Source organism: Vibrio sp. MED222 (assembly GCF_000153005.1).
GTDB lineage: Bacteria > Pseudomonadota > Gammaproteobacteria > Enterobacterales > Vibrionaceae > Vibrio > Vibrio tasmaniensis_A.
The window spans coordinates 559,768-617,438 of record NZ_CH902608.1 but is presented as its reverse complement, the minus strand read 5'-3'; the positions used below and the strand labels follow the sequence as shown (position 1 = coordinate 617,438).

At 44.3% G+C, this 57,671-nt stretch carries 46 protein-coding genes, 8 tRNA genes and 1 pseudogene (1 of these 55 running past the window's edge); 45 read left to right on the top strand and 10 right to left on the bottom strand.

What is annotated here, in order from left to right:
* A protein-coding gene (gene barA, locus MED222_RS07880; protein WP_009847649.1) for a two-component sensor histidine kinase BarA crosses the window boundary here: on the bottom strand, nt 1-738 show its 5' portion. 2,076 nt of this gene lie to the left of the window's left edge; the window shows 738 of its 2,814 coding nt (coding positions 1-738); its start codon is at nt 736-738; its stop codon lies off the left edge, out of view.
* 165 nt (nt 739-903) lie between these two features.
* On the opposite strand from barA, the gene rlmD reads away from it, so the two are divergent.
* From rlmD to rpoS, 13 genes are all read left to right on the top strand, one after another.
* Entirely contained in the window at nt 904-2,223 is a 1,320-nt protein-coding gene (gene rlmD / locus MED222_RS07885; RefSeq protein WP_009847648.1) for a 23S rRNA (uracil(1939)-C(5))-methyltransferase RlmD, read from the top strand.
* Between the two features lie 136 nt (nt 2,224-2,359).
* Nucleotides 2,360-4,585, top strand: coding sequence for a GTP diphosphokinase (gene relA / locus MED222_RS07890; protein ID WP_009847647.1), 2,226 nt, complete (start codon nt 2,360-2,362; stop codon nt 4,583-4,585).
* A gap of 332 nt (nt 4,586-4,917) precedes the next feature.
* Entirely contained in the window at nt 4,918-5,733 is an 816-nt protein-coding gene (gene mazG, locus MED222_RS07895) for a nucleoside triphosphate pyrophosphohydrolase (RefSeq protein ID WP_009847646.1), read from the top strand.
* A 132-nt stretch (nt 5,734-5,865) separates the two neighbouring features.
* On the top strand, nt 5,866-7,506 hold the full coding sequence (locus MED222_RS07900; RefSeq protein ID WP_009847645.1) for a CTP synthase: 1,641 nt from the start codon (nt 5,866-5,868) through the stop codon (nt 7,504-7,506).
* An 81-nt stretch (nt 7,507-7,587) separates the two neighbouring features.
* Nucleotides 7,588-8,886, top strand: coding sequence for a phosphopyruvate hydratase (eno, locus tag MED222_RS07905; protein WP_009847644.1), 1,299 nt, complete (start codon nt 7,588-7,590; stop codon nt 8,884-8,886).
* A gap of 302 nt (nt 8,887-9,188) precedes the next feature.
* The gene (gene ftsB / locus MED222_RS07910; protein ID WP_009847643.1) at nt 9,189-9,470 is read left to right on the top strand and encodes a cell division protein FtsB; all 282 of its coding nucleotides are present in this window, start codon (nt 9,189-9,191) and stop codon (nt 9,468-9,470) included.
* Nucleotides 9,470-10,171 (top strand): 2-C-methyl-D-erythritol 4-phosphate cytidylyltransferase, encoded by a 702-nt coding sequence (gene ispD, locus MED222_RS07915; protein ID WP_009847642.1) that lies wholly within the window; start codon nt 9,470-9,472, stop codon nt 10,169-10,171. The genes ftsB and ispD overlap by 1 nt, the downstream gene beginning before the upstream one ends.
* A gap of 2 nt (nt 10,172-10,173) precedes the next feature.
* Entirely contained in the window at nt 10,174-10,653 is a 480-nt protein-coding gene (gene ispF, locus MED222_RS07920; protein WP_029223073.1) for a 2-C-methyl-D-erythritol 2,4-cyclodiphosphate synthase, read from the top strand.
* A gap of 22 nt (nt 10,654-10,675) precedes the next feature.
* Nucleotides 10,676-11,722 carry a tRNA pseudouridine(13) synthase TruD gene (truD, locus tag MED222_RS07925; RefSeq protein WP_029223074.1) on the top strand — a complete coding sequence of 349 codons (1,047 nt, stop codon included), beginning with the start codon at nt 10,676-10,678 and terminating at the stop codon, nt 11,720-11,722.
* Between the two features lie 98 nt (nt 11,723-11,820).
* Nucleotides 11,821-12,564, top strand: a complete 744-nt coding sequence (gene surE, locus MED222_RS07930) for a 5'/3'-nucleotidase SurE (protein WP_009847639.1) — start codon at nt 11,821-11,823, stop codon at nt 12,562-12,564.
* A complete protein-coding gene (locus tag MED222_RS07935) occupies nt 12,565-13,191 on the top strand; it encodes a protein-L-isoaspartate(D-aspartate) O-methyltransferase (protein WP_009847638.1) in 627 nt (208 codons plus the stop codon).
* 35 nt (nt 13,192-13,226) lie between these two features.
* Complete coding sequence (gene nlpD / locus MED222_RS07940) at nt 13,227-14,141, top strand: murein hydrolase activator NlpD (protein WP_009847637.1); 915 nt, start codon at nt 13,227-13,229, stop codon at nt 14,139-14,141.
* 98 nt (nt 14,142-14,239) lie between these two features.
* The gene (gene rpoS / locus MED222_RS07945) at nt 14,240-15,220 is read left to right on the top strand and encodes an RNA polymerase sigma factor RpoS (RefSeq protein ID WP_009847636.1); all 981 of its coding nucleotides are present in this window, start codon (nt 14,240-14,242) and stop codon (nt 15,218-15,220) included.
* A gap of 144 nt (nt 15,221-15,364) precedes the next feature.
* On the opposite strand, the gene mutS is transcribed toward rpoS, so the two are convergent.
* Nucleotides 15,365-17,926: a DNA mismatch repair protein MutS gene (mutS, locus tag MED222_RS07950; RefSeq protein WP_009847635.1), complete on the bottom strand. Its 2,562-nt coding sequence runs from the start codon at nt 17,924-17,926 to the stop codon at nt 15,365-15,367.
* Between the two features lie 124 nt (nt 17,927-18,050).
* Between mutS and pncC the strand changes: the two genes are divergently transcribed.
* Both pncC and recA read left to right on the top strand, forming a co-directional pair.
* On the top strand, nt 18,051-18,545 hold the full coding sequence (gene pncC, locus MED222_RS07955; RefSeq protein WP_029223075.1) for a nicotinamide-nucleotide amidase: 495 nt from the start codon (nt 18,051-18,053) through the stop codon (nt 18,543-18,545).
* Between the two features lie 139 nt (nt 18,546-18,684).
* Entirely contained in the window at nt 18,685-19,725 is a 1,041-nt protein-coding gene (gene recA / locus MED222_RS07960) for a recombinase RecA (RefSeq protein ID WP_009847633.1), read from the top strand.
* A gap of 295 nt (nt 19,726-20,020) precedes the next feature.
* Here recA and MED222_RS07965 read toward each other — a convergent pair whose 3' ends face one another.
* The 6 genes from MED222_RS07965 to MED222_RS07990 form a co-directional block, all read right to left on the bottom strand.
* Nucleotides 20,021-20,821, bottom strand: coding sequence for a TrmB family transcriptional regulator (locus MED222_RS07965; RefSeq protein ID WP_009847632.1), 801 nt, complete (start codon nt 20,819-20,821; stop codon nt 20,021-20,023).
* Nucleotides 20,822-20,875: 54 nt separating this feature from the next.
* Complete coding sequence (locus MED222_RS07970; RefSeq protein WP_232281813.1) at nt 20,876-21,937, bottom strand: ROK family protein; 1,062 nt, start codon at nt 21,935-21,937, stop codon at nt 20,876-20,878.
* Nucleotides 21,921-23,759, bottom strand: a complete 1,839-nt coding sequence (locus tag MED222_RS07975) for a glycoside hydrolase family 13 protein (RefSeq protein WP_050395133.1) — start codon at nt 23,757-23,759, stop codon at nt 21,921-21,923. Before MED222_RS07975 ends, MED222_RS07970 begins: the two co-directional genes overlap by 17 nt.
* A 9-nt stretch (nt 23,760-23,768) precedes the next feature.
* Entirely contained in the window at nt 23,769-24,602 is an 834-nt protein-coding gene (locus MED222_RS07980) for a sugar ABC transporter permease (protein WP_029223077.1), read from the bottom strand.
* A gap of 37 nt (nt 24,603-24,639) precedes the next feature.
* Complete coding sequence (locus tag MED222_RS07985) at nt 24,640-25,923, bottom strand: carbohydrate ABC transporter permease (protein ID WP_009847628.1); 1,284 nt, start codon at nt 25,921-25,923, stop codon at nt 24,640-24,642.
* A gap of 127 nt (nt 25,924-26,050) precedes the next feature.
* Nucleotides 26,051-27,295, bottom strand: coding sequence for a sugar ABC transporter substrate-binding protein (locus MED222_RS07990; protein ID WP_009847627.1), 1,245 nt, complete (start codon nt 27,293-27,295; stop codon nt 26,051-26,053).
* Nucleotides 27,296-27,795: 500 nt separating this feature from the next.
* Here MED222_RS07990 and MED222_RS07995 point away from each other — a divergent pair, with 500 nt between their 5' ends.
* The 25 genes from MED222_RS07995 (at nt 27,796) to luxS (ending at nt 51,239) form a co-directional block, all read left to right on the top strand.
* Nucleotides 27,796-28,827: a hypothetical protein gene (locus MED222_RS07995; RefSeq protein WP_009847626.1), complete on the top strand. Its 1,032-nt coding sequence runs from the start codon at nt 27,796-27,798 to the stop codon at nt 28,825-28,827.
* A 37-nt stretch (nt 28,828-28,864) separates the two neighbouring features.
* On the top strand, nt 28,865-29,905 hold the full coding sequence (lpxD, locus tag MED222_RS08000; RefSeq protein ID WP_009847625.1) for a UDP-3-O-(3-hydroxymyristoyl)glucosamine N-acyltransferase: 1,041 nt from the start codon (nt 28,865-28,867) through the stop codon (nt 29,903-29,905).
* Nucleotides 29,906-30,003: 98 nt separating this feature from the next.
* Entirely contained in the window at nt 30,004-30,486 is a 483-nt protein-coding gene (locus tag MED222_RS08005) for a glycosidase (RefSeq protein ID WP_009847624.1), read from the top strand.
* 261 nt (nt 30,487-30,747) lie between these two features.
* Nucleotides 30,748-31,869 carry an ABC transporter ATP-binding protein gene (locus MED222_RS08010; protein WP_009847623.1) on the top strand — a complete coding sequence of 374 codons (1,122 nt, stop codon included), beginning with the start codon at nt 30,748-30,750 and terminating at the stop codon, nt 31,867-31,869.
* A gap of 363 nt (nt 31,870-32,232) precedes the next feature.
* Entirely contained in the window at nt 32,233-34,104 is a 1,872-nt protein-coding gene (locus MED222_RS08015; RefSeq protein ID WP_009847622.1) for an alpha-amylase family glycosyl hydrolase, read from the top strand.
* Nucleotides 34,105-34,354: 250 nt separating this feature from the next.
* Nucleotides 34,355-36,937: an alanine--tRNA ligase gene (gene alaS, locus MED222_RS08020; RefSeq protein WP_009847621.1), complete on the top strand. Its 2,583-nt coding sequence runs from the start codon at nt 34,355-34,357 to the stop codon at nt 36,935-36,937.
* A gap of 219 nt (nt 36,938-37,156) precedes the next feature.
* Nucleotides 37,157-38,338, top strand: a complete 1,182-nt coding sequence (locus tag MED222_RS08025; protein WP_009847620.1) for an aspartate kinase — start codon at nt 37,157-37,159, stop codon at nt 38,336-38,338.
* Nucleotides 38,339-38,430: 92 nt separating this feature from the next.
* Nucleotides 38,431-38,628 carry a carbon storage regulator CsrA gene (csrA, locus tag MED222_RS08030; protein WP_009847619.1) on the top strand — a complete coding sequence of 66 codons (198 nt, stop codon included), beginning with the start codon at nt 38,431-38,433 and terminating at the stop codon, nt 38,626-38,628.
* Nucleotides 38,629-39,108: 480 nt separating this feature from the next.
* Nucleotides 39,109-39,201: transfer RNA gene (locus tag MED222_RS08035), tRNA-Ser, on the top strand.
* Between the two features lie 84 nt (nt 39,202-39,285).
* Nucleotides 39,286-39,362, top strand: a tRNA-Arg gene (locus tag MED222_RS08040).
* A gap of 88 nt (nt 39,363-39,450) precedes the next feature.
* A tRNA-Arg gene (locus tag MED222_RS08045) sits at nt 39,451-39,527 on the top strand.
* A gap of 88 nt (nt 39,528-39,615) precedes the next feature.
* Nucleotides 39,616-39,692, top strand: a tRNA-Arg gene (locus tag MED222_RS08050).
* Nucleotides 39,693-39,780: 88 nt separating this feature from the next.
* Nucleotides 39,781-39,857, top strand: a tRNA-Arg gene (locus MED222_RS08055).
* Nucleotides 39,858-39,928: 71 nt separating this feature from the next.
* Nucleotides 39,929-40,005: transfer RNA gene (locus MED222_RS08060), tRNA-Arg, on the top strand.
* A gap of 71 nt (nt 40,006-40,076) precedes the next feature.
* Nucleotides 40,077-40,153 (top strand) — tRNA-Arg (locus MED222_RS08065).
* A gap of 84 nt (nt 40,154-40,237) precedes the next feature.
* Nucleotides 40,238-40,314 (top strand) — tRNA-Arg (locus tag MED222_RS08070).
* A 375-nt stretch (nt 40,315-40,689) separates the two neighbouring features.
* Entirely contained in the window at nt 40,690-40,947 is a 258-nt protein-coding gene (locus tag MED222_RS08075; RefSeq protein ID WP_004741884.1) for an oxaloacetate decarboxylase subunit gamma, read from the top strand.
* A gap of 32 nt (nt 40,948-40,979) precedes the next feature.
* The gene (gene oadA / locus MED222_RS08080) at nt 40,980-42,764 is read left to right on the top strand and encodes a sodium-extruding oxaloacetate decarboxylase subunit alpha (protein WP_009847618.1); all 1,785 of its coding nucleotides are present in this window, start codon (nt 40,980-40,982) and stop codon (nt 42,762-42,764) included.
* 9 nt (nt 42,765-42,773) lie between these two features.
* The gene (locus MED222_RS08085; RefSeq protein WP_009847617.1) at nt 42,774-43,904 is read left to right on the top strand and encodes a sodium ion-translocating decarboxylase subunit beta; all 1,131 of its coding nucleotides are present in this window, start codon (nt 42,774-42,776) and stop codon (nt 43,902-43,904) included.
* Between the two features lie 173 nt (nt 43,905-44,077).
* Nucleotides 44,078-45,031 (top strand): NADP-dependent oxidoreductase, encoded by a 954-nt coding sequence (locus tag MED222_RS08090; protein ID WP_009847616.1) that lies wholly within the window; start codon nt 44,078-44,080, stop codon nt 45,029-45,031.
* A gap of 6 nt (nt 45,032-45,037) precedes the next feature.
* Nucleotides 45,038-45,499, top strand: a complete 462-nt coding sequence (locus MED222_RS08095) for a YqaA family protein (RefSeq protein ID WP_004735497.1) — start codon at nt 45,038-45,040, stop codon at nt 45,497-45,499.
* 9 nt (nt 45,500-45,508) lie between these two features.
* Nucleotides 45,509-48,367, top strand: coding sequence for a M16 family metallopeptidase (locus MED222_RS08100; RefSeq protein ID WP_009847615.1), 2,859 nt, complete (start codon nt 45,509-45,511; stop codon nt 48,365-48,367).
* 99 nt (nt 48,368-48,466) lie between these two features.
* Complete coding sequence (gene gshA / locus MED222_RS08105; protein WP_009847614.1) at nt 48,467-50,035, top strand: glutamate--cysteine ligase; 1,569 nt, start codon at nt 48,467-48,469, stop codon at nt 50,033-50,035.
* A 10-nt stretch (nt 50,036-50,045) separates the two neighbouring features.
* Nucleotides 50,046-50,696 carry a transglycosylase SLT domain-containing protein gene (locus MED222_RS08110; RefSeq protein ID WP_009847613.1) on the top strand — a complete coding sequence of 217 codons (651 nt, stop codon included), beginning with the start codon at nt 50,046-50,048 and terminating at the stop codon, nt 50,694-50,696.
* 24 nt (nt 50,697-50,720) lie between these two features.
* Nucleotides 50,721-51,239, top strand: coding sequence for an S-ribosylhomocysteine lyase (gene luxS / locus MED222_RS08115; RefSeq protein ID WP_009847612.1), 519 nt, complete (start codon nt 50,721-50,723; stop codon nt 51,237-51,239).
* 177 nt (nt 51,240-51,416) lie between these two features.
* Here the strand turns inward: luxS and MED222_RS08120 are convergent, their stop codons facing one another.
* Together MED222_RS08120 and MED222_RS08125 are read right to left on the bottom strand one after the other, a co-directional pair.
* A complete protein-coding gene (locus MED222_RS08120; RefSeq protein ID WP_009847611.1) occupies nt 51,417-52,688 on the bottom strand; it encodes an HlyC/CorC family transporter in 1,272 nt (423 codons plus the stop codon).
* Between the two features lie 125 nt (nt 52,689-52,813).
* Nucleotides 52,814-53,608 carry a cytochrome C assembly family protein gene (locus MED222_RS08125; protein ID WP_012604751.1) on the bottom strand — a complete coding sequence of 265 codons (795 nt, stop codon included), beginning with the start codon at nt 53,606-53,608 and terminating at the stop codon, nt 52,814-52,816.
* A 200-nt stretch (nt 53,609-53,808) separates the two neighbouring features.
* Between MED222_RS08125 and ffh the strand changes: the two genes are divergently transcribed.
* The 5 genes and pseudogenes from ffh to rplS all read left to right on the top strand — a co-directional run bounded on the left by ffh (nt 53,809) and on the right by rplS (nt 57,423).
* Nucleotides 53,809-55,203 carry a signal recognition particle protein gene (ffh, locus tag MED222_RS08130; RefSeq protein WP_004735506.1) on the top strand — a complete coding sequence of 465 codons (1,395 nt, stop codon included), beginning with the start codon at nt 53,809-53,811 and terminating at the stop codon, nt 55,201-55,203.
* A gap of 212 nt (nt 55,204-55,415) precedes the next feature.
* A pseudogene (rpsP, locus tag MED222_RS22035) lies at nt 55,416-55,662 on the top strand (30S ribosomal protein S16).
* Nucleotides 55,663-55,688: 26 nt separating this feature from the next.
* Nucleotides 55,689-56,243 (top strand): ribosome maturation factor RimM, encoded by a 555-nt coding sequence (rimM, locus tag MED222_RS08135; protein WP_009847609.1) that lies wholly within the window; start codon nt 55,689-55,691, stop codon nt 56,241-56,243.
* A gap of 26 nt (nt 56,244-56,269) precedes the next feature.
* A complete protein-coding gene (trmD, locus tag MED222_RS08140; protein WP_009847608.1) occupies nt 56,270-57,010 on the top strand; it encodes a tRNA (guanosine(37)-N1)-methyltransferase TrmD in 741 nt (246 codons plus the stop codon).
* 59 nt (nt 57,011-57,069) lie between these two features.
* Entirely contained in the window at nt 57,070-57,423 is a 354-nt protein-coding gene (rplS, locus tag MED222_RS08145) for a 50S ribosomal protein L19 (RefSeq protein ID WP_009847607.1), read from the top strand.
* The last annotated feature ends 248 nt before the right edge of the window (nt 57,424-57,671 follow it).

Here is a 57,671-nt window from a genome sequence, read left to right as displayed (position 1 = left end):
TGATAGCGAGACCGCCATCGCGTTGATACCGTTTTTCAGTGAATCAAGCTCACCATGCATTTTGCCTTCGATACGCACATCGAGGTGGCCACGACGAATTCGGTCGACCATGTTTTTCATGTGTGTGATCGGTTGGGTTACATCGTGCATCAAGCGGAAGGCAAATACCCCAGAAAGTCCAAGACCGAGGATCAGCACCAAGAAGGCAGAGAACACTTCTTGATATTGCTGCAATCGAAGTGACGACAAGTCTAACTCTATCGCAATATAACCGATCGCTTGGTTCGCTTGAGACTGGCCATTAGCTGAGTTGATGTATTGTCCCTCAGCGATGATAGGTGTCCTAAGAATCAGCGTGTTATCGAGCAGGTTCGATGAGCTTAAATGCGGAATCGGTTTATCTTTCGGATAGGTCAGGCTTTCAAAATCAGGATGGAAGTTTGACGTTACAAACAACTCATGACGTTCATCAAACACCGCAATACTGCGCACCAGCTTAGAATTTTTTCGATGAGCATAGCTAATCAGCTGACGAACAGACTCTCGACTTTCGAGCTTCATGCCAGACTCACTCGCAATCGCTAGTGGTTCAATGATGCTAGTACCAGTGTTAACCACTTGACCCTCAAGGTCTTGATAGCGGTTAAATGAGAAAAATGCACTCAATAGCAGCCCAATAATCAGGGTTGGAGCTAGAGTTAAGGTAATTACACGGGCTCTTAAGCCATATCTGGTCATGTTCTTTAATTACATCGAGGTCTGGATATGGGAAAATAACGCACACAATGGCGGTTAAGTGAACGGTAAGCTTAATCAAAGCCGTGACGTTCGACAATGATTCCAAGACAGAATAGTGAGTCCTGGATACCAATTACTTATTAAAAGATACATTAGGCACAAGCAATGGCACGTTTTTTCCAACCAAAAAAGAAAACTCAACTCGAGACCAAGCATCAATCGGTTTTGGTTGAACGAATGGATCACAATGGCGCTGGCATCGCTTATCAGAAGAACAAACCCGTTTTCATTGATGGCGCATTGCCCGGTGAGAAGGTGGTTATTCAACTTACTGAGAGCAAAAGTAAGTTTTCTCGAGCAAAACTCATCAAATTACTTCAACCGAGTGAGCTGCGTTTAAAGCCATTCTGTAAGCACTTTAATCAGTGTGGTGGCTGTCATCTTCAACATCTCGGTTACTCATCTCAGGTTGAGCATAAATCACAATCTTTGACGCACCTGATGAGCAAATACCAAACGGCTAACACCGAAGTCGCCCAGCCGATTGTCGGTGATGACACCGGTTATCGTCGTCGCGCGCGTATCAGTCTATTTGTTGATAAGAAGACACAGCAGCTTCAGTTTGGTTTCCGTAAGAAACAAAGTAAACAGATTGAAAACATCACCGACTGCGCGGTGCTTGACCCTCGCCTTAATGTATTGCTGCCAAAACTGAAAAGTTTACTGAACACTTTCAGTAGCCTTACGTCTTTAGGACATGTTGAATTGGTGTTGGGTGATACTGGCCCTGTTATGGTGCTGCGTCACCTTAAACCTTTGGTTGAAAAAGATGAGCAAGCGTTGATGACGCTCGCGAAAGAAGAAGGTGCAACGCTGTACTCGATGCCAGAAACCGATAAGTTGGTTCGTTTGGTGGGTGATTCGCCAAGCTATAGTGAAACCGGTGTAACCTTACCTTTTGAGCCAAACCACTTTATACAAGTTAACCAGAAAGTGAACCAACAGATGGTTGCTCAAGCGATTGAGTGGTTAGAGCCTCAAGCGGATGAGCGTGTGCTTGACCTGTTTTGTGGTTTAGGCAACTTCAGTCTGCCTATCGCACAACAATCGGCGTTTGTCGTTGGTGTGGAAGGCGTTGATGAAATGGTTCAACAGGCAACGGCTAATGCGGCGTTAAACCAGTTAAGCAATACGGAGTTTTACCAAGCGAACCTCGAAGAAGATTTATCTTCACAGCTTTGGGCAAAAGAGAAATTCGATAAAGTATTACTTGACCCTGCACGTGCTGGAGCGAGTGGGATCGTTGATCAAATTTCAGCGTTAGGAGCGAAGCGTGTGGTTTATGTTTCGTGTAATCCTGCTACTCTAGCGAGAGATTCTGAGAGTTTAGAAAAACAAGGCTATCAATTAGCCAAACTTGGTATGTTGGATATGTTTCCCCATACCAGTCATCTAGAATCGATGGCTCTCTTTATCAAGGCTTAGAAGCCCTTAAATAAGGCTTAAAAATGAATCACAAAGGTGCAGGGAAGCCTGCGCTGATATCAATATGAGTCGAACTAACTTGGAATCAGTTAGTCATATTGAATTGGGTATAAAACATAATAACTAGGAAGGCATGATGGTTGCGGTACGAAGCGCACATTTAAACCCAAGCGAACAGTTTGAGCTAGAAAGTTGGATTGCGTCACTGAATCAAGACGTAAAAACCTCGAATAAACTGACCAAAGTTTATCGTCACTGTGAAGAGCTATTAAAAGATCACGAGCAAGCGTCGCTCCTGCTTTGGCGTGGACGTGAGATGATCGAAATCTTGGTTACGTTGTCGATGGACCGTGCCACTTTAATTGCAGCGCAACTTTTCCCCGTTGTTTCAAGCGGCGTTTTTGGACGTGAAGCGTTTGAAGAAAGCTACGGTAAAGAAACCGTAAAGTTAATTGATGGCGTTGAAGAAATGGCAGCTTTGGGCCAGCTCAACGTTACCCTTGAAGGCAGTGCTGCCTCGGGACAAGTAGATAACGTTCGTCGAATGTTACTGGCCATGGTCGATGATTTCCGCTGCGTCGTCATCAAGCTAGCAGAACGAATTTGCAACCTCATCGAGGTGAAAAAGGCCCCTGATGCTGTTCGCCGTGCGGCAGCAAAAGAGTGTGCTAACATCTATGCGCCTCTTGCAAACCGTTTGGGCATTGGTCAGCTAAAGTGGGAAATTGAAGATTACGCTTTCCGCTATCAACAACCAGATACCTACAAGCAGATTGCCAAACAGCTGTCAGAGCGTCGTATCGTGCGCGAACAATACATCACTGACTTTGTTGATGACCTAACATCAGAAATGAACCGTTCAAGCATCAATGCTGAAGTCAGCGGTCGTCCCAAACACATCTACAGCATCTGGCGTAAAATGCAGAAAAAGGGCTTAGAGTTTGATGAGCTTTTTGACGTGCGTGCGGTACGTATTATTGCCGACCAACTGCAAGACTGTTATGCCGGTCTAGGTGTGGTTCACACCAAATATAAACATCTTCCTAGTGAATTTGATGACTATGTGGCGAATCCTAAGCCCAATGGTTACCAATCGATTCATACCGTAGTTCTTGGCCCTGAAGGCAAGACCATCGAAATTCAGATCCGTACCAAGCAAATGCACGAAGACTCTGAGTTAGGTGTGGCTGCGCACTGGAAGTACAAAGAAGGTGCTTCTAGCGGTGTACGCAGTGGCTACGATGAGAAAATCACGTGGTTGCGTAAGCTTATCGACTGGCAAGAAGAGATGTCGGATTCTGGCGAAATGCTGGATGAAGTACGTAGCCAAGTCTTTGATGACCGAGTCTATGCCTTTACACCACGCGGTGATGTGGTCGATTTACCAATGGGTGCAACGCCGTTGGATTTTGCTTACCACATTCACTCGATGGTTGGACACCGTTGTATCGGTGCCAAAGTCGCAGGTCGAATCGTTCCGTTTACTCATAAGTTGGCGATGGGCGATCAAGTTGAGATCATTACTCAAAAAGAACCGAATCCATCACGTGATTGGTTAAATCCGACCACAGGTTTTGTTCATTCAAGTCGAGCTAGAGCAAAAATTAACGCTTGGTTCCGCGCTCAGAGTCGTGAGAAAAATCTCGAAGCTGGACGAGACATCCTAGAAGTCGAGCTAGGCAGAGTCGGCGCAACACTGAAAGATGCTGAGCAATATGCGCTGAAACGATTCAACGTCAATACACCTGATGAATTGTATGCAGGTATTGGTAGCGGTGATTTGCGTATTAACCAAGTGGTTAATCACATCAATGCTCTGGTCAATAAGCCGACGGCTGAAGAAGAAGATAAGAAAGCACTCGAGAAGTTGCTTGAGTCTGACAATAAGCCAGCACATCAGAGCCGTCCGAAAAAGGATGCTGTCGTTGTTGAAGGTGTTGATAACCTAATGACCCACTTGGCTCGTTGTTGTCAGCCAATCCCAGGTGATGTGATCAAAGGTTACATTACTCAAGGGCGTGGTATCTCAGTACACCGCAGCGATTGTGAGCAGTTAAGTGAACTTAACCTACATGCCCCTGAACGTATCATCGATACGGTGTGGGGAGATGGTTTTGTAGGCTCGTATATCTTAACACTGCGTGTAGAGGCGCTAGAACGTACCGGCTTGTTGAAAGACATTACATCCCTGTTCTTGAACGAAAAAGTCAGTGTGACGACAATGAAGAGCCGTATTGACTATAAACGTCAGCTGTCGGTGATGGATTTCGATCTGGAAGTGACCAACATTGAAATTCTGAGTCGAGTGACAAGCCGAGTAGAACAGATCAAAGATGTTATGAGCGTAAAACGCCTAGGCTAGTTTTTACGTCGTACTTGGCCTTCTAACTGTGTTAACTGCACTATACTCGCTTCATCACATAGGCAAGCTATGCTCAGAAGTCTCGTAAGTTTGTTGCCTTGTTAGAAGAGCCAATTACTTAGTAAAACAAAGATAGTCGTCATTCCCTACAGTGAGGGACGAACGTGGATAGGGAATCTCGCCAAGCGATTTGAGATCCCCAACTCGCTCATTCTTCGCTCTTGAGGATGACCGAAAAAGTAGAAAGGTGAGTGGTTTTGGCTACTCACCTTTTTTAGTTTTAGAAGACGGTATAAATTTAAAAATCAAAGACAGTGAATAGGAATAAAACGATGAATCACCCGATTGAACAACTTGAACAGATCATGACTAAGCTGCGCGATCCTGAAGGTGGCTGTCCTTGGGATTTGAAACAAAATTTTGAAACAATTGTGCCGCATACTATCGAAGAGACGTATGAGGTGGTGGACGCGATTCACAACAAAGATTGGCCGAATCTACAAGAAGAGTTGGGCGACCTGTTGTTTCAGGTGATTTTCTACAGTCAGTTAGCAAAAGAGCAGGGCTTGTTTGAGTTCTCTGATGTGGTCGACGGTATCAATGAGAAGCTAACGCGCCGCCATCCGCATGTATTCTCTGATACAGAATTTGCGAACGATGAAGAAATTAATGCGAACTGGGAAGCTGAAAAAGCCAAAGAAAAAGCACAGGCAGGCAAAACTCAAGAAAGTATTCTAGACTCAATACCAAACTCTCTACCTGCACTTTCGCGTGCTACAAAAATTCAAAAGCAAGTCGCGAAATTTGGCTTTGATTGGGATTCTATTGGCCCAGTCGCCGATAAGGTTTTAGAGGAAGTTGATGAGGTGCTAGAAGAAGCGCTTCAAGTAACGCCAAACGAAGATTTAGTTGAAGAAGAACTGGGTGATTTGTTGTTTGCTACCGTCAATTTAGTGCGACATTTGGGTAAAAATCCAGAAACGGCTCTCAATAAAGCCAATCTGAAATTTTCACGCCGCTTTAAAGGTGTGGAACAAAAAGTTCGTCAGCAAGATAAAATTTTGACCGACTTTTCTCTACAACAGCTTGATTCCATATGGGATGAAGTCAAAGTGGCGGAGAAAAGATCATCAAAGCTTTTATCATGAATTGATTTGAAGCAAAAAATAAAAAATAGCAGTGTGATAGATTTCACGTTGTGGCGATAAGGGGCTTCTGGTATATTTTCATCCCGTCCAGAAGTAATCCATTTCCCTCATTCAACCAATTTCAGGTTAAACATGACGACAAATTACATTTTTGTTACTGGCGGGGTTGTATCCTCTCTAGGTAAAGGTATTGCAGCAGCATCTCTTGCGGCTATTTTAGAAGCTCGTGGTCTTAAAGTGACTATGATGAAGCTTGACCCTTACATCAACGTTGATCCAGGCACAATGAGCCCGACTCAACACGGTGAAGTGTTCGTTACGGAAGATGGCGCTGAAACTGACCTTGACCTTGGTCACTACGAGCGATTCATTCGCACCAAGATGACTAAGCGTAACAACTTCACTGCAGGTCGTGTTTACTCAGACGTACTCGCTAAAGAGCGTCGCGGTGATTACCTAGGTGCAACTATTCAGGTTATCCCGCACATCACTAACTCTATCAAAGAACGTGTAATTTCTGGCGCAGCTGGCCACGATATCGCGCTTGTTGAAGTTGGTGGTACGGTTGGTGATATCGAATCTCTACCATTCATGGAAGCGATTCGTCAGCTAGCAGTAGAGCTAGGCCGTGAACGCGCAATGTTCATGCACCTTACTCTAGTGCCATACCTAGCAGCTGCGGGCGAAGTGAAAACTAAGCCAACGCAACACTCTGTAAAAGAGCTGCTGTCTATTGGTATTCAGCCAGACATTCTAGTTTGTCGTTCAGACCGCAACATTCCTTCGAACGAGCGTAAGAAAATTGCTCTGTTCTGTAATGTGCAAGAAAATGCAGTTATTTCTATGCGCGATGTTGACTCTATCTACAAGATCCCTCAGCTTATTAAAGCTCAAGGCACTGATGAACTTGTATGTAAGCGTTTCGGCATCACAGCTCCAGAAGCAGACCTGTCTGAATGGGAACAAGTAATTTACGAAGAAGCTAACCCAACGGGTGAAGTGACGATTGGTATGGTTGGTAAGTACATTGAACTACCAGACGCATACAAATCAGTAAATGAAGCGCTAAAACACGCGGGCTTGAAAAATCGCCTAAGCGTTAATATTAAATACGTAGATTCACAAGACGTTGAGTCTCGTGGCGTAGAAGTTTTAGAAGGCCTAGATGCAATCCTAGTTCCTGGTGGTTTTGGTGATCGTGGTGTTGAAGGCAAGATTCTTGCTGCTCAATACGCTCGTGAAAACAAAGTACCTTACTTAGGTATCTGTCTAGGTATGCAAGTAGCACTTATCGAGTACGCTCGTAACGTTGCGAAAATGGAAGGGGCACACTCTTCTGAATTCTGTACTGATACTAAGTACCCAGTTGTTGGTCTTATCACTGAGTGGACTGATGGCGAAGGTAAAGTTGAAGAGCGTACAGAAACATCTGACCTTGGCGGCACAATGCGTCTTGGTTCACAGCTTTGTCACCTAGCGAAAGGGACAAAAGCTTACGAATTATACGGTAGCGCGACGATCCATGAACGTCATCGTCACCGTTACGAAGTGAACAACAATCTTCGTCCACAAATTGAAAAGGCGGGCCTAAAAGTATCGGGTCTATCTGCGGACAAGAAACTGGTTGAAGTTATCGAGAACCCGAACCATCCATGGTTCGTTGCTGCTCAATTCCACCCAGAGTTCACTTCAACACCTCGCGATGGTCACCCATTGTTTGCAGGTTTCGTTAAAGCAGCTGGCGAGTTCCAGCGCGGCGAATTAGAGAAGTAAAAAGGAATACAGGTAGCTGCGTAAGTTGTGCTGCTACCTTTAAATTTGACATTTATATATTCAACGAGAAGGAAACATTCAATGTCTAAGATCGTTAAAGTTCTAGGTCGTGAAATCATCGATTCACGTGGTAACCCAACTGTAGAAGCTGAAGTACACCTAGAAGGCGGTTTCGTAGGTATGGCTGCTGCTCCATCTGGCGCATCTACTGGTTCACGCGAAGCTCTTGAGCTACGTGACGGCGACAAATCACGTTTCCTAGGTAAAGGTGTTCTTAAAGCTATTGAAGCTGTAAACGGCCCAATCGCTGAAGCTCTAGTAGGTTCTGACGCTAAAGCACAAGCTGACGTTGACCAAATCATGCTTGACCTAGACGGTACTGAAAACAAGTCTAAGTTCGGTGCGAACGCTATCCTAGCTGTATCTCTAGCTAACGCAAAAGCTGCTGCTGCTGCGAAAGGCATGCCTCTTTACGAGCACATTGCTGAGCTAAACGGTACTGCTGGTCAATTCTCTATGCCTCTACCAATGATGAACATCATCAACGGTGGTGAGCACGCAGATAACAACGTTGACATCCAAGAGTTCATGATCCAACCAGTTGGCGCTAAGACTCTTAAAGAAGGTCTACGTATCGGCGCTGAAGTATTCCACAACCTAGCTAAAGTTCTTAAGTCTAAAGGCTACAGCACTGCAGTTGGTGATGAAGGTGGTTTCGCTCCTAACCTTAAGTCTAACGCTGAAGCTCTAGAAGTTATCGCAGAAGCTGTTGCAGCTGCTGGTTACGAACTAGGTAAAGACGTTACTCTTGCTATGGACTGTGCAGCATCTGAGTTCTTCGACAAAGAAGCTGGTATCTACAACATGAAGGGCGAAGGTAAAACTTTCACTTCTGTAGAGTTCAACCACTACCTAGCTGAGCTAGCGAACAACTTCCCAATCGTTTCTATCGAAGATGGTCTTGACGAGTCTGATTGGGATGGCTTCAAGCACCAAACTGAACTTCTAGGCGACAAGCTTCAAATCGTTGGTGACGATCTGTTCGTTACAAACACTAAGATTCTTGCTGAAGGTATCGAGAAAGGCGTAGCTAACTCTATCCTTATCAAGTTCAACCAAATCGGTTCTCTAACAGAGACTCTAGCTGCTATCAAGATGGCTAAAGACGCTGGCTACACTGCAGTAATCTCTCACCGTTCTGGCGAAACTGAAGATGCAACTATCGCTGATCTAGCGGTAGGTACAGCTGCAGGTCAAATCAAAACTGGTTCTATGAGCCGTTCTGACCGTGTTGCTAAGTACAACCAACTTATCCGTATCGAAGAAGCTCTAGGTTCTAAAGCTCCTTACAACGGTCTTAAAGAAGTTAAAGGTCAATAATTCCTAGCGAATTATTAATCTAAGCTTTTTAAATGCCTCGCTTATGCGGGGCATTTTTTTGTCTGTAGAAAATGACGGGAAGAAGCTCTAGGTTCTAAAGCTCCTCCTCGTTACATCTAAAGTTCGTCATTCCCTAGACTGACGAAGGAAGGAGTCGGGAATCTCATTGTTACCATACTTATCCCGACAATAATTCTCCGACTTATTGATTCCCTAACACCACATATCTCGCACCAATAAGCTCATTATGGTATATATGTGCCTTATTCTAGTTCCTTCTTTTTCAACCGGCGAAAGGTGTTATGCGAATTTTTGCTTTAGTACTGCTCATAGTGTTTGGCTGGCTACAACACACACTGTGGCTCGGTAAAAATGGTATTTCTGATTACTACGGTGTGAACAACGAAATCCAAGTTCAACAGCAAGTAAACGAAAAGCTCCATCTTCGTAACGCAGAGATGTTTGCGGAAATCGATGATCTACGCCAAGGCTTAGACGCGATAGAAGAGCGCGCACGTCATGAGCTTGGAATGGTAAAAGAAGGCGAAACGTTTTTCCGCATCATTGGTGAGGAACCCCATTAATGTCGACTCAACTTCAAAGTGTGATTGCCGTTGTACCTGCAGCGGGCGTCGGTAGCCGAATGAAAGCAGACCGCCCTAAGCAATATCTTAAGATTAACGGCAAAACGATTTTAGAGCACACCATTGAGAAATTACTGTCTCATCCACAAGTCTCTCAAATTGTCGTTGCGATCAGCGATGATGACCCCTATTACCCGGAGTTAGCACTCAACCAGAATCCAAAAGTGGTCAGAGTGTCTGGCGGAAGCGAACGAGCGGACTCGGTACTCTCTGCGCTAAACTGTATCGCTGAGCAGCAGCTTAGCGATTGGGTAATGGTTCACGATGCGGCAAGGCCTTGTGTTCAACTCAGTGATATCGACAAGCTAATTTCCGGCGCGATGAGCCATGATGTAGGGGCTATTTTAGCGGCGCCAGTTCGTGACACGATGAAGCGAGGTGCCCAAGGGCAGATCGAACATACCGTTGAGCGAGCCGATCTATGGCATGCACTTACGCCGCAAATGTTCAGAGCAAAGCCTCTGTGGAATGCATTAAGCGAGGCGTTGCAACAAGGCGTTTCGATTACCGATGAAGCCTCAGCCTTTGAATGGAAAGGTTTATCGCCCGCTTTAGTGGCAGGGCGCTCAGATAATTTTAAGATTACTCAGCCTGAAGATTTAGCACTTGCTGAGTTCTATTTAAGTCAGAATAAGGAATAATGATGATTCGTATTGGCCATGGCTTTGATGTACATAAGTTTGGTGGTGAAGGTCCGGTAATTATAGGTGGCGTTAGAGTCCCTTATGAGCAGGGTCTTATCGCACACTCCGATGGTGATGTTGCCCTTCATGCGTTGTGTGACGCTTTATTAGGTGCGATTGCTGCCGGTGATATTGGTCGTCATTTCCCCGATACTGATGATGAGTGGAAAGGCGCGGATAGCCGTGAACTGCTAAAAGATGTTTATCGTCGAGTAAAAGAACAAGGCTACGTGATTGGTAATGCCGATATTACTATCATGGCGCAAGCTCCAAAGATGGCGCCTCATATAGACTCTATGTGCCACGCTATCGCACAAGATTTAGAAACCAGCATTAGCAATGTGAATGTAAAAGCGACGACCACTGAGCGTTTAGGTTTTACAGGTCGCAAAGAGGGCATCGCATGTGAAGCGGTGGTCCTAATTACTAAAAGTGCGTAAGCACCAACACGAAAAGAACAGCATGTCAGATATTTTATCTTCATTGGCTTATCTAAACGGTAAACCAACTGCGAAAGCAAAACTAAAAGCAAAAGCCGAACACTTTGTCGTTAATGAAGACTTAGGTTTTGAGTTCACTGGTGAAGGCGAACACCTTATGGTGCGCATTCGTAAAACGGGTGAGAACACGAGCTTTGTAGCAAACGAGCTGGCTAAAGCGTGTGGTGTTAAGTCGAAAGACGTGAGTTGGGCTGGTTTGAAGGACCGTCATGCTGTGACAGAACAGTGGTTGAGCGTGCATCTACCAAAAGGTGAACCTGACTTTTCTGCTTTTCTTGCACAATACCCAAGTATTGAGATCTTGGCGACAGCACGCCACAACAAAAAGTTACGTCCAGGCGATTTAGTTGGCAACCAATTCGAGCTAACTTTGTCTGAAGTAACGGACTGCGATGATGTAGTCAAACGTTTGGAAAAAGTCGCTCAAGTGGGCGTGCCAAATTACTTTGGTGCTCAGAGGTTTGGCAATGAAGGTAACAACTTATCTGAAGCTCGTCGTTGGGGGCGTGAAAACGTTCGTACACGTAATCAAAATAAGCGCAGCTTGTACCTCTCTGCAGCTCGTTCTTGGATCTACAACTTAATTCTTTCTGACCGTATTGAGCACGATGCGTTTGCTTCGGCATTGGTCGGCGATATTGTAGTTAAAAACGATGCTCAACTTGCTGTGACAGCCGCTAATATCGAAGCTGTAAACCAAGATATCGCCAATGGTTCTGCGTTTATTACCGTTGCTTTAGCTGGAGATAATGCGTTACCGACGACGGATGCGTCTCAAGCTCTAGAGCAGAAACACCTTGATGCTGAACCGGATCTAATGGCGCTTATTTGTGGCAACCGTATGCGCCATGATCGCCGTGAAGCCTCGTTGAAGCCGATGGGTTTAGTGTGGGAAGTAAACGAAGACAATGTCACTCTTAAATTCTCTCTGGACGCAGGCTGCTTCGCAACCGCTATCGTTCGTGAGCTAGTTGAAGAAGTACACGTAGAAAGAACCTACGAGCAATAATGATTCTGCTTGGGTCTAAGTCACTTTATATTGATATTTAAGTGACTTTATATCGGTATTTAAGTGACTTGGCATTGGTACAAAAGAAAGGATACAAGATGAAGATTTTACTCAGCAACGATGATGGTGTGCATGCTCAAGGTATTCATGAGCTGGCAAATGAATTACGTGATCTTGCTGAAGTTATCATTGTGGCACCTGACCGTAATCGCTCTGGTGCTTCAAATTCATTAACTTTGGAACAGCCTTTGCGTGTTCAAGAGATTGCTAGAAATACCTATTCGGTACAAGGAACACCGACCGACTGTGTACATTTCGCATTGAACGAACTCCTAAAGAGTGACATGCCTGATCTGGTTTTAACGGGTATTAATCACGGAGCTAACCTTGGTGATGACGTGCTTTATTCAGGTACAGTCGCAGCAGCAATGGAAGGCCACTTTTTAGGTGTTCAATCGGTGGCATTTTCTCTGGTTGGAAAACAACATTTTAAGACAGCGGCAGCGGTTGCTCGCCGTATTGTCGAACAACATTTAGCAAACCCAATCCCGACCAATCGCCTGTTAAACGTGAACGTCCCTGACTTAGCATTAGAACAAATATCGGGTACTCAGGTGACACGTCTAGGTGCTCGTCACCATGCTGAAGATATGATTAAGCAGAAAGACCCACGTGGTCATGATATCTATTGGCTTGGCCCTCCTGGTAAGGAGCAAGATGCTGGTGAGGGTACCGATTTTTACGCCATTGAACATGGTTTTGTGTCGGTAACACCACTACAAGTTGATCTGACGGCACATGAGTCGTTGGGTGCGATGACTACATGGTTAGGGGATAAATAAGTGAGTAATCCACAAGCTGAGCGCTTAGTTACTTTTCTGATAGAAAATGGTATTCAGGATCAAAAGGTTCTTGATGCTATTTACTTACTACCGAGAGAGAGCTTTTTATCACAGGCTATGCATCACCAAGCCTATGATAATAATGCGCTGCCTATCGGGCAGGGGCAGACAATTTCTCAGCCTTACATTGTTGCTAAAATGACCGAGCTGCTTGAGTTACAACAAGACAGCCGCGTTTTGGAGATCGGAACGGGTTCTGGTTATCAAACGGCTGTTTTGGCTCAGCTGGTTGATCACGTGTATTCGGTTGAAAGAATAAAGTCGCTACAATGGGATGCTAAGCGTAGGTTGAAGCAACTCGATTTCTACAACATCTCAACCAAGCACGGTGATGGTTGGCAAGGTTGGTCTTCTAAGGCGCCTTTTGATGCGATTATTGTCACCGCTGCTGCAGAGTCGATCCCTCAAGCGCTTTTGCAGCAGTTGAAAGATGGAGGCCGCTTATTAATTCCGGTCGGAGATGATGAACAACAACTGTTGAAGATTGTTCGCCACGGTGATGAGTTCTTATCGAGTGTTATCGAGATGGTGCGATTTGTACCTCTTGTACCTGGTGAGTTAGCTTAATAAAATTATTAATGGTGTAGGTGGATAGAAAGTCGATGCGTTCGAAGGTTTTTAAAGGAAGTTCTCTACTGCTTAGCTGTGCACTTGTTGGGTGTGCTGCGAATTCGCCTGCGCCAGTTTCAAGCTTAAACAAGAATTACTCATCGATTGATCGTGGTAGTTATCGTGGTAGTTACTATGAAGTGAAAAAAGGCGATACCCTTTATTTTATTGCTTACGTAACAAATAAAGATGTTAAAGAGCTGATTCGCTATAACAATCTGTCTGCACCTTATACCATCCATCCCGGACAGAGCCTTAAGTTATGGCGTCCTAGCTACAACGCTCCAGCGTATGGTAAATCAACGGTAGCGGTTGCAGCCGTCGCTGCGCCTGTTGCCGCATCCACAACTTTGTTGGCCTCAAGCAAACCTAAAACAACATCTCAAAAGAGTAAAAGCTCTAAATCTGCGCCCGCTCAAACAACCACCAAAGTGGCGAAAAAAGATCCACAAAAGAAGGTTGTACAATCCAAATCAAAGGAGTATGTTGGTTCTAAAGGTAAACAGAATGTTACACCGCCAACAAAACCAACGAGTAACAAAGTATCCAAATGGTTATGGCCAACGAAAGGGAGAGTAATTAAGAAGTTCTCTGTAGGCGAACAAGGAAATAAAGGCATAGACATAGCAGGACAGCGAGGTCAGCCAATAGTATCTACTGCAGGGGGAACGGTTGTTTATTCGGGTAATGCATTACGAGGCTACGGCAATCTAGTGATTGTGAAGCACAATGATAATTACTTAAGTGCATACGCGCATAACGACCGACTATTAGTATCTGAAGGGCAAAGTGTGAAACCAGGGCAGAAGATTGCAACAATGGGAAGCTCTGGAGCCAGCAGTGTCAGGCTGCACTTTGAGATTCGTTACCAAGGTAAATCAGTTAATCCAAAACGGTATTTACCTTAAATACAATATGCAAAAATTACGTATTGTATGGAGTGACATAGTCATTTAGCGACATATGAAGTTGTAATGTCATGCTAATTTCGCCAGGGGGAGGCGTTATGAGTATAAGCAATGCAGTAACCAAAGAAGAGTTCGATCTTAACCAAGCAACCACGGAACAGGAAGCTCTTGGAAAAGCAAAACGAACAGTCACTAAGAAAACCGAAGCGAAAGAAGAGACTGAAGTTACGTCTAAAAGCTTAGATGCGACTCAACTCTACTTAGGCGAAATCGGTTTCTCACCACTATTAACCGCTGAAGAAGAAGTACTTTATGCACGTCGAGCTCTACGCGGTGATGAAGCAGCACGCAAACGCATGATCGAAAGTAACCTGCGTTTGGTGGTGAAAATTTCTCGTCGTTATAGCAACCGTGGTCTTGCACTTCTCGATCTTATTGAAGAAGGCAACCTAGGTTTGATTCGCGCCGTAGAGAAGTTTGACCCAGAGCGTGGCTTCCGTTTCTCAACTTACGCAACATGGTGGATTCGTCAAACCATTGAACGTGCGCTAATGAATCAGACTCGCACTATCCGTTTGCCAATCCATGTTGTGAAAGAGCTGAACATCTACCTACGTACCGCAAGAGAACTTTCACAAAAACTTGACCATGAACCAACGGCAGAAGAAATTGCTTCTAAGCTAGACAAACCTGTTGGTGATGTGAGCAAGATGCTTCGTCTAAACGAAAGAGTGAGCTCTGTTGATACACCTATCGGTGGTGATGGTGAGAAAGCGCTACTGGATATAATTCCGGACATCAACAACTCAGACCCTGAGGTTTCAACTCAAGATAGCGATATTAAGAACTCGTTGATTTTCTGGCTTGATGAGCTGAATCCTAAGCAGAAAGAGGTGCTTGCGCGTCGCTTTGGATTACTTGGCTATGAACCATCAACACTAGAAGAAGTAGGCCGTGAAATTAGCCTAACTCGTGAACGCGTTCGCCAAATCCAAGTTGAAGGTCTGCGTCGTCTACGTGAGATTTTAATCAAGCAAGGCTTGAATATGGAAAACCTGTTCAACGTAGAAAACGACTAAATGAACTGATGATGTTTCTTTGAATAGAAGACAAATAAAAACGCTGACTTTAATTCAGCGTTTTTTTGTTTGTGGCTTTTGTTGTTCATGCTGCCGACTCAAGCGACAGTACAAAACGACAATAGCAACCTACTTGGAAAGAGACTAAAGTAACTTCTTCAAACGGTAGAGTTCTTCTAATGCTTGGCGAGGTGTCAGATCATCAGGATCAACATTCGCCAGTGCTTGTTCGACTTCACTTGGTTCAGGTATCAGGCTCAGTTGGTTCGCGATATCAACGCCACTTGGCTTTGATGTCGGAGAGTCGATACTCAATGCTTCTAGCTGAGTCAGCTTCGCACGTGCGTTTTTGATCACTGCTTTAGGCACGCCAGCCAATCCTGCAACCGCAAGGCCGTAAGATTTACTTGCGGCACCTTCTTGAACTGCGTGCATAAAGGCAATGCTGTCGCCATGTTCAACCGCATCTAAGTGTACGTTCGCTAAGGTTGGTATTTGGTTTGGTAGCTCAGTTAGCTCAAAGTAGTGCGTTGCAAATAGTGTCATCGCATTGATTTGATTGGCTAGCCATTCCGCACTTGCCCAAGCCAGAGACAGACCATCGTAAGTACTGGTACCACGACCGATTTCATCCATTAACACAAGGCTATTTGGTGTCGCGTTGTGCAGAATGTTTGCGGTTTCTGTCATCTCAACCATGAAGGTTGAACGACCCGAAGCTAAGTCATCGGATGCGCCAATACGAGTAAAGATACGGTCGATAGAACCAATCGTCGCGCTTTCTGCTGGAACATAACAACCGATATGAGCCATCAGCGCAATGAGTGCGGTCTGGCGCATGTAGGTCGACTTACCACCCATGTTTGGACCTGTGATGATCAGCATCTTACGTTGATCATTGAGGTCGATAGGGTTAGCAATAAACGGTTCGTCCATTACTTGTTCAACAACGGGGTGACGACCCGCCTGAATTTGTACACCAGCTGACTCAGTCATGGTTGGACGACAGTAATCAAGGGTGTCTGCGCGTTCAGCTAAGTTTTGAAGAACATCCAGTTGAGACACTGAAGAAGCAATGTTTTGTAGTCGCTCTAGATAGGGCAGTAACAAATCAAACAACTCATCCCACAACTTCTTCTCGATAGCTAGGGCTTTCGATTTAGAGCTAAGCACTTTGTCTTCATGCTCTTTTAGCTCAGGAATGATGTAACGCTCTGCATTTTTCAGCGTTTGACGGCGAACATAGTGTGGTGGCACAAGGTGGCTTTGTCCGCGGCTTACTTGAATGAAGAAACCGTGTACGTTGTTGTAGCCCACTTTAAGTGTATCGATACCATGACGTTCGCGCTCTTCTTGCTCAAGTTTATCAAGAAATTCGGTTGCGCCAGCTGCAAGGTCGCGCCATTCGTCTAACTCGGCATTGTAGCCTTCTGCAATTACACCACCGTCACGGATAACCACGGGAGGGTTCTCTTTGATCGCTCGCTCAAGTAGTTCAGAAACCTCATCCACAGGCGAGGCATATTGAGCAAGTTGAGTTAGGTATGGGTGCTTCAATTGCGTCAGTGTTTCTGCAAGTTCTGGCAAATATTCCATCGCTTGGCGAAGTCGTGCCATATCACGAGGACGAGCTGAACGAAGTGCCAATCGAGCAAGAATACGTTCGATATCCCCGATCTGTTTTAAGGTTGGCTGTAGTTCTGTGAACAGAGCTAAATCTTTCATTTCACCAATAGCATCTAGGCGCTGATCGAGTGCAGAGATATTGCGCATTGGTTGATGTAACCAGCGCTTAAGCATACGGCTACCCATTGCTGTCGCAGTGTGATCAAGTACTTCGGCAAGGGTGTTATCACTACCACCACCAAGATTTTGCGTGATCTCCAAATTACGGCGAGTCGCTGCATCGAGGATCACCGAGTGATCTTGCTTATCCATCGTCAGTGAACGGATATGTGGAAGGGCAGTACGTTGGGTATCTTTCACGTATTGGATCAAACAACCAGCCGCACATAAGCCTAGTTTCGCGCCTTCTACGCCAAAGCCAACCAGATCGCGAGTACCAAACTGCTTATTCAATTGCTGCTTCGCGGTATCTAATTCAAATTCCCATACCGGGCGGCGGCGATTGCCATTACGGCTTGCCATTAGATTTACAGGTTCGAAATCTTCAGGGAACAGTAGCTCACGAGGTGAGGTTCTCTGCAGTTCTGCCGCCATTGCTTCTTCGGTTTCCGGCTCACATAGCTGGAATCGGCCAGAAGTAATATCAAGCGTCGCGTAGCCAAATTTACCATTGTGGTGGTAAATAGAGGCAATCAGGTTATCAATGCGCTCAGAAAGCAAAGCCTCATCGGTCACGGTACCGGGTGTAACGATACGTACGACAGCACGCTCAACCGGGCCCTTTGAAGTTGCTGGATTACCAATCTGCTCACAAATCGCTACGGACTCGCCCAACTGCACTAACTTCGCAAGGTAACCTTCAACGGCGTGGTATGGAACGCCCGCCATAGGAATAGGCTCACCGTTTGAAGAGCCACGCTTGGTTAGCGAAATATCGAGGAGTTGAGAGGCTTTTTTAGCATCATCGTAGAAAAGCTCGTAGAAATCGCCCATGCGGTAGAACAGCAGAATTTCTGGATTTTCTGCTTTTAGCTTTAGGTACTGCTGCATCATGGGAGTATGTTTTTGATCGGCTTTCACAGTTAACTTCTTTCGTTTATTTCTATTGCGGCTTAGGATACGTGAAAGCGTTTCGTGCGAAAAGCGACACATGCGAAAAGATGCGAATCCGAATGATATGACAGTAGATAAAGGGAAGTTGATGATGCAGATGACTCAAGATCTTAGTGAACAGCTTGGACACTTACTCGCTAAACATAAACACGTTTTAGTGACGGCTGAATCTTGCACTGGCGGTGGGGTTGCTAGCGCGGTGACGGATATCGCAGGGAGCTCTGGTTGGTTTGATCGTGCATTTGTTACTTATAGCAATGAAGCGAAGCAAGAGATGATCGGCGTACAGCTTAAAACCTTAGTTGAGTTCGGTGCGGTGAGTGAGCCTGTCGTAATAGAAATGGCGAGCGGGGCATTGCAACATTCAAATGGGACTATCTCTGTATCGATCAGTGGTATTGCTGGCCCAGGTGGCGCGACCGAAGATAAGCCTGTTGGAACGGTATGTTTCGCTTGGAAAGCACTAAACGGTTGGGATAAAGTAGAAACGCATGTATTTACAGGCGACAGATCACAAGTACGCCAACAAGCCACGCACCATGCCCTACAAGTTATTTATGATTACCTATCAATGGAAGGTAAGTAACATTTGTACAAATTATTTTCACACAGGTATAGACACTGTATGAATCAACAGTATAATAAAAGCCAATTAGTCACCCCTATGTGGGTTAGAAATAGATTCTAGATCGCTTGTTAAGACAACCGATTATGTGGAGATAGTAATGGACGAGAATAAACAAAAAGCGTTAGCCGCAGCCCTTGGTCAGATTGAAAAGCAATTTGGTAAAGGTTCAATCATGCGTCTTGGTGATAACCGCACAATGGACGTAGAAACTATTTCTACAGGTTCTCTATCTCTAGATATCGCACTAGGTGCTGGTGGCCTACCGATGGGACGTATCGTAGAAGTTTACGGTCCAGAATCATCAGGTAAAACAACGTTAACGCTTGAGCTTATTGCTGCAGCACAGAAAGTGGGCAAAACGTGTGCATTCGTCGATGCCGAGCACGCACTAGACCCTATCTACGCTCAAAAGTTGGGTGTTGATATCGACGCTTTGCTTGTGTCTCAACCAGATACAGGCGAACAAGCTCTAGAAATTTGTGATGCACTGGCTCGTTCAGGTGCTATCGATGTTCTTGTTATTGACTCAGTAGCAGCACTAACACCTAAAGCAGAAATCGAAGGCGAAATGGGCGATAGCCACATGGGTCTTCAAGCACGTATGCTTTCTCAAGCAATGCGTAAGCTAACAGGTAACCTTAAGCAGTCTAACTGTATGGCTATCTTCATTAACCAAATTCGTATGAAAATTGGTGTGATGTTTGGTAACCCTGAAACAACAACAGGTGGTAACGCACTTAAGTTCTACGCATCTGTTCGTCTTGATATTCGCCGTACTGGCGCGATTAAAGATGGTGATGAAGTTGTTGGTAACGAAACTCGTATCAAGGTTGTTAAGAACAAGATTGCTGCACCATTCAAACAAGCTGAAACTCAAATCCTTTACGGAAAGGGCTTCAACCGCGAAGGTGAGCTTATCGACTTAGGTGTTAAGAATAAGCTAGTAGAAAAAGCAGGCGCTTGGTACAGCTACAAAGGCGACAAGATCGGCCAAGGTAAAGCTAACGCTGGTAAATACCTGCGTGAAAACCCAGAAGTTGCTCTAGAAATTGATACTAAACTTCGTGAGTTACTGCTAACTCCTGCTGTGCTTGAAGAGAAAGGTGCAGAGAAGGAAGAAGAAAACGAAGAGCTATAAGCTAACGTTTTGTTAAGTCACCTTCATAAGAAAGCATGACTTTGAAAGATTTTAAAGCCTCGAATTTTCGAGGCTTTATTGTTTCAGTCGTAAAAATGTAAGGTATTTGAATGTTTAGAGGAAAGTGACGGTGGTTGCTCTAGATTACTTACAGTCATGCACTCATAGGTCTATTCTTTATCAAATAATCAAAGAAACCCTTTGGGTTAAATCGATTACCGTCAAAAGTTCTTGCCCCTAAAGGCCTATTACTAGACCTTTGTTCGTATCTTATTATTGAATTCGGTCTGCTGAACTAGTGCTTCTTAAGCTCGTCGAGTACCATAGCATTGTGCTGTTCGTGAATCGTATTTACTCTGACGTGTTGGTGCTGATTAGGAGCCAGGCGCTCGTATTCTGTTAGGTAAATATCGCTGTGAATATGCTCTGCGATCATTTTTACAATTAAGCGATTGTTTGCATACAAGCCTAAAGTTTCTTCACGGTGTGAGAACATGAGGGCGAGCTTCATATCGGCTACACACATAAAGCGGTGTGAAGGGTATTCGGTTTCTTCATTTTCAGAACGCGAATGTAATTCTATTTTTTCATGTGGGCTCGCCATTTTGTTGAATGAAAAGCCAATCACTCGAACTCCACGTTCCACGGCGTCGCATAATTCTTTGCCAAACAATTCAAGGTTAAAATCGGTATTCAGGTAAATTTCTAGATTTGCCTGATTAATGATTTCCTTGGCCTTTTGAAGTAAGTTGTCGAACCCCGATACGTTGTAAACGAACTCTTTTTCCTCTTTCAGCATCATCTTAGATAATTCTGATTTAAGGAAATTAATATTAGTGACGGTCTTTTTTTCTATCTGGCTGAAAATCAAGTCTGGTGATTTAGCTTCGTACTCTTTAGTGTCGCCATCAGACATGAAAATGTAGCCATTGGCGTAAAGGTTATCGATAGACGAGTAAACAGAAGAGCGGGAGATAGAGATCTCTTTCGCGATTTTATATCCGCTGGATTGGCCATTTTTGAGTAAATTAATATAAACAAGCGCATCGGTTTTGGTAAACCCAAAATCCATTAATTTGGTGACTAGCTCTGACACGGGTTGTCCTCTGAAACTATTCAATATCTTCTCCTTCTAAGGTTACCATTCTTGTCACGACGAGCGTAAATGATTGTTGTGATTTTTTTCAGCGATGAGAAACGCTCCGCGAGCAAAGGTGAATTCATCTTGTTTTGGGTGAATAATCACTGGAATTTCATTAACGTGAATGTAGCGAGACAATGCGACTTTTAAATCTGCCGTTAATGTAGGATAGGTCGTTGCTTCGCCTGATAATACGAGTCGTGTAGGCAGTAATTGTTGAATGGGATTAACTAAACTGCGCGCAAATTGGTCGATATAAGTACGATATATGCGCGATGCATGCGGTTCACTTAGGTCTACGCCTGAAAAAATTTGCGCTAAAGTTTGGTCTTTTAGCACGACTTGATGATATTGCCGCTCAATACTTGGTGCGGATAAAAACTGTTCAATGCAGGCCTCATTTCCACAGCGACATACAGGAGTTAAGCCATCAACGAGCCATTGAAAATTAGGCAACCTTGAATGTGCCCAATGTGAGCTTAATGGGTGGTGCACTTGCTCGTTATTTTGATAAAAACTTATGCCACAACCATCGCCCAAAAATACGCTGAGTATGGCCTCTTTGTATAAATCTCTAGCCCTCTTATTTAGACTTGAACCTGCCGAGAGTGGTTGTTCAATTGAGTCAGCGCTTTTCATGGCGTTACTAATAGCGTCGCACGCAATGGCCGCACTGTGTGAATGCATCACAAGCGAGCAGTCGACCTTGAAATGCTGATTCAGGTTTCGTGTTAATTGGGTGATTTCTGTCGAGTGAGTAGGACTTGATTTTGCAACTTCATGTACGGATTGGCGATGAGATAAAAAAAACTCAGATACACTTATGCCTATCGCGGCGATACGTCCATAGCGGTAGCTGACGCTTGATATTCGGCTTATCAAATGTTGAGTCAAGTGGGCAAGGTCGCCAGGAGTGCGCTGCACCATTCTATACACCTCTTGTCCGTTAGAGGTGCTGGCGACCGAGTAAATAGAGTGGGAATCAATCGCGATTCCCATCACTATATTTGGTTCTGCTTTAATGAGCATGATTTGATTAATGACACACTTGGATTTAGTTCGCTTGCTCAATCACGTAGCCATAAGCGCTAATGGTCAGTGATTTTCCATCGAGCATGATCTGTTTATCTTTATCGCTGTTGTTTAGAACAAACATTAAATTGCCACGGAGGTAAGCGATACACTCTTTGTCTGCCGTCCCTTTTTCATCCTCCACGTTTAACCAGTCAATGCAAGGCTGATTAAAATCGGGATTGGCTTTACGCAAAGCGATCATTTCTTGAATGAAGTTTTTGAATTCTAAGTCTTGCTCTGATTCTTCCCATATCATGCATTTTCGGTTGTCTTCGCTGCCCATGCCGCGGCCGCCATCCATACCAATTTCGCCACCATAATAAATGCATGGAGCACCGACTTGAGTGAACATAAATAAATAAGCTAATTTAGCTTTACGTTTGTCGCCCTGGCATAAAGAGATAATGCGAGTGGTGTCATGGCTATCTAATAAGTTAAACATCGCTTCGTTTACGTTGCGTGGGTATGCCATGTACGACGCGTTCACTGCATTTACAAAGCTCTCTTTATCAACGTCGCCAAGACCAAAGTAGTCGGTAATGGCTTGTGTCAGCGGATAATTCATCAACGAATCGTATTGGTCGCCGCGTAGCCAAGGCATACCTTCGTGCCAAATCTCCCCAAGAATGTAGCAGTCTGGGTTGGCATCTTTTACGACTTTACGGAAGTCACGCCAAAACGCGTGGTCCACTTCGTTGGCTACGTCTAAACGCCATCCATCAATGTTGAACTCTTCTACCCAGTGGCGCGCCACGTCTAATAAGTATGCGCGGCACTCTTCATTTTCAGTATTCAGCTTTGGCATTTCGACGACGTTGGCGAAAGTTTCGTAGTTTAAGTTCCAGAAATCCCAGTCTTCTTTTGGCGTATCTGGGTATACAGGGAACTGATTGATCCAAAACCAGTCGGCGTATTTGGACTTTGCCCCGTTATTCACAACGTCTAGCCATAGTGGAGATTGAGACCCAATGTGGTTGAACACCGCGTCGAGCATAATTTTCATGCCGCGTTTATGGGCTTCATCGACGAGTGCTTTAAAAGCTTCATTGCCGCCAAAGTGCGGGTCTACATTGTAGTAGTCGACAGTGTCGTATTTATGGTTGGCGTTGGCTGTGAAAATAGGGCACAAATACAAACCATTCACGCCAAGATCTTGCAGGTAATCGAGCTTATCGATCACGCCCCATAAATCGCCACCCATAAAGTTGTCGGATACAGGTCTGGTTCCCCAAGGTTGCACGTTGGCAGGTGATGTTTCAGGGCGACCATTGGCAAAGCGCTCTGGGAATATTTGGTACCAAATGGTGTCTTTTATCCACGTCGGTGTCTTTAAAACGTCACGAGGGTTTATGTAAGGAAAACAGAAGAAATTGCTTAAGTTACTCAGCTCGATTTCTGCGTTTTCAGTCGTTGAAATGTCGGCGCAGCGTTTTTCTCCAAATAGAATCTTTTCGCCGCCTTTTCCGTACAAAATAAAGCCATAGCGGCTACGACGTTTCGGTGGAGTAAACTCTGCAAACCAGTGGTCGTGGTACTCGGTTTCCCCTTCATGAATCATGGTCACTTCATTGCCACCCACCCAACCGTGTGCATCACTGCCACCTAGGTTGCCACCATCGAGGCCACCTTCTGCCCAGTGGTACGGGTCGCCTATCCAAAGTGAAACCTTGTCTAGTTCGCCTTTTGCACAGCGTAAGCGAAGGTGAAGCGTTTCATTGTTGTAAGCGTAGCTGTCTGCACTTTTTGCTGAGTGAGTCAGCGAGCTTTTTGTAATCGGTTTGTTGATAACTGAATTTGTAATAGCCATAGCGGAAATCATCCCTAATTATTATTCTTTAACTGCACCGCTGACGAGGCCGGTAGTAATGTGTTTTTGAGTCGCAACAAATAGCAAAGTGATGGGCACTGCAACCAATAATGAACCCGCGGCAAACAGCGTAAAATTCTCCGCTGAGTTAGATGAAATCCAACTGAAAATACCGATGGCTAGCGTCATTTTTTCTTCGCTGCGTAAGATCAGCGTAGGTAAAATGAAGTCCATCCAAGGTGCGGTGAAAGACACTAAACCAACAAACACTAAGATAGGTTTCGCGAGAGGGAGAATGATCTCGAGGAAAATCGTCATGTGGCCTGCGCCATCAATTTTTGCTGCTTCATCTAATGAAGTGGGAATGGCATCGAAATAACCTTTCACCAACCAAATCATGAATGGTAATGAGCCCGTTACATACACAAATAACAAGCCAGCATAGGTATCAATCAATCCCATTTTTGATAGCAAGATGTAGATAGCCGTCATCGAAAGAAAGGCCGGGAACATCTGCAATACAAGAATGCTCATCATAATGTTGCGCTTACCATTGAAGCGGTAGCGAGAGAACACAAACGCTGAAATAGTCACGACAACCAGTGAGATAACCATATTCGCTGTCGCGAGAAGAAAGGTGTTTTTATACCAGTCTAAATAGGGTGTGTCCGTGAACAATGCGCGGTAGTGGTCGAGCGTAAAGTCAATACTTGTGAAAGAAGAACTGAATAAGTTATTCCCTGTTTTGAATGAAGCTAGCACTGTCCAAATCACTGGTCCAAGTACTAATAATGCGTTGGCAATGAGAAATAGGTACACGACTAGGGTGCCTATTTTTCCAATGTATTTGTCCATGTTAATTAACTTATTCGTACTATTTAAATTAGCCATGTTACATACCTACATCGTCTTTGAATGACTTCATGCGGCTGAATTGCCATATCGCAATACCAGACAAGAACAAGAAGATAATGATTGAGATAACCGAAGCGATTTGATACTGCTGGAAGTCGAGCGTGAGCTTGTAAATCCAAGTGATCAAAATGTCGGTATGTCCCGCGAATCGATATTCAGGGTTGATAGGACCCCCTTCGGTTAACAGGTAAATCGCCCCAAAGTTATTGAAGTTATGGGCAAAGGTCATGACCAACGATGGGGCCACTTGGTGCAACACCATAGGCAGGGTGATTTCTTTAAATTGCTGGAACTTGCTTGCACCATCGACTTCACTGGCTTCATAAAGTTCGCTTGAAATGTTAGTCAGTGCCCCTGCAATAAGCAGCATAAAGTAAGGTGCGCCAACCCAAACACTCACCGCGATAACGGTAATTTTTGCGGTGAAAGGGTCTGATAAGAAGGCAATCGAATCAAAGCCCCACGAGTTTAACGTTGCGTTGACTGGTCCAATACCATTCAGTAGCAAGCGGAACATCAATAAGGTCACGAAAGCAGGAATGGCATAAGGGAGAATAAAGATAAAGCGCCATGCTTTTTTTGCTTTAATGTTTCGATTTTGTAGCGCAAGCGCCAGTAAAAAACCAAACCCACAAGTACATATGGTGGCAAAAAATGCCCACAGAACCGTCCAAGAAGCGACACCGAAGAAAGTGCTCGACCATATTTTCAGTTCAAATAGTGAAACAAAGTTTTTAAACCCCACCCAATCTACAAGGTTTCTTGGTGGGATATGATGAGGTGCCGAATAGTTAGTGAAAGAGACGAGTACCGTAATTATGATTGGTAAAATAATGAATGCGATACTGGCAATAAAAGCTGGCGATAGCATGATGAACGCGAACTTTTGGTCGTAAATGTCTTTAAATTGTTCTCGAAGGTTCAGTCGTGACTTAAGGCTGACTTTTGCATCTTGGACATTAGCGATGTACAGACAGATGAATAAGAAGCTGTAGAGTAGGGCTATGACCCCTTCGACCAACATAAAGACCGAGTTATCGCCCTGTAATATTTTAAAGCCTTCACGAACTTGAGCGACATCTCCTAAAGTGACTAAGCCTTTTAGCGAGGCCAACAGCTCCGGGAGAATCAACAATGTGATTAGCTGCATGGCTAAAAATACACCGCCTTTTATCCAATGACCTTTTACGATCTGTGTACTCCCCATAATAAGGAGTGAAGCGGGCATTCGCGATGCCGGCTGATTCTCTGTTAACAACATTGTTTATCTCTATTGTTTAGGTTGTCGTTATGTATTCGTTTTCTGGTCACGCCCTGAACTAGCGCTGTGGCTTTATGACACAGCGCATGAGCTAAGTCGCTTGTAAGTCGCGACGGGAGTTCAGAGGTTACTCTTGTAATTCTATTTGTTCTTCGATGATCGAAAGCGCACGGTCAAGAACAGAACTCGCAGGTTTATCGTTTACCCAGTAGTCTGTAATAGCACTGGCCATTGGTGACCAAATGAAGCCCATTTCAGGAATCGATGGCATTGCGTCTGAGTAGAAACCTTGCGTAATAATGGCGTAAGTGGCTTCATCGGCATCAACAATGATCTCTTCCATAACTGACTGGATCGGAGGGAGTGCTCTTGACATCTCATAGCGTTTTTTCAGCATCGCGTCGGAAGTAAGGTAGTCAGCAAATAATTGTGCGGCTTTCGGATACTCAGTGTAAGAAGACACAACCGCAAGACGAACAGTTGCAAAAGTGCGTGGTTGTTGGCCTGCTAATTTAGGCATAGGTACAACACCAAGATTTATCCCTGATTCTTGATACCCTTCGATTGCCCAAGGGCCGTCGATAATAGCGGCGACTTTTCCTTCATTAAATAAGCCACGACGTACTTGCGGGTTGCGCATATCAACTGGATTTGAATTGTTGGCCACTTGCAGGGTTTTCATTGCTTCTAAGCCTTGTTGGGCTTTTTCAGAATTGATGCCGATGTCTTTTGCATCGGTACCGTTATTACCAAATTCGTATGCGCCGTAAAGCGTGACAAACATACGAGACTCGTAATAGTTCTGTATGTCCCAAAGCAGTGCGTATTTATGCTCTTGCTTATTGTTGAAAGTTTTTGAAAATTCAATAATTTCTTCAAAAGTTTCAGGTGCTTTAGTCAGTAAATCTTTATTGTAGAACAGAGCGGTAGTGGCGAAGCTAACTGGGAAGCCATAGCTCACCCCTTCAGCTTGAGACGCATTAATCGCATTTGGCATAAAAGTATTCGAGATACGTTCGGCAGATACCAGATTCTCCATCGCCCCACCTGCCACGACTAATCGCCCCAATAAGTCATGTTCAATCTCGACTACATCTGCCACGCGAGCAGAGCCGCCATCCTGAATCAAACGAGAAGCGGCATCGATAGGCGCTAACCCACGGAATGAAAAATCAATATCGTATCCTAACTCCTTATTAAAGGACTGAGCGGCGTACTCCATGTAGTCGAGTGTTGTTTTGTCGGTCCAGATTAACAACTCAGCCCCATTTTCTGGCTGAATTGTGTCTGCGTTTGCATCTGCTGCAGCCGTTAATGTACTGGTCGTTAACGTTGCCGCCATTAAGGCTGCCGCGAATAGATTCTTTTTCATTCCTGAATTTTTCATACTGACACCGCGCTATTTAAAATCATAGTAGTCGTTCGTTAAGTACTACTATGTTATGTCTCGCCGACAATATGTCAACATTACCTGGTTAAAATATCAGCGTATTTGTGACAGTTATCACCTTCTGTTTGTGCTTTTTACATCTGGTAGCTATAGGGTTTTATGTCTTGTTTATTGGGGGTTTTAAACGGTGCTTTGTTCATTTTGATACTTAGATTAATGAAAAGCCTACCGTTTGTGATGGTGATCAATAATCTCCGCAGTCAAGGGTGATTGTTCTCTCATTTCTAAATTCAATAGGAAGCAAAACATTTATAATTCTAGAACAATAAATAGGCGTTCATTACGGACGACTATGTTTTTCTGGTTAAATGTTGCGAAATCAGCAAGCCTATCAAGAGACACAGTGGATAGATAAAGAGAAACAGTGAACAAAAATAACCCTACAAATAACAACAAATGATTCAGTGAAGAATCAATAAGGAATGACCGTGAAAAAAACATTATTGTCTGTAGTGATCACCAACACTCTACTTATTAGTGCTGGCGCTTCGGCTGCTGATGACCGAACTATGTCTCCAAGTGATATCTTTTTTTATGACGCTTTAAAATTTGGTGGGCATGTTGGAACATCGATTGAAGTCGAAGAGAAAAACATCACTGATTTTGCATCATGGGGTGGTGGCAAGTCTAAAGAGCGTACAACGACTCATGAAGTGTTTAACGTCTTCTATAACAACGCTGCGTGGAATGCGACCGCACTTTACGCGTTCAAACTTGAAAATCGTAAGAAAAAGAAAGGCGCATACGCAGAAACAGAAAATGGATATAAGCACTTATTATCATTAAATAAAAGTTTTCAGCTAGGAAATGGTTGGGGAACGGGCTTGATCTATGAGTTGGAATATACAAAGGGTGATATTGTTACTTCTGCGAAAGTAGACGGCTTGAAAACCACGAAAGCTGAGCACAGTATTCGTCCATACCTTACGTACTGGAATAATGAATATTCAGCGGGCTTCTATTCAAACCTAGAGTACCTATACAACGATTCAGATAAGAGTGCTTGGGGTTCTCGTGAAGAGGAAGGTTACAGCCTCTTATTTAAACCTTACAAGCGCTTTGGTCAGTGGGAAGTTGCAGCTGAGCTCTACTATCAAGTTAAAGAAAATAAAGCGAAAACCGGAAACGGTTCACTCAATGAAGCCAGCGATTTCACCGAGATGTATATTGAACCAATCGTTCAGTACAGCTTTGAAGAAGCCGGCACTATGTACGTTCGTGCTCGTATTGGTGAAAACGAAACGAAACATACAGACGGTTGGGCAAAGAACGAAACTTTCTTCAAAGATATTCGTAAGGCAACTTTAGGCTATGAGCAAGCAATTGGCGACGATTGGTTGGTAAAAGGCGAACTTGAGTGGGCTAAAGACACAGAGACCTTCTCTAAGCTGAAAGGCGAAGAGAAAACTGTAGAACAAGAAACAATGTACCTACAAGCGCTTTACCGCTTCTAAGTGGTATTAATCACAACTCAAATGACAGAGTAATATTATGATCAAAGTTTCAGATATCGCCCAAATCGTTGGTGGAAAAATTGAAGGTGATAACACGGTAGAAATATCGAAGATTCGCCCAGTTTCCAGCGTAGAAGAGGGCGGCTTAGCCATTGTCTTTGCTAAAGCCGATTTAAAAGGGCTATCTGAAACTTTGGCTGATGTCATTGTTGGGCCAGAAGCCGTTTTACAGACTAAAGCAAAAACAAAAATCGTGATTGAGAAGCTCGAAGCTGAGAAGCTCAATCAACTAATGCGTCATTATAAAGTTCAAAAATATCAATTATTTGATCAAGGGAATACATCAGATACTCCCGATGTTTATATCGGAAAGCATTGTCAAATAGGTGAAGGTTGCCATTTCATGCCCGGTGTTAAAATCATGAACGGTGTAACAATCGGCAATAACGTTGCAATTCATGCCAATACAGTCATCAAAGAAGGCACTGTGATTGGTAACAATGTCACCATTGACTCTAACAACTCCATTGGTAATTACAGCTTCGAATACATGACCGGGCACAACACCCGTTATGAACGCGTGGAAAGTGTGGGTCGAGTGATCATTGGTGATGAAGTTGAAATTGGCTGTAATAACACCATCGACAGAGGCACTTTAGGCGACACCGTTATTGGTCGTGGAACCAAAATAGATAACCTAGTGCAAATAGGGCATGACTGCAAAATAGGTCAGCATTGTTTACTGGTATCTCAGGCTGGTTTTGCGGGCCACACTACTTTGGAAGATCATGTCATTGTACATGGTCAAGCCGGTACCGCAGGGCATCTTACTATCGGGAAAAACTCCGTTATTAAAGCCAAATCAGGTGTGAGCCACTCTTTCCCTGCCAATAGTGATCTGTTCGGTTATCCGGCGAAAGATGCACGTTCTTATTATAAAAACTTAGCCGTATTGAACAAATTAACTCATCAAAAAAACAGTAACCCCCGTCCAAACTCTAAATCGTTAGAACTTGATACAGACAAAAGATCGGTGGTACCGAAAAAGAGCTTAATAGCGAGACTATTTCGTTTATAGGTTGCCGAAGCGAGAGCTTTAAAAAATTAAAGCCCTAACTCGCGATGACTAAAACGGAATAGAACCCTACATATATAAAAAATAATAAGGAAATGACAATGAAACGTACTCTACTTGTAGCCGCACTTTTATCTTCAGCGTTAATGGGCTGTGCGAGCACAGCTGACACGCCAGCAGCTGATCAAATGAAAGCAACAGGTCCTTTCGCCGATTGTAATCTCGCCACGGTGGAAGATCGCGGGCCAATTCGTCCTTCACTTTATGTTATAGGCACTTTCCCTGATGGTCAGTGGATCCACATGGAAAACCGTCAAATGTCGCATAAAGGCAAAGGTATTTACCAAGTGGTAAGCGAAGAAAAAGCGGGCAACGTAAGTTTGCAGTTCGCAACGATGGGCTGGTCTCCACAATTTACCGCAGCTGGCATGTCGATGACGGCAGGTTATGAGAAAGCACTAAAACGCGGTGGCTTTGCAAAAAACACAACCGTTAATATTCCAGAGGATGGCAAATATTTATGGAGTGTTGAAATTAACGAAGATAAGAAGCCAGTTCGTGCATTGGTTAAAGCGTGTAAATAAGCGATGTAGCCAACCGATGTAGCACCGACATAACCCACTCTATATCACCATTTATAACCACGCTGTATAACACCGTTTATAAACTCGTGGTTGACGCAGTGATACAGATGAAAGGTGCTCTGAATATCAGAGTACCTATGTTTTAAACATAAACCCTAAATGATTAACGTTTACGTCTTTTTAGCCAGTAACTTGAGAGCTCCAGTCACTGGCTAAAAAGATTTTTACCTATCAAGATTTAACCCGTATTCGGAGTTTCAAATGGCAACAGTTAACCTGCGTAAAGTAGAAAAACAGTACGATAATGGTTTTAAAGCCGTACACGGAATTGACTTAGATATTCACGAAGGTGAGTTCATGGTATTTGTTGGGCCGTCTGGTTGCGCCAAATCTACCACATTACGAATGATTGCTGGCTTAGAAGATATCTCAGCAGGGGAAGTGCGTATTGGCGATAGAGTGGTGAATGATTTAGCGCCTAAAGAGCGTGGTATTGCCATGGTATTCCAAAACTATGCGTTGTACCCACACAAAACGGTCTTCGATAATATGGCCTTTGGTTTGAAAATGCAAAAGCGACCAAAAGAAGAGATCAAACAACGCGTAGAAGATGCCGCTGAAAAACTAGAAATTACTGATCTCCTGTATCGTAAGCCTAAAGAAATGTCGGGTGGTCAGCGTCAGCGTGTCGCGGTGGGACGAGCCATTGTTCGTAAACCGGACGTATTCTTATTTGATGAGCCTCTATCCAACCTTGATGCCAAACTACGTGTTTCGATGCGTGTGAAAATCGCACAACTACACAAGTCTCTTAAAGATGAAGGTAACCCTGCGACCATGATTTATGTCACGCACGATCAAACGGAAGCTTTAACTTTAGGCGACCGAATTTGTGTATTAAATCAAGGTAACATTATGCAAGTGGACACGCCGACCAACTTGTACAACGCACCACAGAACAAGTTTGTGGCGGGTTTTATCGGCTCCCCAGCCATGAATTTAGTGAACACAACCCTACGCAAGTTAGGTGATGACATTTACGTGGAACTTGCCCCTAACGCCCAAATTATTATTCCTAAACGTTTGCAAGAAAAGCTTGTGGGTCATATTGATAAGCCCGTGTGTCTAGGCATTCGACCTGAACACATAAATATTGCCGCTGATGATGAGATGGTGAACGTACACCCTGGTGAGCTGACCGTGGTTGAAAACTTAGGGAATGAAAAATACCTGTATTTCAAATTGGGTGATAACGAAATTGTTGCGCGAGTGAATAACCAAAGCATAAGTACATCAGATATTGGCAGCCAAGTACGCTTTAATTTTGATTCTGCTTTTTGCCATATTTTTGATGGTGAAACCGAACAGAACCTGACGTTGTAAAATCAGGCCTTATTGGCATTAACTATCGTAGATGAATGGTTTCAATAGAACGTTCTAACACCTCACTTTAATAATATGCCCTAAGTATCTCACTTTGGCTTAAGGGCATAATAAAAATATAAATGAATCCTGAGAACTCATTCTCAAGATACTGTCACGCCTCAATTAAATAGAACTTATATAAGGAAGGTTTTATTCGTACAGCTGACTTCATCGCTTCTGACATTATTTAACGCGGCCGTAATGGTTGTATGGGAGGGAGGCTATATAGCATGCTCACGAAACACGACCTGATAGTTAAATCGCGTGACAAGAATATAAAACAATAACCTACACCAACATAACGTGAATAAAGGACGACACATGAAGAATAAGCTTATTGTGCTATCAGCATTACTGGCTTCCCTACCTGCTATGGCAGATTGGAACCAGGCCTATTTCCGTGGTACAGCCAATAACTGGCAAGCCGAATCTATGGTTAAAGTGAAAGCAAACCACTGGCAAATAGTGAAAAAATTTAATACCGGTGATGGAACGAACTCTCCTAGTTTTAAGGTTGATCGCTTTGGTGATTGGTCTGAAAACTACCCTCTATCAAATTTCTCAGTTGACCCTAATAAAACCTACGAAATTAATTTCTATGACGACACGAATAAAGTGGTGGTCCATGAAAAACTTCCCTTTGATATGCGTGATGAAACCATGTATTTCGTGTTTCTTGACCGTTTCTATGATGGCGATTCAGCCAATAATACAGCGACGGGTGCCGACATGTATTCGGCAGACAAATCGGATTTCAAAAAATACTTTGGTGGTGACTTAAAAGGTTTAACTGCAAAGCTAGATTACTTGCATGATATGGGGATCACGGCCATTTGGATAACGCCTCCAGCAGATAACATTAACGTGCCTGACAGTCGAGGCGGTGCGGGTTACCACGGCTACTGGGGACGTGACTTCTTTAAAGTTGACGAGCATCTAGGTACCGTTGCCGATTTTAAAGCATTAAAGACGAAAATGGATAGCTACGGCATGAAACTCGTGCTGGACTATGCGCCTAATCACTCTAACCCTGATGATGAAGGGGAATACGGTGTACTTTATAAAAAGGGTGTTCGAGTTACCGACTACAAAAATGATAATGCAGGGTATTACCATCATAATGGAGCGATCGCTGAAAACGGTAAAGATTGGGAATGGAACGACGCATGGGCGGTTCGTAATAAAACCTTGTTTAACTTAACCGATTTTGACCAACGTAAAGATGGCCCTGCGCGTCAGTACTTGATTGATGGCGCGAAATTCTGGGTTGATTTAGGTGTGGATGCGATTCGTATTGATGCGGTGAAACATATGGATAAAGAGTTTATCCAAGATTTTACTGGCCAAATAAACGCGTACGCGAAGAAAAGCCAAGGTAAAGATTTCTATTTCTTTGGTGAGTGGATGGATTCAGGTGCTGACGCAACAGGATCAAACTTTGCCTCTATCGATTTTGCCAATACATCAGGCTCTGCATTGCTTGATTTTGGTTTGAGAAACACCATCGAAAACGCCTTGCTACAACACAATGGAACTGGCATGTATGCCATTAATAACTACATGAAGCTGAGAGACCAAAAATTCACAAGCAGTGATTGGCAAGTGGTGTTCTTAGATAACCACGATGCGTCACGTATCTCTACCGTTTTACGCTCAGACGCGAAGAACTTTGGCGCAGGAAAAGACAAGTGGGGTGGTCGTCAAAGTGTTGCATTTGCACAAGACAGAGTGGAGTTGGGTTTAGCGCTTATTATGACCTCTCGTGGCATTCCATGTATTTACTATGGAACAGAGCACTACGCGGCTAACTTCACTACCAACAGTTTTGGCCAACAAGGTAATGACCCATACAACCGTGAAATGATGCCAAGCTTTGATAAAACGACCAATGCTTACAAGATGATTAAAAAGTTGAGTAAGTTACGTAAAGAAAGCTATGCGGTGCAGCAAGGTGATTATATTGAGCGCTGGATCAGCAATGATGTATTGGTATATGAACGTAACGCAGGCGATGACGTAGTTGTGGTTGCAATGAACCTCGGTCAAGGTACATCGGTTAACGCGGTGAATTTAGGATTGGCAAACGGAACTTACGATAGTGTATTAGGCACTGACCAAGTGGTTGTTTCTAATGGCAGCGGCACATTTAACCTAGACCAAAATGAAGTGGTTATCTTACGCACTAAGCATTAACCAGTAAGACAGACTCTTAATAACGGTTTACTGGTTTTCGATTGAGTTTCAACTGCTTAAGCCTCGTACATATTGTGCGAGGTTTTTTTTGTTTTTTCTTTGCTCGAGCTAGTGGAATATTCTTCATTTTATCGAATTCCAACTAAAATCCTGCCCAAGGGTGTCTTTTCTACAAGAAAACTAGTCGAAGCCTTAACCATGATCTACAATACGGCAAAATTCTAACTCGACTATTTTCAGGAAGAGCTGCATGTACATGAGCACTGATGAGGTTCGCAATGCGTTCCTTAAGTTCTTTGAGAGCAAAGAACACCAAATCGTAGACAGTTCATCGTTAGTTCCACATAACGATCCAACCCTGCTATTTACTAATGCAGGTATGAACCAATTCAAAGATTGCTTCTTAGGCGCCGAAAAACGTGCCTACACTCGAGCAACTACGGCTCAGCGTTGTGTACGTGCGGGTGGTAAACACAATGACCTTGAAAACGTAGGTTTCACGGCTCGTCACCACACATTCTTCGAAATGCTAGGTAACTTCAGCTTTGGTGATTACTTCAAAGAAGAAGCGATTGGGTTTGCTTGGGAATTCCTGACTGAAACACTAGGTCTGCCAAAAGATCGCCTGTTAGTAACGGTTTACGAGACAGATGACGAAGCATTCGAAATCTGGAACAAGAAAGTGGGCATCCCAGCTGACAAGATTGTTCGCATCGGCGACAAAGAAGGCGGCAAGAAGTTTGAATCTGATAACTTCTGGACAATGGGTGACACTGGTCCTTGTGGTCCATGTACTGAAATCTTCTACGATCACGGTGAGCACATCTGGGGCGGCCGTCCTGGTACACCTGAAGAAGATGGTGACCGTTTCATCGAGATCTGGAACAATGTATTCATGCAGTTCAACCGTCATGCTGACGGCACTATGGAACCGCTACCTAAGCCAGCTGTAGATACTGGTATGGGTATTGAGCGTATTTCTGCAATCATGCAGGGCGTTCACTCTAACTACGAAATTGATGTATTCCAAAAGCTAATCAAAGCGACAGCAGAAGTGGTAGGTCATGACGACCTATCTAACCAATCGCTGCGCGTTATTGCTGATCATATCCGTTCTTGTTCATTCCTAATCGCTGATGGCGTTATGCCTTCAAACGAAGGTCGTGGCTACGTTCTACGTCGTATTATTCGTCGTGCAGTTCGTCACGGTAACAAGATTGGTGCACAAGGCGTGTTCTTCCACAAGCTTGTAGGTGTACTGGCTGAAGTGATGGGTTCTGCTGCAGATGAACTTAAGAAACAGCAAGAGCTTGTTGAAAAAGTACTTCGCATTGAAGAAGAGAACTTTGGTCGCACGCTAGAGCGTGGCATGGTTATCCTTAACGACGCATTGGACGCACTTGAAGGCAAAGAGCTTGACGGTGAAACAGTCTTCAAACTTTACGATACATATGGCTTCCCAGCTGACCTTACTAACGATGTAGCTCGTGAACGCGACTTTACTATCGATGAAGAAGGCTTTGAGAAGGCGATGGAAGCACAGCGTAAGCGTGCACGTGAAGCGGGTCAGTTCGGTACTGATTACAACGCAACGATCAAAGTAGACACGAACACTGAGTTCTGTGGTTACACAGGTACTGAAGGTGCGGGTGAGATTTCTGCGTTATTCGTTGACGGCGAAGAAGTATCTTCACTATCGGCTGGCGACAAAGCAATCATCATCCTTGAAGAGACACCATTCTACGCTGAGTCAGGCGGTCAATGTGGTGACGCTGGTACGCTAAAAACAGCATCTGGTCTATTCAAAGTACAAGACACTCAGAAGCTAGGTAACGCATTTGCTCACCACGGTGAGCTAGTTGAAGGTGTATTTGCTCAAGGCGATAAAGTAGAAGCAACGGTTGACGCTGAGCGTCGTGCTGCTATCTCACTAAACCACTCAGCAACTCACTTACTTCACTCTGCACTACGCGAAGTTCTAGGTGAGCACGTTGCTCAAAAAGGTTCTTTAGTTAAGCCAGACAACCTACGTTTTGACTTCTCTAACCTTGAAGCGGTAACACCAGCACAGATTAAAGAAGTAGAGCGTCTAGTTAACGCACAAGTTCGTAAGAACCATGTGATTGAAACTAACATCATGGACATCGAGTCAGCGAAAGAAAAAGGTGCGATGGCACTGTTTGGCGAGAAGTACGATGATGAAGTTCGCGTTCTGTCTATGGGCGATTTCTCTACTGAGCTTTGTGGTGGTATCCACGCAAGCAACACGGGTGATATCGGTCTATTCAAGATCACTTCAGAAGGTGGTATCGCTGCGGGTATTCGTCGTATTGAAGCGGTAACGGGTGAAGCTGCTCTAGATGCAGTAGAAGCTCAGGCTAACGCTTACGAAGAGAAGCTTGCTGAATCAGCTAAGAAAGCGAAATCTCTAGAGAAAGAAATCCAACTGCTTAAAGAAAAGATGGCTGCAGCTGAAGGTGCAAACATCATGGGTAAAGTAGAAGAGATCTCTGGTACTAAGGTACTGGTTGCTGCCATTGAAGGTGCAGACAACAAGAACCTACGTACTATGGTTGATAACGCTAAAAACCAAGTAGGTAGCGGCATCATCCTGATCGCGAACGTAGCAGACGGTAAAGTTGGCCTGATTGCTGGCGTAACTAAAGACCTTATCGGCAAAGTTAAAGCGGGTGACCTCGTTAAGATGGTTGCTGAGCAAGTTGGTGGTAAAGGCGGCGGTCGTCCAGATATGGCTCAAGCGGGTGGTACTGACGTTGAAGCATTACCTGAAGCGCTTAAATCAGTACGTATTTGGCTTGAAGAGCGTCTTTAAGCTTAAGTAATTGATAACAAGATGCCCAATCAGATGATTGGGCATCTTTATTTTGACTAGTAGAAGAGTCTCTTAATCAGGTTTGATTGAGATTAACCAAGAAGTTTAATGGTTGCGTTAGACTCCTTGGTTAATTTTTTATTGCTTCGCTCTGACGCGGAGTATGTGTTTTTTTGTCATATATAGACATTGGTCTTGGGAAGGTGAGGACGGGTGAAAATGCCTCTTATCGTGCAGAAATTTGGTGGAACGTCGGTGGGTTCAATTGAACGAATCCATCATGTAGCAGAAAAAATCATTGAAGCGAAAAATGAAGGGAACCAGATCCTGGTTGTCGTTTCTGCTATGTCAGGTGAAACAAATCGGTTAGTTAACTTAGCTTCACAAGTTGATAGCGTACCAAACGCTAGAGAGTTGGATGTGCTGTTGACGGCCGGAGAACAAGTTTCCATGGCTTTGTTAGCGATGACGTTGCACAAGTTGGGTTATGAAGCGACATCGATGACTGGCTATCAAGCCAAAATACACACCGATTCTAATCATAATAATGCGACGATTGAGCGTATTGATACCGCTCCTATTAAAGCGCTGTTAGATGATGACCAGATTGTCATTGTTGCAGGTTTTCAAGGCGTTAATGCGAAAGGTGATATCACAACCTTAGGGCGAGGTGGTTCAGACACCACAGCCGTTGCGTTGGCGGGCGCCCTTCAAGCGAAAGAGTGTCAGATATATACCGATGTTGATGGCGTATATTCCTGCGATCCTAGAGTGGTTAAGCAATCTAAGAAATTAGATACCTTAGACTTTCCCTCTATGGAAGAAATGGCTCGCAGAGGCGCTAAGGTTTTACACCTTCCATGTGTTCAACATGCGTGGCGACATAATGTACCATTGAGAGTGCTTTCGAGCTTTGAAGAAGGCGAGGGAACTCTTATCGCGGGTAATGACTGTTTGAATGATATTGCTGGGATAGCTATTCAAAGAGATATGGTTCGCATCGAGTGTTTGAATCAAGATTTACCGTCTCTCATGTCGCATTGCCATTTATTAGGGATTGAAGTCTGTAGTGTGATCGAGGAAACAGAACGGGCAGCACTCATTATCAAACCGGACATTAGTGCTAAATTAAAACTAGTTTTTGACGAGAAAATCCGTAATAGTGAACAGGTTAGTTTGTTAACTGTGGTAGGAAGCCGAACACAAGAAATTGTGGTCAGTTCACATGGATTGTTGTCTGAAGGCGAAATTGATGTACAGCATCACTTATTGCAACAGCAGTCTTTAACTTTGGTGATATCACCAACGCAAGTCGATATGGCTGCTAACATATTACACAATGCATACATCGTAGCGCGTGAAACACAGGGTTATCCTAAAAAAGAAGTGCATTTTGGTTAAATAAACTCAATCGATAGTTTACGAAAATATAACTTTTGTTGGATAATGCTCGCGTAGCTAGATAAATTTAGAGATTACTCAAGGAGCAAAGAATGCTAATTTTGACTCGCCGCGTTGGCGAAACACTGATGATTGGTGACGAAGTAACAGTTACTGTACTAGGCGTTAAAGGTAACCAAGTACGTATTGGTGTTAACGCACCTAAAGAAGTATCTGTTCACCGTGAAGAGATCTACATGCGCATTCAAGCTGAAAAAGGTAATGGTAACGTTGCACCTGGCAACTACTAATACTTTTGCGTAGAGAAGAGGCTAGCATTGTTGCTAGCCTTTTTTGATCTTGGGGGAATGGAAATACGCATGTGAACATCGATGGGGTGGTAGCGGGTTAGTCTTAACGCGGTGAAGTGAGAGCTTTATGGCGTTATGAAATACAAATAGGATCGATCATCGCTGTTACACGGTATTTTGTCTGCGCAAACTCAAGATTTGTTAGTTTCCCCTATGGCGCAAATTTGCATCCCGTAGTATTGTGCAAACAGCAGTGACACTTACTGCGAGATAAATTAGATAATTGTTTTCTGCTGTTTATTATTGCCAATCTTTCACCTTAATTTTTAAGGGAAAAAGCGCGATTTGAAGCTTATAAGTTCAATTTGCAAGCGCTTTGATTAAATAGCAAACGGTTGAGTGTTTTTGTCCAATTTTAATCCTCCAGGGCGCACCATTCTCTTTACTCTTACTTGTAAGTGTTTCGAGAATAATGAATAAGGTGAGGTGGCCGAGTGGCCGAAGGCGCTCCCCTGCTAAGGGAGTATGTGGTTTGTAGCCGCATCGAGGGTTCGAATCCCTCCCTCACCGCCATTCATTATAGGCCTATGGCCTTTTTTTTGTTTCGTAGAAACAGAATGTGATATATTTCACAACTTCTTCTCTTGAAGATACCGTGCGCCCTTAGCTCAGCTGGATAGAGTACCTGGCTACGAACCAGGCGGTCGGAGGTTCGAATCCTCCAGGGCGCACCACTATTTTGGGTTTTCATTAATCCTGATGTTGAATGTTTAGTTTTAACTGCTTTATTGCCTTAACTAACAGCTCAATATCGAAACCGTTGCGCCCTTAGCTCAGCTGGATAGAGTACCTGGCTACGAACCAGGCGGTCGGAGGTTCGAATCCTCCAGGGCGCACCACTATTTAGGGTTTTTACTAATCCTGATGTTGAACGTTTAGTTTTAACTGCTTTATTGCCTTAACTAACAGCTCAATATCGAAACCGTTGCGCCCTTAGCTCAGCTGGATAGAGTACCTGGCTACGAACCAGGCGGTCGGAGGTTCGAATCCTCCAGGGCGCACCACTATTTAGGGTTTTCATTAATCCTGATGTTGAACGTTTAGTTTTAACTGCTTTATTGCCTTAACTAACAGCTCAATATCGAAAGCGTTGCGCCCTTAGCTCAGCTGGATAGAGTACCTGGCTACGAACCAGGCGGTCGGAGGTTCGAATCCTCCAGGGCGCACCACTATTTAGGGTTTTTACTAATCCTGATGTTGAACGTTTAGTTTTAACTTTATGCTTAATATCGAAACCGTTGCGCCCTTAGCTCAGCTGGATAGAGTACCTGGCTACGAACCAGGCGGTCGGAGGTTCGAATCCTCCAGGGCGCACCACTATTTAGGGTTTTTACTAATCCTGATGTTGAACGTTTAGTTTTAACTTTATGCTTAATATCGAAACCGTTGCGCCCTTAGCTCAGCTGGATAGAGTACCTGGCTACGAACCAGGCGGTCGGAGGTTCGAATCCTCCAGGGCGCACCACTATTTAGGGTTTTTACTAATCCTGATGTTGAATGTTTAGTTTTGCTTTATTGCCTTAATTAACTGCTTAATATCGAAACCGTTGCGCCCTTAGCTCAGCTGGATAGAGTACCTGGCTACGAACCAGGCGGTCGGAGGTTCGAATCCTCCAGGGCGCACCACATTATTAGAGAAAGCCTCGTTTTTACGAGGCTTTTTTTATGTCTTCTGTAAATTTGTTGCAACAATGTTAAATTTGTGGTGTTTTTAACTTGTTGTATTTAAAGTAATTCTTGATTGCTTCTTTGTTATTCTACCTTTCTCATATCAATTCTCAGAAAAGCCCCGTTTAAGTCACAGTTTAAATATCTAAAAATGACTCATTTGACAGATTTATGTGATCTGATAGGCGAATAATTAACCTTATGTGTGCGTTATCCGTAACAGAACCTTAAACAAAATTGACAAACTTTTACCAATCGAGATAATCCATGGGTCGGGATCACTATTCGCTGAAATCCTGTACGTATGTCAGGATGACGAAGAAAGGAAGCAACATGACTAATATTGGAAGCCTGCTAGGAGATGCGGCGACTCTAATGATAACGGGGATGTCCGTTGTCTTTATTTTCTTAACTATTCTAGTTTACCTCGTTCGGTTGATGTCAAAACTGGTACCAGAAGAAGTACCGGAGCCGATCGCAGCACCTAAAAAAATTCAAAAATCACAATCAAACCCTTCAGCTGTTAGTCCACAGGTAGTGGCAGCAATTTCGGCCGCGGTTCATCAATACCGTGCGTCTACTGCTAAGTAGCATTTTAAAGGATTAAAAAGGAGTTTATGAGCATGTCTAAACCACTAGCTATCACAGATGTGGTACTTCGTGACGCGCACCAGTCACTATTTGCTACTCGTATGCGTATCGAAGATATGCTGCCAATTGCGGCAGAACTGGATAAAGTCGGTTACTGGTCACTTGAGACTTGGGGCGGCGCAACGTTTGATTCGTGCATCCGTTTTCTTGGAGAAGATCCGTGGGAACGTTTACGAGAGCTGAAAAAAGCGATGCCCAACACACCAATGCAGATGCTACTGCGTGGTCAAAATTTATTGGGTTACCGTCACTACGCGGATGATGTAGTAGAAAAGTTTGTTGAACGTGCCCATAGTAACGGCATGGACGTATTCCGTATTTTTGATGCGATGAATGACGTACGTAACTTTGAAACCGCAGTGAAAGCAACGATTGATGTTGGCGGCCACGCTCAAGGTACGTTGTCTTACACAACCAGTCCGGTTCACAACTCAGATACGTGGGTTGATTTGGCTAAGCGCCTAGAGGATCTAGGTTGTCATTCACTATGCATCAAAGATATGTCAGGTTTATTAAAGCCTTATGAAGCGGAAGAGCTAATCACTCGCATCAAAGCGTCTTGTGATGTGCCTCTAGCGCTGCATAGCCACGCGACAACGGGTCTATCAACCGCTACAGCCGTTAAAGCTGTTGAAGCGGGTATTGATATTCTAGACACCGCAATCTCTTCTATGAGCTGTACTTACGGCCATACACCAACCGAAACGGTTGTTGCTATGCTAGAAGGCACAGAGCGCGACACGAATCTCAAACTAGACCAAATCGAACCAATCGCGGCTTACTTCCGTGATGTACGTAAAAAGTATGCGAAATGGGAAGGCCAGCTAAAAGGTGTCGATTCTCGAATCTTGATCGCTCAAGTTCCTGGCGGCATGTTAACCAACATGGAAGGCCAGCTTAAAGAGCAAGGCGCTGCCGATCGCATGGATGAAGTTCTAGAAGAGATCCCACGCGTACGTAAAGAGTTGGGTTACATTCCTTTGGTAACACCTACTTCTCAGATTGTCGGTACTCAAGCGGTTATCAACGTTCTAACGGGTGAGCGCTACAAGAGCATCACTAAAGAGACTGCGGGTCTACTGAAAGGCGAATACGGTCAAGCTCCTGCTGAGGTTGATGCTGAACTGCAAGCGAAAGTGTTAGATGGTGCTGAGCCAATCACGTGTCGTCCTGCTGACTTACTTAAGTCTGAAATGGATACGTTAACGACTGACCTTTTAGAAAAAGCGAAATCAGATGGTATTTCACTCGCTGAAGATACCGTTGATGATGTACTGACGTACGCACTATTCCCACAAGTGGGTCTTAAGTTCCTTAAAAACCGTCACAACCCTGAAGCGTTTGAACCTGTACCAACGGCTGAAGCTGCAACTCCTGTTACGGCGGCACCACAACCTGCTGCTGGCGGCATTGAGAGCTACAGCGTGAAGGTTGATGGTCAAGTTTATGATGTTGAAGTTGGCCCTCAAGGTGAACTGACATCGGTATCTCCATCAGCGAAACCTGCACAAGCAGCTCAAGCAGCACCTGCTGCGGCTTCTGATGCAGAAGCGGTTCCAGCTCCATTAGCCGGCAACATCTTTAAAGTCATCGTTCAGGCGGGTGCTGAAGTGGCCGAAGGTGATGTTCTTCTGATCCTAGAAGCGATGAAAATGGAAACGGAAGTACGAGCTGCTCGCAGTGGTATCGTTCAAGAATTGAATGTTAAAGAAGGCGATGCAGTTACTGTAGGCGCTCCACTACTAAGCTTAGCGTAAGGGAGCACCATGGAAGGATTGATGACCTTATGGTCTGAAACAGGGATTGCTAACTTTGAGTTCGGCCAGATCTGTATGATGTTGGTTGGTTGCTCACTGTTGTTTTTGGCAATTCGCAAAGGGTTTGAACCTTTACTGCTGTTACCTATTGGTTTTGGTGCTGTATTAGCCAATATTCCAAATGCTGGATTCACGGATCCCGGCGGTTTGCTTTACTACGTTTACTACATTGGTATTGAAACTGGCATTTTTCCACTGCTGATCTTTATGGGTGTTGGAGCTATGACGGACTTTGGTGCGTTGATTGCTAACCCTAAAACACTGTGGCTCGGGGCTGCTGCTCAGTTTGGTATATTCGCAACGCTATTTGGCGCGATCTTGCTGAACTATGTACCAGGAATGGAGTTCTCAATGGCAGATGCTTCGTCAATTGCGATCATTGGTGGTGCCGATGGCCCAACCGCGATCTTTTTGGCGAGCAAGCTATCTCCTGATCTATTAGGTGCGATTGCGGTAGCGGCGTATAGCTACATGGCTTTAGTTCCTATTATTCAGCCACCAATCATGAAAGCGTTAACGTCTCCTGAAGAGCGCCAAATTAAGATGGCTCAACTTCGTCATGTAAGCAAAGCTGAGAAGATCCTTTTCCCGCTAGCTGTACTGCTTATGACGATTTTGTTCCTACCATCAGCAACCCCTCTAGTAGGTATGTTCTGTTTGGGTAACTTAATGCGCGAAGCGGGTGTGGTTGATCGTCTTTCAAAAACAGCCCAAAACGAACTGATTAACGTTGTGACTATTTTCCTTGGCCTAGGTGTTGGCTCTAAGCTTCAAGCGGATACGTTCTTGAACTTAGAGACACTGGGTATTCTAGGTTTAGGCGCGGTGGCGTTTAGTATTGGTACGGCTGGTGGTGTATTGATGGCGAAGCTGCTGAACCGCTTCTCGAAAGAAGACATTAACCCACTGATTGGCGCCGCTGGTGTATCAGCGGTTCCGATGGCGGCTCGTGTTGTGAATAAGGTTGGACTTGAGGCAAACCCTCAGAACTTCCTGTTGATGCATGCGATGGGTCCGAACGTAGCGGGTGTACTTGGTAGTGCCGTTGCTGCGGGTATCCTATTAGCTCTCGTAGGTTAATGAGTTACTTGGCTATGCTGCTCGTTACGTTAATTGGTCGTCAATTTACGCATGAGCGGTTAACTTCGCCTTATTAAATGGTTTATAGTCAAAGGGATGCTTTCGCATCCCTTTCTTTTTATTAATTAGGGTGCTTACTCATCAGGGCTTCTATCAATCAAGGAAATGTGGAAATGGAAAATAAACAGATTGCGATTACTCAATTCGGCGGCGTCGAAAACCTCAGTATTCAAACCAGTACTATTCCTGAGCCTAAGGCCGGAGAAGTGGTGGTTAAAGTTTCCTTTTCAGGCGTTAATCCTATTGATGTAAAAACCCGTGCTGGCCTTGGTTGGGCGGCAGCACAAAACAAAGACAACCTTCCTTGGGTTCCTGGTTACGATATTTCAGGGCAAATTGTTACGCTAGGCGAACAGGCAGAGCGTTTTACTGTTGGTGATAACGTAGCCGGATTTATTGGTTTTCCACTGCAAGGTGGCGGTTATAGCCAGTATGTGTGTGTTCCAGAAGTCGCATTAAGTATGGTCCCAGACTCGGTTGCGTTAGAAGCGGCTGCAGCTTTACCACTCGCTAGCCAAACCGCAGCACAAGCGCTTAACAAAGCGGAAGTGAAAGAGGGCGATCGCGTACTCATCTTAGCGGGCGCCGGCGGCGTTGGTCACCTTGCGGTTCAAATCGCAGTGGCTGCAAAAGCTGAGGTTTACACGACCTGCAGCGAGGCTAACCTTGATTACCTTGCTACGTTAGGCGCTCATGCGATTAACTATAAATTTGCGCCAGCATCGGAAAGAGTCTCTGATGTTGATGTACTGATTGATTTAGTGGGTGGTGATACCGCGCTTGATGCGTTGAAGTGTTTGAAAGATGGTGCGAGAGTGGTAACGGTGCCTACGCTGTCTGCTGAATTAATTTGCGAGAAAGCGACATTATTGGGTTTCACCGCTTCAGGTATGCTCGTTGAGCCAAATCCAGAGCAAATGGACACTATGCTTTACATGGTTAGCGTAGGGTTGCTCAAAACAGAAATTCAAACTATCTACCCGTTAGATGAAGCACAGTCGGCGCATCTACAAGTAGAAACCGGACACACCAGAGGCAAGGTACTACTTAAAATGCAAGAAGGTTAATATGCAGTGCTAGAGTTCTTTAATTCTCTTTTTGAAAACATAGCGTTGTGGTTTTCTGACTCGGCGCTGTGGGTGCTCTTCATTAGTGGCTTCTTGAGTGCCACATTGTTACCAGGGGGCTCAGAAGCAAGCCTTGTTGCAGCATTGAGCTTAGATCAGTTCTCAACATCATCAATCATTCTTCTGGCGACACTCGGTAATACTTTAGGCGGGCTGACCAACTATTGGATTGGTTTGTGGCTGCCTAATCGAACTCAATCTGAAAAGCATGGTCATAAGGCTATGGCTTGGCTGAGCCGCTATGGCTATTGGACACTGTTATTCAGTTGGTTGCCGATCATTGGTGACCCTTTGTGCTTAGCCGCGGGTTGGTTAAGAATGAAATTTATTCCTAGCGTTATTTTGATAGCGATTGGCAAAGCCGCTCGCTACAGCTTACTTGCTGCTATCTACTTCGGTTTTTTCTAAGGAGAACCTATGAAAAAGGTTTTACTTGGTACATTTTCTCTTATCGCCATTGCAGGCTGTTCTTACAATGTACCTAGCTCTACACCCTTCTTTTCCTCGTTACCTGAAGGTGTCACTCTGTTAGAAGAGGTTAAGCCTTCTAAAGATAAAGTGGTGATCCCTTACACCAAATATCAGCTTGAAAACGGCCTGACAGTTATTCTTTCCCCTGATGATTCTGATCCTCTTGTACATGTGGATGTGACCTATCATGTCGGCTCAGCTCGTGAAGAAATAGGCAAATCGGGCTTTGCTCATTTCTTCGAACACATGATGTTCCAAGGCTCTGAGAACGTCGGTGACCAGCAGCACTTTAAGATCATTACCGAGGCGGGTGGCTCGTTAAACGGCACGACTAACCGTGATCGTACTAACTACTTTGAAACCGTTCCATCTAACCAACTTGAGAAAATGTTGTGGTTAGAATCAGACCGAATGGGTTTTTTATTGGATGCGGTTTCTCAGAAGAAATTCGAAGTTCAAAGAGGCACGGTTAAAAACGAACGTGCTCAAAGTTATGAAAACCGTCCTTATGGCTTGATGTGGGAACGCATGGGTGAAGCGCTTTACCCTGAAGGTCATCCTTACTCATGGCAACCAATCGGTTATGTGGAAGATCTAGACCGTGTTGATGTGAATGACCTTAAGGCGTTCTTCCTACGTTGGTACGGCCCAAATAATGCGGTACTGACTATCGGTGGTGATATCGACGTTGATGACACGCTAGAGTGGGTTAATCAGTATTTTGGCCCAATCCCTCAAGGTCCGGAAGTTAAGGCTGCTGAGAAGCAACCAGCTGTTCTAACAGAAGATAAGTACATCACGTTAGAAGACAACGTTCGTCAGCCGATGGTGCTTGTTGGTTGGCCAACAACCTACCGCGGTGAAGATACGCAAGCTTCACTGAATGCGCTGTCTAACGTGTTAGGTTCAGGGACCAACAGTTATCTGTACCAAAACCTCGTAAAAACGCAAAAAGCGGTGAGTGCAGGCTCTTTCCACGATTGTGCTGAGCTCGCTTGTACTATGTATGTCTATGCGATGGGTGACTCAGGTGAAAAGGGAGATTTGACGGTTCTTAATAAAGAACTGATGGAAACCCTAGAACAATTTTCGAAAGGCGGTGTGGAACAAGATCGTCTAGATCAAATTACCGGCATGGCTGAAGCGAATGCGGTGTTTGCACTGCAAAGTGTTAGAGGCAAGGTTTCACAGCTCGCGTCAAATCAAACCTTCTATGGCCAGCCTGATCGTATTGAATCAAAACTCGATCAAATCCGATCTGTTACCCCTGAAAGCGTAAGCAAGGCGTACCGAGATTTTATCGAAGGTAAGCACAAGGTTACCTTGAGTGTGGTTCCTAAGAAAAAACTCGACTTAGCGGTTCGCGAGGCTACATTTAGCACTCCTGCTCGTACCCTTCCTGAATACAGCAAAGTGACAGAAGAACAATTGGATTTCAGAAAGGCACCGAACACATTTGATCGCAGCGTGATGCCTGAAGTGAACTTTGGTGTTGAAGCGACCATGCCTGAGCTGTATCGCATGCATTTTGCTAATGGTACTGACTTGATTGGTACTGTGACTAGCGAAACGCCGACAGTGCAGCTACAAATTCAACTCCCTGCGGGTGAGCGCTATGTTGGTAAAGGTCAAGAGGGTTTGGCGAACCTAACTGCATCGATGATGGAAGAAGGTTCGACTAAACGAACGGTTGAAGAGTTACAGGCCACCTTAGATAAGCTTGGTAGTAGCGTTAGCATTAGTGCTGGCAGCTATACCACAGATATTTCGGTCTCGACGTTAGAGAAAAACCTGCCTCAAACCTTAGCGATCGTGCAAGAAGTTCTATTTGAGCCTAAGTTTGATGTTCAAGATTTCGAACGCGTTAAGAGTCAGATGTTAGAAGGCGTAGTGTATCAGCATCAACAACCGAGCTGGATGGCTTCTCAAGCAACCCGAGAGGTGTTGTTCGGTAGCAGTATTTTTGGTCGAGCGAGTGATGGCACCAAGGATTCTCTAGAATCGTTAACTCTAGACGATGTAAAACTGTTTTACAGTCAGCACTATACTCCTGAGGGAGCTAATATTGTTATTGTAGGGGACATCACGAAGGAGGAGGTTGGAAAGCAGCTTCAGTTCTTTGAAGAATGGCAAGGTGACGCTGCACCACTCACTCGTCCACAGATCATCAAGGAGCTTTCGGGCCAGAACTTGTACTTAGTGGATAAGCCGGGAGCACCACAAAGTATTGTACGCTTAGTTCGTAAAGGGTTACCGTTTGATGCGACCGGTGAATTGTATTTAAGTCAATTGGCTAACTTTAATTTAGCCGGTAACTTCAATAGCCGCATCAACCAGAACCTGCGTGAAGACAAAGCCTACACTTACGGTGCAAGCGGTTACTTTGCGAGTACGCGTGAAACTGGTGCGGTAGTGTTTAGTGCTCAAGTTAGAGCCAATGCGACGGTTCCATCAATTCAAGAGTTTATTGCTGAGCTAAATGAATTTAGTCAGAGTGGATTAACTGACGAAGAGGTGAAATTTATGCGCCTTGCCGTCGGTCAACAAGATGCGCTTAAATACGAAACACCAAGTCAAAAGGCTGGATTGTTGAGTAATATTGTTACGCTGAGCCTTGATGAAGACTACCTACAGCAGCGCAACCAGATAGTAGAAACGGTTTCAAAAGAGACTTTAAATGAGCTCTCGAAGAAATGGTTTGACCCGAATGATTATCAAATAATTGTTGTTGGTGACGCGACTTCGCTGCGCCCTCAATTAGAAAAGTTAGATATTCCAATAGAAGAGCTTGAAATCATTCGTTAGAGTACACATTAAAGGGGGAGGGAAGAGATTCTACTTTTCTCCTCCAACCTAATTTATGATAGTTCTAATAAGAACAATATAAGATAAGTGAACAGAATTTTGACTGATTTTGCTGCGCGACTAAAGCAAGTTGCAACCAACCCTAAGACCTTCTCTCAATTTGGTCGTGGTGTTGAAAGGGAAACATTGCGCTACACGGAAGATGGGCATCTTGCTACTGGGCCGCACCCTAAGGCTTTAGGATCTGCGTTGATGAACGAATGGGTAACGACCGATTTCTCTGAGTCGCTACTGGAGTTTATCACGCCTGTTTCTAACGACGTTCCGACGCTTTTGAATCAGTTGTCTGATATTCATCACTTCACTCAAACCAAGTTAGACGGCGAAAAGCTGTGGCCACTCTCTATGCCTTGTTATGTGGGGAGTGAAGATTACATTCAGCTTGCGCAATACGGTACTTCTAACAACGGTAAGATGAAGACGCTATATCGTGAAGGCCTAAAGCGTCGCTACGGTAGTCTGATGCAGATTATTTCGGGTGTTCACTTCAACTTCTCTTTCCCAGAAAGCTTTTGGGACAGTCTGTTTGGAGAGCAAACCGAAGAAGCGCGTTGCGAAGCTAAATCAGATGCGTACTTCGGTTTGATTCGTAATTACTACCGCTTTGGTTGGTTAATCCCATACTTCTTCGGTGCTTCACCTGCGCTATGTTCTTCTTTTATCAAAGGAAGAGAAACCAACCTACCTTTTGAAAAGGTTGGAGAAACACTGTATCTACCCAAAGCAACGGCATTGCGCTTAAGTGACCTTGGTTACACCAACAGTGCGCAAAGTGTACTGAAGATTGGCTTCAACAGCCTAGACCAATACCTTGAAGGTTTGAATCAAGCGATTCGCACACCATCAGAAGAATTCGCTGAGATTGGCACTAAGGTTGATGGGGAATACCGTCAACTAAATAGCAACGTACTGCAAATTGAGAATGAGCTTTATGCTCCAATCCGTCCTAAGCGTGTGGCGAAAAGTGGCGAGAAACCATCTGAAGCACTGGCTCGTGCTGGCGTTGAGTACATCGAGGTTCGCTCTTTAGACGTAAACCCATTCAGTTCAATTGGCATCAATGAACAGCAAGTTCGCTTCTTAGATTTATTCCTAACGTGGAGCGTGTTATCAGACTCTGCTGAGATGGATAACTGCGAACTTGAATGCTGGCGCGATAACTGGAACAAGGTGATCTTAGAAGGTCGTCAGGTTGGTTTAGAGCTCAAGATTGGTTGTGATGGAGAAAGACTGTCTCTGCAAGACTGGGCTAAAAATGTATTCAAAGATCTTCGAGTTATCGCTGAGTTGATGGATGCTGAGCAAGGTGGTCGTGCATACCAAGAAACGTGCGATACGCTTGAAGCCTGGATTGATAACCCTGAGTTGACCATTTCTGGCCAGTTATTAGAAGAGACCAAGAAATTGGGTGGTTTGGGTAAAGTGGGTTGTGCGTTAGGAAAAACGTATGCTCAACAACACAAGGCACACCAATATAAAGTTTATTCTGCTGAGTTAATGGAAGCGGAAGTTCAACGCTCTGTCATTGCTCAACAGCAAAGTGAAGAAGCGAGCACTCAAGATTTTGATAGTTTCTTAACGGACTATTTTTCATATTTAAAAGCATAGCGAGACTTTGGTGGAAAGGAAGCAAGCCTTATTAGGTCAGTCTACTCATGTGGGTGGAAAATGGTTACCAGTCGTGACTGTTGGTATTGTCTCTAGCCTATTGGTTGGATGTGCGACGCCTCCTCCTAAGCAGCAAAATAATATATGCAGCATCTTCAGAGAGCACCCTTCTTGGTATGAAGATGCGGTCGATATGCAAGATGAGTGGGGCACACCGATTAACGTCGCGATGGCTTTTGTTAAACAAGAGAGCAGCTTTCGACATGATGCGCGTCCACCAAAAGATTATATTCTTGGCTTTATACCGTGGGGAAGAGTCAGTAGTGCCTATGGCTATGCACAAGCTCAAGACCCTGCTTGGGAAGACTTTCAAAAAGCGACCAATAATGGTGGTTCGAGAACCAATTTTGATGATGCATTAATGTTCATTGGTTGGTACACCAGCGAGACGCGCCGTCAGTTAGGAATCTCATTATGGGACCCGTATAACCAATATCTGGCTTATCATGAAGGCCGTGGTGGCTATAAGCGCAAATCATACAACAGCAAACCATCGTTGATTAAGGTGGCTCGCAAAGTCGAACAGCAAGCAAAAGATTATGGATGGCAACTTAAACAGTGCCGAAAAGAACTAGAAGACAATCGAAGTTGGTTTTTTTAAAGCCAATCGTCATGGAGAATAGCAATGCCTTTATTAGATAGTTTTACTGTTGATCACACGCGCATGAACGCACCTGCAGTTCGTGTTGCTAAAACAATGCAAACCCCAAAAGGGGATACCATTACGGTATTTGACCTGCGTTTTACTGCGCCAAACAAAGATATCCTATCTGAGAGAGGTATTCATACTCTCGAGCACCTATACGCTGGGTTCATGCGTGCTCACCTCAATGGCTCTGCGGTTGAAATCATTGATATATCGCCTATGGGGTGTCGTACCGGTTTCTATATGAGCTTGATTGGTACGCCTTCAGAGCAGCAAGTGGCTGAAGCTTGGTTAGCGGCTATGCAAGACGTACTGAAAGTTGAGAACCAGAATAAGATCCCTGAGTTGAACGAATACCAGTGTGGTACTGCGGCAATGCATTCCTTAGATGAAGCTAAAGAGATTGCGAATGCAATCATCGCTACCGGTATTTCAGTAAACAAAAATGATGAACTGGCATTGCCAGAGTCGATGCTTCAAGAGCTTAAAATCGACTAATCATTTTTGGTTCACATTGAATGCGCTTTACTCTAGATACATTTTGCACTAGAGAGTGAGCGAGCTAGATACAAAAAGAGCTAGATACTAAAAGGCCCGGTTCAATGAACCGGGCCTTTTGTTGTAGAGGGACTTAGTTGGTAACTCAGTGGGTTACTCTCATATAATGAGTCGCCTCTATCCGTTTACGATCTGCGGAAACACACGCACCAGCTTGATGCGATTCTCTTCGAGCTCAACAATTTCCATTGGATGGCTGGCAACCTGAACACTCAGGTGACTCTCTGGAATATCTTCAAGATGCTCCAGTATCAAACCATTAAGTGTTCTTGGTCCATCGGTAGGTAGTGCCCACTGCAAACCTTTGTTGATATCTCGGATATTAGCGCTGCCTTCAATCAAGAAGCTACCATCGCTTTGCGGTGTAATCTCTTCAGATAAACTTGGTGCGATTGAAGTCGTAAATTCGCCCACGATCTCTTCGAGAATATCTTCGAGGGTAACCAAACCGTTAATATCGCCATACTCATCAACAATCAAACCGATACGCTGTTTGTTGCGTTGGAATTTAAGCAGTTGGGTGTTAAGCGGTGTCGCTTCCGGAATAAAGTAGATCTCATCTGCAGCACGCAGCAGGGTCTCTTTATTGAATTCGTTCTTTTCGAGCATCAAGCGATAAGCTTCACGTAACCTCAGCATGCCAACCACTTCATCTATCTGATCACGGTACAACACGATGCGACCATGAGGTGAATGAGTGAGCTGACGCACGATCGATTTCCAATCATCATTGATGTCGATGCCGGTGATCTCGTTACGTGGCACCATTATGTCATTCACGGTGACGTGTTCTAAATCGAGAATAGACACCAACATATCTTGGTGACGCTGTGGTATTAGGCTACCCGCTTCATTTACTACGGTTCTGAGTTCTTCTGAGCTTAGATGATCGGTTGCATCATGGTTAGCTTTAACGCCTAAGATACGAATGAAGCCATTGGTAATAAAGTTGACCAAGATAACCAATGGAGATAGCACCTTCATCAGTATTATTAATAGAATACTGCTGGCGTAAGAAACTCGTTCAGGGAAAAGAGAAGCGATGGTTTTTGGTGTAACCTCAGCAAACACGAGGATCACTAGGGTCAGGGCTCCGGTTGCGATTGCAACGCCGATATCTCCGTAGATACGCATACCAAGAATAGTCGCGATCGCGGATGCAAGTATATTGACGAGATTGTTGCCGATGAGAATAAGGCCAATCAATCTGTCTGGGCGACTTAGAAGTTTTTCTACGCGTTTGGCACCTTTATGACCCGTATTGGCCAAGTGCTTTAAACGGTAGCGGTTCAAGGACATCATGCCCGTTTCGGAACCAGAGAAATAACCAGAAATTACAATGAGACACGCGAGTAGCGCAAATAAGATACCCGTTGATATGTCGTCCAAAACTATTCTTTTCCTTTTTGTGTATCTTGATTAATTTATGACCGAACATGGTCGAGATGTCAATTGAATGTATCGTACTCAATATTTTAAAGGCAAGGTGTGAGAGCTTACCTTCATTATACAGACTAATTCAGGATTATTTCCTGAACGAAGCGGCTACCGAAGTAAGCTAATGTGAGCATGGTGGCACCCGCAAGGGCAAACCATGTGACTTTTTGCCCACGCCAACCTTTCTGATAGTGACCCCAAAGAAGGATGGAATAGATAACCCAAGCTATAAAAGACAATACTGCTTTATGTGCTTTACCTTGAGCAAACATATCTTGTACGAAGATAAGTCCAGTTAATAAAGTACCTGTTAACAAACCATTACCGATTAAAATGATCTTGAAAAGCTGTCTTTCCACCATCATTAAAGGAGGTAGGTTAGGGTTTATCACTAACGCTTTTTTCTTTTTAAGTTTGTGATCTAGCCACGCGAGTTGCATAGCGTATAGCGCACCGATGGTAAGTGTCGCGTATGAGAACAGAGCCAAAGAGATGTGCACAAGCAGCTTTGGGTCATTCTCTAAGTGTTTGATGAAGGTGCTAGGAAGAAAAGTGGCAGCCATTAGATTTAGAGCAGCGAAGCTATAAACAACAGGTAAGATGAACCACAAACGTGTTTTGAGCATAGCACCGCTCATGACCACAGATATGATTAAACTGATTAAAGAAGCAACGTTTAAGATACTGAGGTTTTGACCACTGGCATTAAAGATTAAATCGCCAAGCAACCAAGCATGGAAAGCTAAAGCAAGTAATGCGCTGATAAACACCGTTTTTACACGGATTCCTGTTTGGTGCACGAGACCTGGAATGATCGTGAAAATCGCCATTGTATAAAGAAAGGCTGCTGCGATCGCAATAAGACTGTCCATGGTATCCATTTAAATGATTACTAATTGGCGAATTATACCTCGCATCGCTCTTTGGGGCTATGGTGAACCTCATTCAATTCCAAGTGAATAATGTCTCACATCACATGCGTGGATGATTAACGCTCCACAACGGGTATGACTCTAATCCGCGCTAATGTATACTCACAGTAATAGTCGCAGTTTTGAGCGAAGAGAAAACTATGTTTGATAATTTAACGGATCGTCTATCCAAAACGCTGAAAAACATCAGCGGTAAAGGTCGCCTGACCGAAGACAATATTAAAGAGACGCTGCGTGAAGTACGTATGGCGCTACTTGAAGCCGACGTTGCACTGCCAGTTGTCCGCGATTTTGTTAAGCGCGTTAAAGAAGGCGCTGTAGGTGTTGAGGTTTCTAAATCTCTAACACCTGGTCAAGAATTCATTAAGATCGTTCAAGCTGAACTTGAAGCTGTGATGGGGGAGTCTAACGAGGCTCTTGACCTAGCAGCACAACCGCCAGCAGTTATCTTAATGGCGGGTCTACAAGGTGCGGGTAAAACCACATCGGTAGGTAAGCTATCTAAGCTCCTGACTGAGCGTGATAAGAAGAAAGTTTTGGTTGTGTCTGCCGACGTTTACCGTCCAGCCGCGATCAAACAGCTTGAAACCTTAGCAAGCGATGTGGGTGTCGACTTCTTCCCATCTTCAGCTGACCAAAAGCCTCTTGATATTGCAAACGCTGCAATCGACCACGCGAAGAAGAAATTCTACGACGTGCTAATTGTCGATACTGCCGGTCGTTTGGCTATCGATGAAGAGATGATGGGTGAAATCAAAGAGCTTCATACTGCCATTAAACCAGTAGAGACGCTGTTCGTTGTTGATGCTATGACAGGTCAAGATGCTGCGAATACTGCAAAAGCCTTTGGCGATACGCTACCACTAACCGGTGTTATCTTAACGAAAGTGGATGGTGACGCGCGTGGTGGTGCTGCACTGTCTGTTCGTCACATCACAGGTAAGCCGATTAAATTCTTAGGTGTTGGTGAGAAAACTGACGCACTAGAACCATTCCACCCAGATCGTGTTGCTTCTCGCATCCTAGGTATGGGCGACGTACTGTCTCTTATTGAAGATCTACAGAAGAACGTTGATACCGAGAAAGCAGAGAAACTGGCTAAGAAGTTCAAAGAGAAGAAAGGTTTTGACCTTGAAGACTTCCGCGAGCAGCTTGGTCAGATGAAAAATATGGGCGGCATGATGGGCATGATGGATAAGCTTCCAGGCATGTCTCAGCTACCAGACAACGTTAAAGATAAAGTTGATGACAAGATGTTCAAGCAAATGGAAGCGATCATCAACTCTATGACAATGAAAGAGCGTCAGCGCCCAGACCTAATCAAAGGCTCACGCAAAAAGCGTATTGCTGCAGGTTCTGGTACGCAAGTACAAGATGTAAACCGTATGCTTAAACAGTTCACTCAAATGCAGAAGATGATGAAGAAAATGCAGAAAGGTGGAATGAAAGGCATGATGCGCAACATGCAAGGCATGATGGGCGGCGGTGGAGGTATGGGCGGAATGGGTGGTGGTTTTAACCCGTTTGGCCGATAATCTACAAATGTAAGCTTTAGCTACGTTACTTTTCATAGTGTTAGCCGTGTCACAGAAAGTGAGCGGTGGCTATGTTGGTGAAAAAATAGCTAAAGCCCTTGCATTGCCCCGGAATAAGAGTAAAATTCCGGGGCTTTAATTTGGCACGAGACCCCAAGCTATTTACTTATACTTGGGGTTAATTATTTTATTAAGAAAGCAAAGAGGACGACATGGTAACCATTCGTTTGGCACGTCACGGTGCAAAGAAGCGCCCATTTATCAAATCGTAGTTGCGGATAGCGTAACTCTGTAACTGGCCGTTTCATCGAGAAAGTAGGTTTCTTTAACCCTACTGCTCAAGGTCAAGAAGAAGGTCTACGTCTAGACCTAGATCGTGTTAACCACTGGGTTGGTCAAGGCGCATCTCTATCTGACCGCGTAGCTAAGCTAGTTAAAGACGCTCAAAAAGCGGCTTAATTCTTTTTTAAAAAGAGAAATAGCTTATGTCGATGAAGGGTAAAGAAACGATGAGCGAGCAAAACGAAAGAATTGTTATGGGTAAACTTGGGTCTACCTATGGTATTCGTGGCTGGCTTAAAGTGTTCTCCTACACAGACAATGCTGAAAGCATATTTGATTACAGTCCTTGGTATTTAAAGCTAAAGGGCGAGTGGGTTGAGTATAAAGTTGAAAGCTGGAAACGTCATGGTCAAGGCTATGTATGTAAGCTAGCGGGATTAGATGTACGTGAAGACGCGCAACTGATGACCAACTTTGAAATTGCTATTGACCCTGCTTCATTACCTGAATTGTCAGAAGATGAATTCTACTGGCGCGAATTGTTCGGTATGCAAGTTTTTACCACTAAAGGTTACAACCTTGGTGAGGTCACTGACCTATTAGAAACTGGCTCGAACGATGTTCTAGTAATCAAAGCAAATCTTAAAGATGCTTTTGGCCAAAAGGAACGGTTAATCCCGTACCTTGAAGAGCAAGTGATCAAGAAAGTTGATCGCGAAGCTCGCCGGATCGAAGTTGACTGGGATCCTGGATTCTAACTCCAAATTACAGAGCGAGAGAACACATGTGGGTTGGCATTATTAGCCTTTTTCCTGAAATGTTCCGTTCTGTTACTGATTTTGGAGTAACAGGTCAAGCGGTTAAAAAAGGTCTTTTATCTATTGAAACATGGAATCCTCGTGATTTCACTCATGATAAACATCGCACTGTTGATGACAGACCTTACGGTGGTGGTCCTGGCATGTTAATGATGGTTCAGCCTTTGCGCGATGCTATCCAAACAGCCAAACAGGCAGCACCGGGAAAGACGAAGGTTATTTACCTTTCACCTCAAGGTCGTAAACTCGACCAACAAGGTGTTGAAGAGCTGGCAACAAACGAGAACTTGCTTCTTATTTGTGGTCGCTATGAAGGGGTAGATGAGCGCATCATTCAATCTGAAGTCGACGAAGAATGGTCGATTGGAGATTTTGTGATGACGGGTGGCGAGCTGCCAGCCATGACGTTGATTGATTCAGTATCTCGGTTTGTTCCGGGTGTACTTGGAGATTTCGCATCAGCAGAAGAAGATTCTTTTGCAAATGGTTTGCTAGATTGTCCCCATTATACGCGCCCTGAGGTGCTAGACGATAAAGATGTGCCATCGGTACTCAAGTCTGGAAACCATAAGGACATTCGTCGCTGGCGATTGAAACAATCGTTGGGCCGAACTTGGCTAAGAAGACCAGAACTCCTGGAAAACCTAGCTCTGACTGACGAACAGGAACAATTACTGGCTGAATTCATTAAAGAGCAACGCTCTTAACGAAAAGCAAGCAGTAACCTATTAAATTTAGTATCAGTTTATTCTAGGAATTTATACAAATGAGCAACATCATCAAGGCTCTTGAAGAAGAGCAACTAAAATCAGACCTTCCTAAATTCGCACCAGGTGACACTGTTGTAGTTAAGGTTAAGGTAAAAGAAGGTGACCGTGAGCGTCTACAGGCTTTCGAAGGCGTTGTAATCGCTATTCGTAACCGTGGTCTACACTCTGCATTCACAGTTCGTAAGATCTCGAACGGTGAAGGCGTAGAGCGTGCGTTCCAAACTCACTCTCCAATGGTTGATAGCATCGAAGTTAAACGCCGTGGTGCAGTACGTCGTGCCAAGTTGTACTACCTACGTGAGCGTTCTGGTAAGTCAGCTCGTATTAAAGAGAAGCTTACTAAGAAGTAATTCTTTTTGCATTCTATCGATAAAAGCGGAGCCATTTGGCTCCGCTTTTTTGTGTCTGCTATTTAGAGTCTCACAGGTAAGAGATCTCCAACTTGCTCGTTCCTCACTCTTGAGGATGACGAATGACAAGCCTTGATACCTTGATAGGCTGTCGAACCGCTGAGGGAGTTTTTGAATCAACAGGAGCTGTCATTCCCTAGACTGACGAAGGAAGGAGTAGGGAATCCCCATTAGTGCCGTGTTATAGG

What these genes read in the sequence shown, in the direction of transcription:
- oadA (WP_009847618.1), top strand. Translation starts at nt 40,980, where the DNA reads ATGTCTAAACCACTAGCTATCACAGATGTGGTACTTCGTGACGCGCAC.
- MED222_RS08090 (WP_009847616.1), top strand. Translation starts at nt 44,078, where the DNA reads ATGGAAAATAAACAGATTGCGATTACTCAATTCGGCGGCGTCGAAAAC.
- lpxD (WP_009847625.1), top strand. Translation starts at nt 28,865, where the DNA reads ATGATCAAAGTTTCAGATATCGCCCAAATCGTTGGTGGAAAAATTGAA.
- pncC (WP_029223075.1), top strand. Translation starts at nt 18,051, where the DNA reads ATGCAGATGACTCAAGATCTTAGTGAACAGCTTGGACACTTACTCGCT.
- MED222_RS07985 (WP_009847628.1), bottom strand. Translation starts at nt 25,923, where the DNA reads ATGTTGTTAACAGAGAATCAGCCGGCATCGCGAATGCCCGCTTCACTC.
- truD (WP_029223074.1), top strand. Translation starts at nt 10,676, where the DNA reads ATGTCAGATATTTTATCTTCATTGGCTTATCTAAACGGTAAACCAACT.
- trmD (WP_009847608.1), top strand. Translation starts at nt 56,270, where the DNA reads ATGTGGGTTGGCATTATTAGCCTTTTTCCTGAAATGTTCCGTTCTGTT.
- eno (WP_009847644.1), top strand. Translation starts at nt 7,588, where the DNA reads ATGTCTAAGATCGTTAAAGTTCTAGGTCGTGAAATCATCGATTCACGT.
- surE (WP_009847639.1), top strand. Translation starts at nt 11,821, where the DNA reads ATGAAGATTTTACTCAGCAACGATGATGGTGTGCATGCTCAAGGTATT.
- MED222_RS07975 (WP_050395133.1), bottom strand. Translation starts at nt 23,759, where the DNA reads ATGATTTCCGCTATGGCTATTACAAATTCAGTTATCAACAAACCGATT.
- MED222_RS08085 (WP_009847617.1), top strand. Translation starts at nt 42,774, where the DNA reads ATGGAAGGATTGATGACCTTATGGTCTGAAACAGGGATTGCTAACTTT.
- MED222_RS07995 (WP_009847626.1), top strand. Translation starts at nt 27,796, where the DNA reads ATGACCGTGAAAAAAACATTATTGTCTGTAGTGATCACCAACACTCTA.
- rlmD (WP_009847648.1), top strand. Translation starts at nt 904, where the DNA reads ATGGCACGTTTTTTCCAACCAAAAAAGAAAACTCAACTCGAGACCAAG.
- rimM (WP_009847609.1), top strand. Translation starts at nt 55,689, where the DNA reads ATGTCGATGAAGGGTAAAGAAACGATGAGCGAGCAAAACGAAAGAATT.
- MED222_RS07900 (WP_009847645.1), top strand. Translation starts at nt 5,866, where the DNA reads ATGACGACAAATTACATTTTTGTTACTGGCGGGGTTGTATCCTCTCTA.
- ispD (WP_009847642.1), top strand. Translation starts at nt 9,470, where the DNA reads ATGTCGACTCAACTTCAAAGTGTGATTGCCGTTGTACCTGCAGCGGGC.
- mazG (WP_009847646.1), top strand. Translation starts at nt 4,918, where the DNA reads ATGAATCACCCGATTGAACAACTTGAACAGATCATGACTAAGCTGCGC.
- luxS (WP_009847612.1), top strand. Translation starts at nt 50,721, where the DNA reads ATGCCTTTATTAGATAGTTTTACTGTTGATCACACGCGCATGAACGCA.
- csrA (WP_009847619.1), top strand. Translation starts at nt 38,431, where the DNA reads ATGCTAATTTTGACTCGCCGCGTTGGCGAAACACTGATGATTGGTGAC.
- MED222_RS08075 (WP_004741884.1), top strand. Translation starts at nt 40,690, where the DNA reads ATGACTAATATTGGAAGCCTGCTAGGAGATGCGGCGACTCTAATGATA.
- MED222_RS08025 (WP_009847620.1), top strand. Translation starts at nt 37,157, where the DNA reads ATGCCTCTTATCGTGCAGAAATTTGGTGGAACGTCGGTGGGTTCAATT.
- rplS (WP_009847607.1), top strand. Translation starts at nt 57,070, where the DNA reads ATGAGCAACATCATCAAGGCTCTTGAAGAAGAGCAACTAAAATCAGAC.
- rpoS (WP_009847636.1), top strand. Translation starts at nt 14,240, where the DNA reads ATGAGTATAAGCAATGCAGTAACCAAAGAAGAGTTCGATCTTAACCAA.
- MED222_RS08125 (WP_012604751.1), bottom strand. Translation starts at nt 53,608, where the DNA reads ATGGACAGTCTTATTGCGATCGCAGCAGCCTTTCTTTATACAATGGCG.
- nlpD (WP_009847637.1), top strand. Translation starts at nt 13,227, where the DNA reads ATGCGTTCGAAGGTTTTTAAAGGAAGTTCTCTACTGCTTAGCTGTGCA.
- ftsB (WP_009847643.1), top strand. Translation starts at nt 9,189, where the DNA reads ATGCGAATTTTTGCTTTAGTACTGCTCATAGTGTTTGGCTGGCTACAA.
- MED222_RS08100 (WP_009847615.1), top strand. Translation starts at nt 45,509, where the DNA reads ATGAAAAAGGTTTTACTTGGTACATTTTCTCTTATCGCCATTGCAGGC.
- recA (WP_009847633.1), top strand. Translation starts at nt 18,685, where the DNA reads ATGGACGAGAATAAACAAAAAGCGTTAGCCGCAGCCCTTGGTCAGATT.
- MED222_RS08010 (WP_009847623.1), top strand. Translation starts at nt 30,748, where the DNA reads ATGGCAACAGTTAACCTGCGTAAAGTAGAAAAACAGTACGATAATGGT.
- MED222_RS07990 (WP_009847627.1), bottom strand. Translation starts at nt 27,295, where the DNA reads ATGAAAAAGAATCTATTCGCGGCAGCCTTAATGGCGGCAACGTTAACG.
- relA (WP_009847647.1), top strand. Translation starts at nt 2,360, where the DNA reads ATGGTTGCGGTACGAAGCGCACATTTAAACCCAAGCGAACAGTTTGAG.
- alaS (WP_009847621.1), top strand. Translation starts at nt 34,355, where the DNA reads ATGTACATGAGCACTGATGAGGTTCGCAATGCGTTCCTTAAGTTCTTT.
- ispF (WP_029223073.1), top strand. Translation starts at nt 10,174, where the DNA reads ATGATTCGTATTGGCCATGGCTTTGATGTACATAAGTTTGGTGGTGAA.
- MED222_RS07980 (WP_029223077.1), bottom strand. Translation starts at nt 24,602, where the DNA reads ATGGACAAATACATTGGAAAAATAGGCACCCTAGTCGTGTACCTATTT.
- MED222_RS08015 (WP_009847622.1), top strand. Translation starts at nt 32,233, where the DNA reads ATGAAGAATAAGCTTATTGTGCTATCAGCATTACTGGCTTCCCTACCT.
- MED222_RS08005 (WP_009847624.1), top strand. Translation starts at nt 30,004, where the DNA reads ATGAAACGTACTCTACTTGTAGCCGCACTTTTATCTTCAGCGTTAATG.
- ffh (WP_004735506.1), top strand. Translation starts at nt 53,809, where the DNA reads ATGTTTGATAATTTAACGGATCGTCTATCCAAAACGCTGAAAAACATC.